Here is a 57,671-nt window from a genome sequence, read left to right on the forward strand (position 1 = left end):
AACTGTTTACTGCTGCTTATTGCTAAGCTGCTGTATTGGTCACTCTTCAAGACTTCTCAAAAATATATTTTTTGTGATATGTCCTGCGAGTGCCCACACAGATTGTCTGATAAATTGTTAAAGAGCAGTTGCAACATTCGCTGCCGTTGCCGGTCTTCTGCGTTGTTGCGAGGCTGCGTATATTACGTTTCCAGCCCCTTTGAGTCAAGCGTTGTTTTTCAACTTTTTTCGCTTTCCTCTACTGCCGGCGCGCTTCTCAGCGTGTTGTTCCGTGTCAGTGAGGGCGCATTATAGACACTCGCTGAGATCACGCAAGTGTTTATTTCAACTTTTTTTCTGTTTGCCAATTTTTTCACCACAACGGTGTTTTATCCGGCAAAATACCGGTATTCCGCTTTAAATCTGAACAAACTCTGCAGCAAATGCCTCAACCTGTTGCCAATCCGTGTATTCCACTTCTTTGGTGGTATCTGTCTCACCCTTTGTCATCTTCATAATCAGACGGATCATCATCCGGTCAAACCAACCGTAACGCGGATACAGCAATGCCCCGGCGAATACAGTACAGGCGGTCGGCTTCCAGGGTGTCGCGGCCAGAAATTTCCGGACATACACATTTGTCTCTGGTGTCCGTTTTTCCGGTTTGCGGGCAGTCAGGTTCACACCAAAGAATGCTGTTTTCATCTGATTCAGCTGCACTGCGTGCAACTTCGCGAATTTATCCAGCGCCCGGTTAAAGTGACCGTAGCGGATAGATGCCCCCACCAGCACCTTCTCATACGGTGCCAGGTTCAGCGGCTGATTATCCTGCAAAGAGCGGACATCACACTCCGCCCCTGCTTTTCGTAAATGCAGGGCAATTTCAGTAATGATTTTTTTTGTCTGCCCGTCATGGCCGGAATAAAGCAACAAGTACGACATGAAACACTCCGTTAATCACGCCAGAACGTCGGCGTCAGCAATACCAGCAAAGTAAAGACTTCCAGACGACCAAATAACATCGTCACGACAAGGATCCATTTCCCGCCCGGATTCAGGGTTGTAAAGTTCTCCCCCAGCGTTCCCAGCCCCGGCCCCAGGTTATTCAGTGTGGTGGCTATCGCAGAGAAAGCGGAAAATTCATCAACACCTGTCGCTATCAGTAACAGCATACTGACCACAAAGACCAGTGCATAGGCGGAGAAGAATCCCCAGACAGCTTCGATGATTCGTTCCGGTAATGCCCTGCGGCCCAGCTTGATGGTGTAAACCGCATTCGGATGCACAAGGCGTTTCAGTTCACGCGCGCCCTGAAGGAACAGCAGCATAATGCGGATAACCTTCAGACCACCGCCGGTTGACCCCGCACATCCGCCGACAAATGCCGCACACAGCAGCAGCATCGGCAGAAACAGCGGCCATTTATAGAAACTGTCAGTGGAGAACCCCGCAGTTGTCGCCATCGAGACAACCTGGAAAAATGCCTGGTTGAGAGTTTGTCCCTCCGTAGCATAGACATCAAACTTCCACAAAACCAACGCACAGATCACGACCAGCACAAGCTGGAGGGAAATAAACATCCTGAATTCCAGATCACGCCAGTAGACACCCAGGCTGCGTCCGGTCAGTACTGCAAAGTGCAGGCCATAGTTACAGCCCGAGATCAGCAGGAAAATGGCAATGATGGTGTTAATTGCCGGACTGTTAAAGTAACCGATACTGGCATCATGAGTGGAAAACCCGCCGATAGCGATAGTGGAAAAGCTGTGGGATATCGCATCAAAAACATCCATCCCCGCAAACCAGAGAGCAATTGCACAGACGATGGTGAGGAACACATAAATCAGCCAGAGGGTTTTTGCTGTTTCCGCAATCCTCGGGCGCATTTTATTATCTTTCAGCGGCCCCGGCATTTCCGCCCGGTACAGCTGCATACCCCCGACACCCAGCAGCGGCAGGATAGCGACGGCTAATACAATGATCCCCATCCCACCCAGCCACTGCAACATCTGCCGGTAAAATAAAATCGCTTTGGGCAGCGTATCCAGCCCGACCAGTGTGGTGGCACCCGTTGTGGTTAACCCGGAGAATGATTCAAAAAACGCATCTGTCACCGACAGGTTCGGGCGCTCAGAAAAAATAAAAGGTAATGCCCCGACACTGCCCAGCACTGTCCAGAACAGCACCACAATCAGAAAACCTTCTTTCGGTTTTAACTCACTTTTTTTATTGCGGTTCGGTATCCAGAGCAGCATGCCGATAATCAGTGCTGCCAGGAATGTCTGACTGAATGCTTTACCTGCACCGTCTTTATAGATAAGCGCCACAATCCCGGGAATGATCATGGTGACAGAAAAAATAATGACAAGTAACCCGACAATACGGGTTATGGCGCGAAAATGCATTGCAGCAGAGTCCTCAGAAATCAGTTTCCGGTGGTGTCATCAGGGCATTTAAGCTCAAACATCCCCCGGCTCAGGTCACGTAATTTATCACTAACCTCACTCAGTAAGGTAGCAGGAATCGAAATACGCAACGTCACATCCGCACCGAAATCACTGTTGATTATCGTACCATCCACCTGCCGGACCACTAATTCTGCCTGGCTGATAAAGCTGTAATCACAGGTTATTTCACAGATCACCTGCGGGATTTTGGTTTTCGTCACCAGCAGTTTCAGTGCCTGCTGAACCCCGCTGCCGTATGCACGAACCAGCCCGCCGGTGCCTAATTTTATTCCGCCGAAATAGCGGACAACCACCGCCGTAATTTCCCCGATTCCGCTGCCGAGCAGCGGTGCAATCATCGGTTTACCTGCTGTTCCGGTCGGCTCACCGTCATCAGAAAATCCCAGTTGCTGAGAATCATCCGGACGCCCCGCAACAAATGCCCAGCAATGGTGCCGGGCATCGGGATATTCATCTTTGACAGACTGAATAAATTGCTTTGCTTCATCCACCCCGTCCGTATGCTGCAACAGGGTGATGAAACGGCTTTTTTTTATCTCTTCAGTAAACATAACCGGCTCAGCCGGTATAAGGTACGATTTCATTACGGCAGATTCAGATCCCGCGTCATATTTTCCACACTGTTGTCATGGATAATAATGTTATCCTCAATACGGATACCGCCACAAGGTTTAAACTGTTCAATACGTTTCCAGTCAAAGTACTGACTGAATTTACCTTCACGCCACGGTGCCAGCAGAGACTCAATAAAATACAGCCCCGGCTCGATGGTCAGCACCATACGCGGCTCCAGAATACGGGTGCAGCGCAGGAACGGATACATTGCCGGTGCTGCCAGATGCTCACCCTGATCATCCTGCATAAACCCGGCAGCATCATGAACCTGAAGACCCAGCGGATGGCCAAGCCCATGCGGCAGGAACGGTGTGGTTACCCCTTCACTGACCATCGCTTCCTCAGACATTCCGGTGATTATTTTATGTTTTTTCAGCAGTTTCGCGATGCGGTGATGCATCTGAATATGGTAATCGGTATAGCGGACCCCGGCTTTAATATTACTGATCAGTGACTGCTGTTCATCATTCAGATCAGAGACCAGCTGTGCGAAATCGCTGTCAGCATCAGCAGCATACGTCCGGGTTAAATCTGCGGCATAACCATTGAATTCCGCACCGGCATCGATCAGGAAGCTGTGCCGTGTATGCGGTGCGTTTTTATTCAGTTTGGTGTAGTGCAGAACAGCGGCGTTTTCATTAATAGCAACAATGTTGTCATAAGGCACATCAGTATCACGATGACCGGTTGCCATCAGGTACGCCATATTGATATCGAATTCACTCAGGCCGGATAAAAAAGCCTCATGTGCGGCAAGATGCCCGTTAACCGCCATTTTTTGTGCTTCACGCATGCAGGCCAGTTCATAATCTGTTTTATATGAACGATGAAACGCAAAGAAATCCAGCACCGCTTTCGGGTTAATATGATTGCTGCTGATCCCCAGCGCTGCGGCGCGATCGGTATTCGGCCCGATATACGCAGTGCGGGTTTTATCCTGTGATGCCAGCATGGAAGCAATGTCACCGGCATTCTTCAGATGAATAACCTCAACATCGTTTGTCCAGTAAGAAGAAGGTAACGCCTCAACACTGTGCCAGTAATCAACCGGGGAATAGAACCATAATTTCGGTTTGTTCACGCCGTCAGTCCACAGCCAGCAATGCGGTACATCAGTTACCGGCACCCATGCTTTAAAATGCACGTTACTTTTAAAGGGATAATCACGATCATCGAGAAAAATGCGTATCGGTTCACCGGAGTGGATCAGTAACGAATCCAGTTTCTCGCGCGCAAGAATATCTCGGGTCCGCTGTAATAATGTTGCGATGTGCTCACGGTAGAGGAATGCCATTTTTTCCATGGGAATTGACCTTTTTTCATTATGATAGTGACAAAAGCTTAGCATGATCTCCGCAATTATGGATATGGCAGGCTATGTCATCCCCGGTTATTTACCGGGAATCTTCGGCGCGTCACGACGTTTTTCTTTTCTGTTTCTGCATATTGAGACATTTTGCGTGATCTTCAGCGCAAAAAATCATCATTTCATTTGCTTTCGTTAACAAAAAAATCACAATTACTTCATCTGGTCATACCACATGGTGTTCTCATCCTTTACCGGAGCGATGCAATATTTAAGGAGAACCGTATGCTTTATCACAGTGAATCAATTAAGGTCAGTTGGGAAAAAGAAGGAATTGCAAAACTTGTTTTTGATGCGCAGGGAGCGATAAACAAACTGGATACCCGGACAATTGCCTCACTGGATGAAGCCGTTGTCTGCCTTGAAAAAATACCACAGCTGAAAGGCCTGATTATTACCTCCGCCAAAGAGAGCTTTATTCTGGGGGCGGATATTACCGAATTTCTGACTCTGTTTAATGCACCGGCGGAACAGTTGACCAGGTGGCTGAATTTCGCCAACCGGTTGTTTAACCGGATTGAAGATCTGCCGGTACCCACTGTTGCCGCACTGCGGAAATTCACACTCGGCGGTGGGTGCGAGTGCGCACTGACAACAGACTACCGCCTCGCCACTGACGATCTGCGTATCGGCCTGCCGGAAACCAAACTCGGGATAATGCCGGGCTTCGGTGGCTCAGTCCGTCTGCCCCGCCTGATTGGTTGCGACAATGCCCTTGAACTTATCACACAGGGGAAAATTGTGACTGCCGGTGAAGCGCTGAAACTCGGCCTGACTGACGGCATTGTGCAGGATGATGAATTGATTAACGGCTCACTGATACTGCTGGAACAGGCGATCAGTGGCCGGATTAACTGGCAGGCACGACGGCAGCAGAAAAAAGCGGCGTTACAGCTGCACCCTGCAGAATTACAGATGAGCCTTATCACAGCCAAAGCCCTTGTCCGGCAAAAGGCAGGAAAACATTACCCGGCGCCGATGGCGGCAGTAAACGGAATTGAAGCCGGAGCGGAACTCCCGCGCGATGAGGCACTGCGCTGCGAAACCGCTCATTTTGTACCACTGACCCGGACACTCACCGCCGGGGCTCTGGTTTCACTTTTCCTGAATGAGCAATATGTTAAAGGCCTCACCCGCCGGCAGACAGCCTTACGTGATGCACCGGAACAGGCCGCTGTTATCGGTGCCGGTATTATGGGTGGCGGTATTGCTTACCAGTCAGCTTACAGCGGTATTCCGGTATATCTGAAAGATATTCAGCCCGCCGCATTACAGGCCGGTATTGATGAAGCCGTAAAATTGCTGGAAAAACAGTGTCAGTCAGGAAAAATGACCGTGGTTCAGGCCGCCGGAATACGCGCCGCTATCCACCCTGTCCGTCATGATAATGAACTCAGTGACTGCGATATTGTGGTTGAAGCGGTTGTTGAGAACAAAGCCATCAAACAAAAAGTGCTGGCAGATATTGAACAACAGGTCAGTGAACACTGCATTCTGACATCAAACACTTCTTCGATCCCTGTCAGTGAACTGGCTCAGGCGCTGAAACGCCCGCACAATTTTTGCGGAATGCATTTTTTCAATCCCGTACCTAAAATGCCGCTGGTTGAAGTGATCCGGGGGGAGAAAACCTCAGACGACACAATCGCCGCTGTGGTGCACTACGCCCACAAAATGGGAAAAACACCGGTTGTGGTGGGAGATTGTCCGGGATTCTTTATCAACCGGGTACTGTTTCCGTATCTGAACGCCTTTTCTCTGCTGGTCTCCGGCGGAGCGGATATTAAAACAGTTGACCGCGTGATGGAACAGGAATTCGGCTGGCCGATGGGACCGGCGCTGTTGCTCGATGTTGTCGGACTGGATACTGCTAATCATGTACAGCATGTGATGGCTGAGGGCTATCCGGGACGGATGGTCGTCGAAGAGCACAATGTCATCAGTCTGTTTGCCGGGCTGAAACGACTGGGGCAAAAAAGCCGTCTCGGGTTTTACCGACATACTGATGACGGCAAAGGCCGCCTGCAGAAACAGCCCGATGAAAAGCTCGAAGAAGTGCTTGCACCACTGGGACGCACACCCCGTGATTTTACTGCAGACGAAATTATCGACCGCCTGATGATTCCGATGGTGAATGAAGTTATCCGCTGCTACGAGGAAGGCATTATCAGCAGCCCGGCAGAAGCAGACCTGGCACTGGTCTACGGCCTTGGCTTTCCGCCATTCCGGGGCGGTATATTCCGCTATCTGGACGATACCGGCACCCGTGCTTTCTGTGAAAAAGCAGAGCAATACAGCGCACTTGGTCCGCTTTATACCATTCCTGACAGTCTGCGGGCACATGCTGTTAATAACACTCCTTATTATCCGCAACCGGATAGTCACCCTGTTACTGCACAGTGAGGTTTATATGGAAAAAGTCATGATAATTGATGGTCTCCGCACCTCAATGGGACGCTCAAAGAACGGTGTATTCCGGCATGTCCGTGCGGACACACTCTCAGCAGAAGTGATGAGCGCAGTGATAAAGCGTAACAATATCAATGCAGCTGATATTGATGACATTATCTGGGGGTGTGTGCAGCAGACCGGCGAACAGGGGTTTAACATGGCCCGTCATGCCGCCCTGCTGACAGAGATCCCGCACACTGTGCCAGCCGTCACTGTGAACCGCCTGTGCGGTTCATCAATGCAGGCCCTGCATGATTCCGCCCGCCTGATTCAGACCGGAGACGGTAAACTGGCACTTGCAGGGGGCGTTGAACATATGGGTCATATCCCGATGACACACGGCATCGATATCAATCCGGCTGCCGCACTGCACACGGCCAAAGCGTCCGGCATGATGGGGCTGACAGCCGAAGCACTGGCGCGGCAGTTTTCTGTCAGCCGCGAGTCACAGGATGAATTTGCCCTGCGTTCACATCAGCGGGCCGCACAGGCATTCCGTGATAACAGATTCAGCCGTGAAATCCATCCGGTTCAGGGACATAACCAGGCCGGGGTACCTGTCATTGCCACCCGGGATGAAACCGTACGCGATAACGGCAGTCTTGCTGAACTTGCGGCATTACGTCCGGTATTTGATCCTGTCAGCGGTACAGTCACCGCTGGTAATTCCTCAGCAATTTCAGATGGTGCATCCGTAACTCTGCTGGCCGGGGAGCACTATGCGCGTGAGTATGGTTTATCTCCGCGGGCGGTGATTCGGGCGATGAGTGTTACCGGCTGTGAACCGGCACTGATGGGATACGGACCGGTACAGGCAACACAGGCAGTTCTGAAAAAAGCCGGGCTGATACTGGCTGATATTGATGTTATCGAACTGAACGAAGCATTCGCGGCACAAGCACTGGCCTGCCTGAAAGGTATGGGATTATCTGACTGTTATGATGACAAAGTGAATCTGCATGGCGGCGCGATTGCACTCGGGCATCCGCTCGGCTGTTCCGGTACCCGGATCATCAATTCATTGCTGACGGTCATGGAACAGCGGGATGCGCAGTTCGGTCTGGCAACGATGTGTATTGGTTTCGGTCAGGGGATAGCAACCGTGATTGAACGTGTCCGCGGCTGATCACTGAGAACATTACAAATAACAGCGACGTTTTCTGCTTCATCACACGGCACAATACGTCGCTGATACTGCTTTAACTGTTTAGCTGACCTGTTATCAGCAGACTCCCGCCGTCAGGGGGCGGGATTTTCTTTAAATAAACTCGAATGCATCACCAAACAGGCGGCCGGCATCAGCACCGCGCTCCTGGCAGAAACGTTCACGGGCAATTTTGGCCATTTCAAAACGACCGGCAATATAGATATCTTTTCCGGCCAATGAACCAAAATCATCCAGAACCGCACTGAGCACAGTACCGGTGCGCCCGCGCCAGGTATCATCCGGCTGTTCAACAACAGGGATAATTTTCAGGTTCGGGTGTGTTTCGGCGAGAGCCTGCAATTCACCGAGGTCATAGAGATAAACATGCTCTCTGGCACCCCAGTAAAACGTGATATCACGCTGCTGATTTTCTTCCAGTGCCGCCAGCAGAACAGAACGGGTGTAAGAAAAACCGGTTCCTCCGGCAATCAGGAGCATCGGTGCGTCACTGTTTTCCCGGAACCAGGCGTTGCCGTGCGGGATATCAATGGTCACCCGGCGGTTATCCAGGATCCGGTCCATCACCGCCATCGCATAAAGATTAAATTCGGATGCTCCGATGTGCAGCTCAATTTCCTGCCGGGAAGACGGCGCGGATGCCATTGAGAACGGGCGCTTATCCCGTTCATCCATCACCACCATCAGGTATTGTCCGGCTTTGAATGAAAAATCACCATCCGGTAATAATTTTATGCGGTATACCGTATCCGTTATAGATTCAACAGAGGTAACTTTGCAGTTTAACGTTGCCATGTGCTCCCTCAATTATCGAGAATATTTAATTCGTCCCATATGGCGTCAACACGCTGTCTGACTTCATCGGTCATAACAATCGGTTTGCCCCATTCGCGCGAGGTTTCGCCGGGCCATTTATTTGTTGCATCCAGCCCCATCTTCGACCCCAGCCCCGATACCGGAGATGCAAAGTCGAGATAGTCAATCGGGGTATTTTCCATCATGACAGTGTCCCGGGCCGGATCCATCCGGGTGGTGATCGCCCAGATTACATCATTCCAGTCACGGGCATTGATATCATCATCGCAGACAATGACAAATTTAGTGTACATAAATTGCCGTAAATACGACCAGACTCCCATCATGACCCGCTTTGCATGTCCCGCATACTGCTTTTTCATGGTGACAACGGCCAGACGGTATGAACACCCTTCCGGCGGCAGATAAAAGTCTACAATTTCAGGGAACTGTTTCTGCAGAATCGGCACCAGCACTTCATTCAGTGCCACACCCAGTGTTGCCGGTTCATCCGGCGGACGGCCGGTATAGGTTGAATGATAGATAGGTTCATCACGCTGGGTAATATGTGTGACCGTAAAGACAGGGAAATCATCCACTTCATTATAATAACCGGTATGGTCCCCGTACGGCCCTTCCGGTGCGGTTTCGCCCGGTTCAATATACCCTTCAAGGATAATTTCAGCACCGGCAGGAACTTCCAGGTCATTAGAGATGCATTTCACCACCTCTGACTTATTACCACGCAGTAATCCGGCAAAGGCGTATTCGGACAAGGTATCCGGAACCGGCGTCACCGCACCGAGAATTGTCGCAGGATCAGCGCCCAGAGCCACTGCAACCGGAAAACGTTCCCCCGGATGTGCCTGACACCATTCCTGAAAATCGAGTGCACCACCGCGATGCGATAACCAGCGCATAATCAGTTTGTTTTTCCCCAGAACCTGCTGGCGGTAAATACCTAAATTCTGGCGATCTTTAAACGGCCCCCGGGTGACGGTCAGTCCCCAGGTAATCAGCGGTGCCGCATCATCCGGCCAGCAGTGCATAACCGGGATTTTTGTCAGATCCACGTCATCGCCGGTGAAAACATGCGTCTGACACGGCGCGGAGCTCAGCCGTTTGGTCGGCATATTGAGAACCTGCTTAAACTTCGGCAGCTTATCGATAAGATCACGGAACCCTTTCGGCGGATCCGGTTCTTTCAGGAAAGCCAGCAGTTTACCGACATCATGCAGTGCTTTGACATCCTCCTGCCCCATTCCCATCGCAACCCGTTTGGTTGTGCCGAACAGATTACAGAGCACCGGCATTGAATAACCTTTCGGATTTTCAAACAGCAATGCAGGGCCGCCAGCACGCAGTGTGCGATCAGCAATTTCCGTCATTTCGAGGTAAGGATCGACTTCAGTTTTGATCCGTTTAAGCTCGCCCTGACTTTCCAGAATGGTGAGAAAATCTCTCAGGTCCCGATATTTCATTATGTTATTAATCTGTCAGCAGGTGGAAGGGACTCCATTATAGGAATCCCGCCCACTGTTACAAGTACAGGGATCAGCAGCAGCGGAACGGAACCCGGTCTGCCAGGGCGCTGGTATCAAATTGTTCCGGGAATATTTTGTTGTGCTGAAAGAGTTTGAATCCTTCATTTTTGCCGCTGAAGTAGTGCAGCTCATTTCCGGTGATATGAAAGCCACTGCCTTCACGCAGCGCCACAACAATCTCATCCGGATTGATGGCACAGAATTCCGCAATCCGCTCATCACGGGTTTCACCCATATGGCCGCTGATGACCGCGTCAATATAGTGAGGGTTAATCTGAACAGGAAACAGCCCCAGAGACGGCATCACCACACAGTTACGTACCGGCATATCATTGGTGGTCCGGATGCTCGGCGTGGCAACGTTACACCCGGCACTCCAGCCGATATACGGAATATTCCGTTCACGAACCGCGCGCTGGATTGGCACAACCAGGCCATTTTCATGCAGTAACTGATTCAGCAGCCAGGTATTTCCGCCGCTGACAAGAATACATTCCGCATTTTCGACAGCCTGAACCGGGGAATCAAAATGTTCGATGCAGGTAACATCAATGCCCAGCGCTTCGGAAAGTTCACTGGCACGCTGGTCGTGATCAGCACGGATAACGGCATATGCAATCAGCACTGCAGAGCGGATCCCGCGGGTTTTTATCATTGTCCGGATGCGATCCTGTGCATAGCTGAGCCATTGCGGGTTACCGGAAAGTTTGCCGTTACTGAGTAAAAAAATGTCCATCGACATTGCCCTTATTATTCTGTCATTATAAATATGATAATTAGTTTATAACTCATTAAATGACATCATTCTACGGTAAAAAGCAACTCAATTAAGGGACTGAATTCACACTCATTTGTCTTAAATCGCCATTTGTTGCACTCATAGTAAAACAAATTTGTTATTATCAGGGTTTATATAAGCCCCGTTTGTGTTGGATAGCGTAATGAAGGATTGGTATTTATTGTACTGCAAACGCGGACAACTTCCGCGGGCAATGGAACATTTGCAGCGGCAGCAGGTGGAATGCCTGACACCGATGGCGAATATTGAAAAAGTGGTTCGCGGCAAACGTGTGACGGTCAATGAGCCCCTGTTCCCGAATTACCTGTTTATTTCTTTTGATCCCGAGACTATTCATACAACCACGATTAACTCAACGCGCGGCGTCAATCATTTCGTCCGTTTCGGACCACTGCCTGCCGTTGTTCCCGCATCATTGATTGAAGAGCTGAAAAATGCCGAATGTGTCAGCCTGTCAGAGCAAAATGTTCCGCAGCCCGGAGATATTGTGGAAATCACTGAAGGGATGTTTAAAGGTCTGGAAGCGATTTATCAGGAGCCGGACGGCGACACCCGCTCCGTGCTGCTGCTGACGCTGATCAGTAAAGAGCTGACCAAAAAAGTGGATAACACCAGCTTTATCCGGAAACTCTGAGTATCTCCGTCACCCGGAAACAAAAAACCGCCCTGTTATTAAGGCGGTTTTTACCTGAAGCAGTATCGCATTACTCTTCGGCTTCTTCATCCTGCGGTTGTGCTTTACTGCGCGGTACATAGAAACGGGCAAAGAACACACCGATTTCAAACAACAGATACATCGGGATAGCCAGCAGCGTCTGCGAGAACACGTCCGGTGGTGTCAGCAGCATCCCCACCACAAAAGCCCCGACCAGAATATACGGCCGTTTCTGCTTCAGTGAGGCAACGGTCGTCGCACCGCTCCAGCACAACAGAATAATGGCAATCGGCACCTCGAAGGAGATACCAAACGCCATAAACAGCGCCATGACAAAGCTGAGATAGTTATTAATATCTGTCGCAATAACCACATCCTGCGGTGCTGTCGAGGTAAAGAACCCGAACGCCAGCGGGAAGACAACAAAATACGCAAATGCCATCCCCATATAAAACAGCACAGTGCTGAAAAACAGCAGCGGCATTAATAACCGGCGTTCATGCTTATACAGCGCCGGTGCAATAAAAGCCCAGACTTGATACAGGATATACGGTGCCGAAATAAAAATGGAGACCATAATGGTCAGCTTGATCGGTGCCAGGAACGGTGATGCAACATCCGTTGCGATCATGTTCGAGCCCTGCGGCAGTTTGCTCACCAGCGGCGAGGATACCAGCTGATAGATATCATTTGAGAAATACGCCAGCGCAACAAACACAACAAAGACTGCAATCAGGCTGTTGAGAATGCGTTTTCGTAATTCGATTAAATGAGTGATCAGCGGTTGCGTGTCTTCAACAGCCATAACGTACTTTTACCGTAATCTATTAATGTTTCTGTGAATCTGACGCAGCAGCAGTTACCGGTGACGGTACAGGTTCTGTGTCACTGATTCCCGGTGATGGCCGGGCCGGGATTTCTTCTGCAACAACCGGGGATGGTGCTGCCGGAGCCGGATTTTCCGCCGCCGGAGAGCCGGCTGATGCCGGACGGGCGGACGGGATGTCAAGTTCCTGGTCAGCCAGCGCTTCCGGGTCGAGCTGCTTTTTCAGTGTATCCACCGGTTCCTGATAAGAGCGGCGTAATGTATCCGCTGCTTCTTTCAGTTCATCCATCGACGCCTTCAATTCAGGTGAAATGGCTTTACCGGCCTGCTCTTCCATCTTTTTCAGGTTATCCTGCAACTCCTGAAGTTTGAGTTCCTGGGTCAGCTCATTCTGCACATTGGCAGCCATTGAACGCATGACACGGATCCAGCCGGCTACTGTTTTCACAGCAACCGGAAGGCGTTCAGGTCCCAGAACCACAAGTCCGATAACCAATACTAAGATCAGTTCACCAAAACCGATGTCAAACACGGGTTATACCTGCTCTTTGTTTTTATTCTCTGGCTGCTCAGCTGAATCAGCTTTCTTTTCTGCGATATTTTTTTGTTCAAAATCCGCATCTTTTCCGGCTGTTGTTGTATCTGCTTTGTTCTGATCGTCATCACCGATGGCTTTTTTAAAGCCTTTGATGGATGCGCCTAAATCAGATCCCAGGGTACGGAGCTTGTTTGTTCCGAACAGGAGTACAACAATCACAGCAATAATTAACAATTGCCAAATATTAATACCGGCCATTAGTTTTACCTCAAATTGATATGGACCTACTTACTTCATTATATACAACCACAGCCGTATACGGAAATACACAACATAGGTTGAAACCTTGCTTTAACTCAACCTTTACTTCATTTTACCGGATTGCCACCATCCTGTTACCCAGGTAAGCATACCAAAAAACATCAGAACCCAGGGGGCAACAGGTGCGCCGGCCAGATAGAATAAGCTCGCACAGACAAACAATGTCGCGCCGATACCCAGCGAGAAATTTGCTTTCCGCTGAGCAGCCTGCTGCTGTTTCATCTGCTCTGCCAGCCGCTCAACACCGGACTGAAGACGACGCTGCTGTTTAAGACTGTCATACACCAGTTCCGGTAATTCCGGTAGTTTTTCCGCCCAGAACGGTGCTTTTTCTTTGATACTGCGGATCACGGCTTTCACACCAATCTGACTTTTCAGCCACGATTCAAGGAATGGTTTCGCGGTTTTCCACAGATCCAGCTGCGGATAGAGCTGGCGCCCCAGTCCCTCAACATACAGCAGAGTTTTTTGTAATAAAACCAGCTGAGGCTGAACTTCCATATTAAAGCGCCGGGCGGTATTAAACAGGTTCAGCAACACATGACCGAAAGAGATTTCTGCCAGCGGTTTTTCAAAAATCGGTTCACACACCGTACGGATAGCAAATTCAAAATCTTCCACATTGGTATCCGGCGGCACCCAGCCGGAATCCACATGCAGTTCAGCCACTTTGCGGTAATCACGGTTAAAGAAGGCAATAAAGTTTTCCGCGAGATAGCGCTTATCTTCTTTATTCAGTGAACCGACAATACCGCAGTCGATACCGATATACTGAGGATCGTCCGGATGCTCGCGGCTGACAAAAATATTACCCGGATGCATATCCGCATGAAAGAAACTGTCACGGAAAACCTGAGTGAAGAAGACCTGCACGCCACGCTCGGCCAGCAGCTTCATGTTTGTGCCCTGCTCATGCAGAGCCGCAATATCAGAAACCGGAATGCCGTAGATACGCTCCATGATCAGCACATTTTCACGGCAGAGATCCGGATAAACCTCCGGCACATAGAGCATCGGGCTGTTTTCAAAATTACGGCGCAACTGAATGGCATTAGCCGCTTCACGTTGCAGATTCAGCTCATCCAGCAATGTTTTTTCATACTCGCGGACGACTTCTTTCGGCCGCAGACGTCTGCCGTCCGGTAACAGGGGAACCATGTTCGCCAGCCGGTACATCAGATGAATATCAGCCTGGATCACCGGCAAAATATCCGGACGGATCACTTTCAGTACAACCGCCTGTCCGTTTTCTTTCAGAACTGCAGTATGAACCTGAGCAATCGAGGCGGATGCCAGCGGTGTGATATCAAAATCATCAAACCAGGTTTCCACCGGCCCTTCCAGAGCATCTTCAATGGTTTTCTTTGCCAGATTGCCGTCAAATGATGAAACGCGATCCTGCAACAGCGCCAGTTGGTCAGCAATGGCCGGCGGGAACAGATCCCTGCGGGTGGAAAGCATCTGACCGAACTTTATCCATACCGGCCCCAGTTCCTGAAGCGCCAGACGCAGACGCTCACCCAGTACTTTATCTTTATGCTTGTTCGGCATCCAGAACAGTGAACGTCGCCAGAGGCGGATAGCCCAGCTCAGGCGGTTTTTAGGGATCAGTTCATCCAGCCCGTAATTCAGGAGAGTGCGGATGATAAAATAGAGGCGTTTTATTTCACTCGGTCTCATACCCGGTTCCTGCTTTTTTTTCCAGACGGGCGAGGCGCACCTCAAGTTCATCTGCGGTTTGTGCAGCATCCGCGACTTCATCACAGAAATGAGCGGCTTCCAGCGCGGAAGGAGCAAGCGCCCACTCACGGGTGACCGCACCGGTCAGATATTCCTGCCGGCGGCATACCGCACGACGGATAAACTGCCCGCCTTTTACGGCGATCTGTGTCAGTGTCTGCGCGGCAATATCACCGGTATACGGTGCCAGATAATGTGCCGGATCCCATTCCGCCATATCCAGCAGTGCTGAAAAGTGCTGAATGACCTGCATATCGCCGTCAATAATGACATCACCCTGCCGGATAAGTGCGGAAAGCTGTTGTTTGTCTTTCAGTTTCAGCAGTGTGAGAAAACGGGTTTGCAGTACACAGTCAGCCGGGTCTTCCCAGCGGGAAATCACATCCAGCTGTTTTTCACTGAAGATCAGTGTGAACTGCATATCCGGCTCTGTCAGCCGGAGTGTTAGTGTTTTGCCGGTCAGACGGGCGCGGGCCGGTTTCAGTACATTTTCACTGTACAACAGCCGGTTGAGTACCGTTTCCAGAAATCCGGCAACCACAGGGTAAAGTGCCTGCGGACTGACAGGAGACGGGATATTTTCTGCAAACGTATCAGCCATATCAGAATTTGAATCCTTTATGCAGCGCCACAATGCCGCCGGTCATATTGGTGTAGGAAACATGCTCAAATCCGGCATTTTCCATCATGCCTTTCAGGGTTTCCTGATCCGGATGCATACGGATAGATTCGGCAAGATAGCGGTAGCTGTCCGCATCATTCACAACCGCCTGCCCGATACGCGGCAGCACGTGGAAAGAATATGCGTCATATACTTTACTCAGCGGTTCAATCACCGGTTTGGAGAATTCCAGCACCAGCAGGCGGCCGCCCGGTTTTAACACACGGAACATAGAGCGGAGTGCTTTGTCTTTATCGGTGACATTACGCAGCCCGAAAGAGATGATGATGCAGTTGAAGTAGTCATCCGGGAACGGCAGTTCTTCGGCATTCGCCTGAACATAATTCACATTGCCGACAACCCCGTGGTTACGCAGCTTTTCCCGGCCCATTTTCAGCATGGAATCGTTGATATCCGCGAGGATCACCTGACCATTTTCGCCGACCATGCGGGAGAATTTTGCAGTGAAATCACCGGTTCCCCCGGCAAGATCCAGCACCCGCTGACCACGGCGGACACCACTGGCATCAATAGTAAAACGTTTCCAGACACGATGGATGCCGAAAGACATCAGGTCATTCATCAGATCGTATTTTGCGGCAACAGAATGAAAGACGTTTGCCACCATACCTGCTTTTTCGTTTCTGTTAACAGTGCGAAAACCAAAATCGATTGTATCCCGGGATTGCTCTTCCATTCTCTTCTTGCCTGTTTTGCCTGTGTGCATGAATTAGTGATCGGAAAAGTGTATCAGCCTTTACCGCAAAACCCTATGCCCATTGTGTTGTTCTGCGAAATTAGCCGTCTCCTCCGGCAGTTCATCCGCAGTGGTGTCCTGCTGTTCACTGAGACGGGCTTTCTGCACCAGAATTTCATCCAGCGGGCGTTTTACCTCAACGCCCAGCTCACGGAAGCTTTCTGCCTGTGACAGCAGGTTTCCCCGGCCGGTGGTCAGTTTTTTCATCGCCCCGTGGTACGTGCTCTGGGCTTTATCCAGCGCCTGGCCGATACCGTCCATTTCCTCGGTAAACAGGCGGAGTTTGTCATACAGACGCGCTGCCCGTTGTGCAATTGCCTGACTGTTTTCATGCTGATGTTCATAACGCCAGAGATTGGCGATTGTCCGCAGCGCCACCAGCAATGTTGACGGGCTGACCAGCATGATATTGCTTCTGAGGGCTTCGTCCAGTAATACACTTTCCTGCCCGACTGCTGCCAGAAACGCCGGTTCAACCGGGATAAACATCAGTACATAGTCCAGTGAGTTAATCCCGCTGAGATTCTGATATTCTTTGCGGCTCAGACTGCGGATATGCTGACGCACTGAGTTGATGTGTTCCGTCAGTGCCGACTGACGGGTTTCCGGAGTGTCGCTGTTGAAATAACGTTCATAAGCCACCAGCGACACTTTGGCATCCACAATCACCTGCTTGTTCTGCGGCAGATAAATCACCACATCGGGCTGATAACGACTTTGTTGTTCATTTTTCAGACTGACCTGGGTGGCGAATTCATGGCCTTCGCGCAGGCCGGAGGCTTCCAGGATACGGGCAAGAATGGTTTCTCCCCAGTTACCCTGCATTTTGTTGTCGCCTTTCAGGGCATTGGTGAGATTGACAGCTTCCTGCGCCATCCGCAGATTGAGCTGCTGCAGGCGCTGAATTTCATGTGTCAGGGTATGACGTTCGCGGCTTTCCTGGCTGTAGCTTTCCTGCACCTGCCGGTTAAAGTTATCCAGCTGTTCACGGAACGGGCGCAGCAGCATGGACAGACTCTGGCGGTTGAGTTCATCTGTCCGGCGGCCACTGTGTTCAAAAATACGGGCAGCCAGATTTTCAAACTGGGTATTCAGCCGCTGCTCACTGTTAAGCAGCAACCGCTGTTTTTCTTCAGCAGCCAGGCGGCTTTCTTCCAGCCGGGTGGTCAGCTCACGGATTTCCGCTTCCTGTTGTGCACTGATATGACGGGCATTTTCCAGTGACTGTTCACTCTGCTCCCTGGCCTGCTGCCAGTATGCAGCCTGACGCCGGGTTTCATCCAGCAGGGCCAGTTGCGCAATATTATCCTGTAACAGCCGGTTTTTGTCCGCCAGCCGCTGTTGCAGGCTGAACCAGACCACACCGCCGCCCAGCAGAATACCGCTCAGAATGCCGATAAAACCATAAAGCCACTGAATATCCACGATGGCCGTCTCCTCCGCGAGTCACTTACGCCGCTTACGGTAAAATAGCACTGTACAGATGTCCACTGTCTTTTTGCTGTCCGCCGTTTTTTTCGGCGCGTCGCGCAAAAAACAATGTAATCCGGTGAAAATCCGGCGCTATCCGCCCATCAGCCCGGCCATCCATTTCAGCCCGAACGCGCCGGGGGCCAGCAGGCCGAATGCCCAGATCACGGCAGAAGACAGGTTCGCCAGTTGAAAATGGCGCTGCGGCATCGCACAGATCCCGGCCACCAGCGGTACCACGGCGCGGAACGGCCCGAAGAAGCGCCCGAAAAAGACACCCCATATTCCCCATTTTTCAAAGAACTGATGCCCTCTGACCAGGGTTTGCGGGGAGCGGGAAATCGGCCACATATGACGGACATTGTCCTTGTAGTAGAAGCCGATGTAATAGGAGATCCAGTCGCCGAAAAAGCCACCGGTGGCAGCAGCCAGGAAGACAGGCAGAAAATGCAGCCCGCCTTCCCCGATCAGCGCCCCGACTCCGAGCAGAATTACTGTTGCCGGAAACAACAGGGAAAGAAATGCGAGAGATTCACCGAATGCCAGCACGAAAACGATCGGTAATGCCGAGAACTCATGTTCACGGACAAATGCGGTAACGGTGGTGATAATATCTGCCGGTGCCAGAAAATCCCCCTTACTGTCTGATATTACTCAAGGAAATGGTTGCGGATTTTGTCGCGGACTGCTGTTGTCAGCCCGATATCTTTCGCCAGCCAGGTATCAATACTGCCATAATGCGAGTGAATACTTTTCAGTGCGGTATTCAGGAAATCAGGCTGTACGGAGTACACATAGGCGAATTTCTCCACCACCGCTTCCGGCATGGTTTTCGCGTGTTCCGCCAGCAATTCATGGCGGTAAGGTGCCAGCGTGTCATTGGTCAGCAGGTAATCTTCCATCACCATATCGGTATCCGCGCCGAGTGCAAACAGCACCAGTGCCGAACCCACACCGGTCCGGTCTTTACCAACCGCACAGTGCTGCACAATGCCGCCTTTTTCCGGGTTGCGCAGCATATCACCGAGTGCATGATATGCAGTGTTGCCCAGCGGCAGCAGTTCATAGAGACGCAGCATAAAGGCTTTCGGATCAAACTCCGTCAGCACCTCATTGCCGAGCTTCTCAAGGTTAGCATCCACTTCCTTTGACATCGGATTTGCCGGTGCGTTCGTGTACAGCGCGCCATTCCACAGACGATCCGGTTTATCAGCAATTTCGCCGCTGTCGCGGTAATCCAGGATCTGAAACAGATTCTGCTCTGTCAGCCGGGTTAAGTCGTTGTCACTCAGGCGATCCAGCGCCCCGGCACGGAACAGCAGGCCGGGTTTGATTTTACTGCCGTCCGGCAGCACTTTGTTTCCCAGGTCACGGAAATTGATCCCGCCGTCGAGCGGCAGTACGGAAGGATGCGGTAATGGCTGTCTGGTCATTGATACCTCTTTATCATTATTATCAGTATGTTCGGCACGATCACTGTATCAGATTTACAGAATAAATGATGAAAAAAAGCCGCACCACCGGAAAACCCGGCGATACGGCTGATTCATGAAACCGGTAACGATCAGATGAGATGACGGGCGGCTTCCACCACAATATCCAGAGTGTTGGATTCGGTTTTCTTCATCTTCGCTTCATCAGGAATTTCCTGCTGGGTGCGGTTAACGATAACACCCGCAACCATCCCGGCACGCAGTCCCTGACTGGCACACATGGTCAGCAGCGTGGCGGATTCCATTTCAAAGTTCATCACGCCCATTTCCTGCCACTCTTTCATTGATCCTCTGAACCGGCGGGTCACACGGCCGCTGAAGGTATCATAACGCTCCTGGCCCGGATAGAAAGTATCAGAAGAAGCGGTCACACCAATATGAACGGTGGCTTTGGCTGCTTTCGCCGCATTTACCAGCGCGGTGGTACATTCAAAGTCAGCCACGGCCGGGAATTCCATCGGCGCGAAATGCAGGCTTGCACCATCCAGGCGCACAGCCGCTGTGGTCACAAGGACATCACCGACATTGATGTTTTCCTGAATCGCACCGGTGGTACCGATACGCAGGAACGTGCGGATCCCCAGTTGGGCCAGTTCTTCCACCGCGATAGAGGTGGACGGGCCACCGATACCGGTTGAACAGACGATTACCGCTTTACCGTCCAGTTCACCGCGCCATGAGGTGAATTCACGCAGAGATGCGAGATGAACAGGATTGTCCATCAGGCGGGCAATTTTTTCGACCCGGTTCGGATCGCCCGGTACGATAGCCAGCGTCGCACCCTGTAAATCTGCTTTAGTCAAACCTAAATGAAATACATCAGCCATCCTGAACTCCTTAGCGAAAAAATGATTATTGGGGACACTGTAGCGTGTCACTACACAAAATTTAGTGATTATTATCACTTCATTGATACGTGATAATGAATCAATTACATAAAAATGAGATTCAAATCACATAAACAACGGTTTATGCTGAAAATGTCGCCGGACTGCTCCCTGAAAAAGCAAAACACAGTTTGATTTTTTATCCGCCTCACTCTACTATCCGCACCATTCCGGCACGCGATGCGTGCTGACAATCACTTTCAGAACGTAAGGAGGTTCATATGACAACATTACTGTGCACTCTTTGCGGGCTCTTGCAGAACTGATATCACACCGGTATTACAGCGTTATTTCCCCGTATTACCCGTCCCTGTTACCTCTCTGTTTCTTCCTGACTGCCCGCCATAAACCCGAATTTTCACTATTTTCCGGAATGGATTATGGGCAATTATATGCATTTTGTCGCGCCGGGCGTCTCTTATATCGCCCCGGATGCGACGTGGATCGAAAGTAACGCGATTCAACAACTGATCACCACCGCACAATTTTGCTGAGTTTCAGCAAATCGATAAGATCTGTGATGACGAGCTGTTTGCCGCATCCGGGCTGGATAAACAGCGTGTGATACTACTGGTTCACAGCGGTTCACGCGGGCTGGGTAAGATGGTTCTGCGTCATCATGTTGAGCAGTTCAGCCACGACGGGCTGACAGAGAACACACCGGAAGCGGCGGAATATCTGGCAGCACATCAGCAGACGCTGGATTTTGCATAACACAAAGCCGGTCATTACTGACCGGCTTTTTTCTTCTTTTATATAAATAAACTCAGCGGGATGTCAGCGGATTTTCCCGCAGGCGGCGTGCCGCTTCCACCATGTTCGCCAGGGCTTTGCGGGTTTCATCCCAGCCGCGCGTTTTCAGGCCGCAGTCCGGGTTAACCCACAGACGCTCCACCGCTATCTTATCCGCCGCTTTGCGCAGCAGGGCTTCAATCCACTCCACTTCCGGCACATTCGGCGAGTGAATATCATAAACACCCGGCCCGATTTCATTCGGATAGTCGAAATCCTCAAATGCTTCCAGCAGTTCCATATCCGAGCGTGATGTTTCAATGGTGATCACATCCGCATCCAGCGCCGCAATAGAATCCATGATGTCATTGAATTCGCAGTAACACATATGAGTGTGGATCTGAGTGTCATTATCTGCTACCGCCGCATTCAGCCGGAAGGCATCCACCGCCCAGGTGAGATACTCCGCCCATTCTGCCCGGCGCAGCGGCAGCCCTTCGCGCAGTGCCGGTTCATCGATCTGGATAATACCGATCCCGGCTTTCTGCAAATCGTTCACTTCATCACGCAGTGCCAGAGCAATCTGTTTGGCAATAGTTTCACGGCTGACATCCTCGCGCGGGAATGACCAGCAGAGAATGGTCACCGGCCCGGTCAGCATGCCTTTCACCGGCTTGCTGGTGAGGGATTGCGCGTAAGTCGCCCAGTCAACGGTGATCGGTTCCGGACGGCTGATGTCCCCGATAATCACCGGCGGTTTTACACAGCGCGAGCCGTAGCTCTGTACCCAGCCGTTCTGCGTAAAGACATAGCCGTCGAGATGCTCGCCGAAATACTCCACCATGTCATTACGTTCCGCTTCGCCGTGAACCAGCACATCCAGTCCGAGCCGTTCCTGCTCATTAATCGCCTGCTTAATATGTTCAGAGATATTAGTGCGGTAGAATGCTTTATCGATATTCCCTTTTTTGAAGTTCAGACGCAGGCCGCGGATTTCCGTGGTTTGCGGGAAAGATCCGATTGTGGTGGTCGGCCACAGTGGCAGGTTAAAACGGCGGCGCTGTTCCTCTGCACGTTCGGCATACGGTGCGGCACGTTCGCTGTCGCGGGCGGTTACCGCCGCCAGCCGGGCAGCCACCGCAGCATTGTGCACGCGGGAAGAATCACGGCGGCGGGTAATCGGGGCACTGTATTCCGCCAGCGCGGCGATATCATCTGCCGAGCCGCTGTTGACCGCACGGGTCAGCAATGCCAGTTCCTCACATTTCTGCTGTGCGAAGGCAAACCAGCTTTTAACTTCTTCATCCAGTTTGGTTTCATCACGCAGGTCAATCGGGCTGTGCAGCAGTGAGCAGGATGTCCCGATCCACAGGTCGCGTTTCCCGGCCAGCGGGACGATGACATCATATTTTTGCCGCAGATCGGCACGCCAGACATTGCGCCCGTTAATCAGACCGGCAGAGAGCAGCCAGTCCGCCGGTAATGCGTCGTGGATGGCCTGAATATCATCACCGCCCGCGACGAAATCGACGTGCAGCCCCTGCACCGGTAACTCACGGATCAGCGGTAAGTGATGGCTTACTCCGTCAAAATAGGTGGTCAGCAGCAGTTTTGCATGTCCCTGCAAAGCATCATATGCCGTGCGGTAAGCATCCTGCCACTCCGGCGGCAGATCCAGCACCAGAGCCGGTTCATCAATCTGAATCCACTCAATACCGCGCTGCGCCAGTTTTTCCAGCACGTTTTTATAGGCTTCTAACAGTGACGGCAGTAATGATAAGCGGTCAAACTGAGCCCCTTTCACTTTGCCGAGCCACAGATAGGTCACCGGGCCGAGCAGCACCGGTTTAACCGCAAAGCCCTGCTCCAGCGCCTCATCCACCTCGTCAAACAGCTGCGGCCAGCTCACGGTGAAGGTTTGACCGCGCTGAAACTCCGGCACAATGTAGTGATAGTTGGTATTAAACCATTTGGTCATTTCCGCCGCAGCCGCCGGTTCACCGGAAGGCGCACGGCCGCGGGCAATACGGAACAGGGTATCGAGGTCAATTTTCCCGTCCGCACCGGCATGGCGCGGCGGTACATTACCGAACAGCAGGCTGGTGCCGAGAACATGATCGTACCAGGCGAAATCCCCGACCGGTAATAATTCAACCCCGGCCTCTTTTTGCAGCTGCCAGTGACGGCGGCGTAATTCACGGCCGGTATCGCGCAGCTCATCCTGTGAAATCTGTCCTGCCCAGTAACCTTCAAGCGCTTTTTTCAGTTCTCTTTTCAGACCGATACGCGGAAAACCCAGAGTGTGATTATGTGTCGTCATAAAAAATCCTATCATTTAGCCATCCAGATGTTTACACATCCATAATCAACGGGTACTGTATAAGAAACAAGCGCAAATTCTTCATTGCTAACCTGAAGGTTCCTCATGATAGAAATAAAACATTTAAAAACGATTCAGGCACTGAATCAGTCAGGGTCACTCGCGGGAGCAGCAGGTGCGTTGCATCAGACACAATCCGCCCTTTCCCATCAGTTCAGTGAACTGGAACACCGGCTCGGCTACCGGATTTTTATCCGCAAAACCCAGCCGCTGCAATTCACCCCGCAGGGACAGGTACTGTTACAGCTGGCGGAGCAGGTACTGCCGCTGGTGAAAGATGCCATCCGTGAATGCAATGAGCCGGGACTGACCGCGCTGCGCGTGGCGATTGAGTGCCACAGCTGCATTCAGTGGCTGACCCCCGCTCTGGCGCATTTCCGCGAGAGCTGGCCGCAGATTAATGTCGATTTCACTTCCGGGGTCAGTTTTGATCCGCAACCGGAACTGCTGAAACGCGAACTCGATGTGGTGCTGACATCCGATATTGATGAGCAGCACAACGGGAAGCTGACATACACGCCGCTGTTTGATTATGAGGTGAAGCTGGTGGTGGCACCGGATCATCCGCTGGCCCGCCGTCTGCATATTCAGCCGCAGGATCTGACCGCAGAAACCCTGCTGATTTATCCGGTACAGCGTCAGCGCTTTGATATCTGGCGGCGTTTCCTGCAACCGGCCGGTGTTTCCCCGCAGATAAAAACCGTGGATAACACCCTGCTGATGATCCAGATGGTCGCCGCCCGCATGGGGATCGCCGCACTGCCGCACTGGGCGGTGGAGAATTTTGAAAGACAGGGAATGGTGGTGACCAAGACTTTAGGCGAGGGATTATGGAGCCGGCTGTATGCCGCAAACCGTAGCGGGGAACAGCGTCAGCCGGCTGTTGAGTCGTTTATTCGCGCGACGCGTCAGCACGCGGTGGACAATCTGCCTTTTGTAAAGACGGCTTCAGTATCCATACCCGGTGCACCCACAGGGATGCCACAATCAGAGTTGCGCCAATGCTGAACGTGAGCCAGTCCGGATGCTGCTGCCAGATGGCAAAGTTCACCAGTAACCCCGCCGGAACCATCATGTTGTTCATGATCGCGAGTGTTCCGGCGTCCACCTGCGTGGCGCCGTAGTTCCACATAAAGTAGCCGATCCCGGAAGCCCCTATCCCCAGCCACAGCAGGACACCCCACTGTAACTGCGTGGACGGCATTTTGGCAAAATTACCGAACAGCAGCCAGCCCGCCAGCGCCACCACACAGGCACCGAGGTAGAACCAGGAAAACGCCGTGCGCTGCACCAGCGGATGCACTTCCATCAGCCGTTTGTAACCGACCTGGCCGATGGCAAAGAAGATATTCGCCAGCTGCACCAGAATCAGCCCTGTCCAGAAAGAGTCACTGAGATGATCATAGCGGATCACCGCCGCACCAATCACCGCCAGCAGTGAACTGAACACATAACCCCAGCGCAGACCACGCCGCTCCAGCAGGTCATAAATCAGTGTCACATACAGGGGTGTCAGCACGGTAAACAGCAGGAATTCCGCGACGGTCAGGTAGTTGTAGGCATGGAAAACAAAGAGATACATAATGCCGAGCTGACAGGCGCCCACCGCCATATACATCAGAATGACTTTCGGGGCGATCCCGCGCCAGCGCAGAAACGGCAGAAAAACCAGTGCCGCCAGCGACACACGGACTAACACAGAGAACCAGCTGTCCACCTGACCGGCGAGATACTCGCCAATCAGGCTGAACGATGCGGCCCACAGAATTGTGGTAATAATCAGTAACGGCATCGGTTATGTTTCTTTCTCAACCAGCAGGGCTTCCAGCAGATCCAGGTCATGCAGCAGCAGTTGCAGGGTTTCATTGCTGATATTACGGGTCGCACGCTGATGATACAGCTCCCCGCGCTCGGCACGCAGTGCAGTCAGACGGAAACGGCGCTCCAGATCTTCCACCTGAAGGTTATATTCCATCTCATCATCACCGGCAGTACGCCGCCTGAGATGCCCGGCCACCCTGGAGGCCACTTCACTGATGGCTTCCGCATCCAGCGCCTCATCCGAACTGGCGGACAGACGCTCTTCCATCTTGCCGATACTGACAATCGCCACTTCTGCCATCGCCGCTTTCGCCGCACGGATTTCATTGGCATCCGCCTGTTTATCCCCGACATGCATCCCTTTGAGCAGGAACGGCAGCGATACCACCCCCATAAAGAGAGAGAAGATAATCACCCCGGCGGCGATAAACACCATCTGATAACGCGCCGGGAACGGTGTGCCGTCCGGCAGGAACAGCGGGATAGAGAGCACACCCGCCAGGGTTATCGCCCCGCGCACCCCGGCAAATGATGCCAGCCACAGTTCACGGGTAGTGTAGAAGGTGAAATCCAGCGGCTTGCGTTTTAAGGTCAGGCGGCTGACGGTTTTCATCATCCACAGCCAGCAGAAACGTAATACCAGCAAAGCAAAATAAATAACGATAACGGCGGTAAACAGCATCCAGGTTTCGACGGTCGGATCCAGCTCCGCCTCAATCACCGACACCTGCCAGATCCCCGGCAGTTGCAGGCCGAGCATAATAAAGACCAGGCCGTTAAAGACGAACTCCAGCATCCCCCAGACATTATCCGCCCGCAGACGCATCGCCAGCGGCGCATTGCGGATAACCCCGGATTTACTGATGGTCATCCCCGCCGCCACGGCCGCCAGGATACCGGACACACCGATATGTTCCGCAATCAGATAAGAGGCGAATGGCAGCAGTAACATAAAGACGATTTGCGTGGCCGGGTCATCCCCGCTCCAGCGGCTCATCAGGCGCAGCGACTTACTGTACAGCCAGGTAACTGCCACCCCCGCCAGCAGGCCGCCGATTGCGACTTTGAAGAATTCCAGCGTGACACCGGTGACGGAGAAAATCATCGTACCCATGACAATCGCCACGGCAAATTTCAGCGCGACCAGGCCGGAGGCGTCATTCATCAGCGCCTCCCCTTCCAGAATACCCATCATCTGTTTCGGAATTCGCCCTTTGCCGACAATCGACGACAGCGCCACGGCATCTGTCGGAGACAACACCGCCGCAAGGGCAAAGGCCGGGATCAGCTCAATCCCCGGCATCAGCCAGTAGATCAGATACCCGATACCGATAACGGTGACCAGCACCAGGAACAGCACCAGGATGAAGATTTCCCGCCCTTTCTGCATAAATTCCCGGGTCGGGGTTTTCCAGCCGTCAACAAACAGCAACGGCGGTATCAGCAGGACGAGAAACAGTTCAGGATCGAACGTGACATGCAGACCAAACTGCGGGAAGGCAAGCAGAGCCCCCATCGCGATCTGAATGATGGGTAACGGAATACGATACGGGATCATTTTGGTGAGAACACCGGACACCGACACGACCAGAATCAAAATAAGAATCGTAAAGAATATTTCCATATTACCCTTACTGAACTTAGGGCTTCATCAGCCCGCTGACAAAAAGATACTGTTAATAACGGCAAAAAAACCGTAATAAGACCCCGGAGGAGAAAAAATTACCGCCTGTTGCCACTATCATACAAAAAAAGCAGCGGCGGATGCGTTATCCGCCACTGCTATTTTATCTTCTCAGGCCATTAATTCGGGCAATTAATTAGTATTTTGAGACAAATCGTATAAATAAAGCGTATCGTCACCACCAGCTTCCGTTAAGTGGTGATTTATCACTTAAATTGCCCAGCCGCCAGCATAAAACGCCACCAGTGCCGCTGCGATAAGAACAGTGCCGATATTCAGCTTACGCCATTCACCCCCGGCGATACGGCCGATAACCAGCGAGGCAAAGCCCAGCATAATCCCGGTCACAATGTTACTGGTCAGAACAATAAACACCGCACACAGCAGGCCGGACATGGAGCCGACAAAGTCACCGAAATCCAGTTTGCTGACATTGCTCAGCATCAGCAGGCCGACATACATCAGCGCCGGTGCCGTGGCATAGGCCGGAACCAGATAAGAGAGCGGAGAAAGGAACAGGATCAGCAGGAACAGCACCCCGACCACGGTTGCGGTCAGCCCGGTACGGCCACCCGCAGCGGCACCGGCCGCAGATTCGATATACACCGCCGCAGGCGCCGCGCCGACAACACCGGCTACAATGCTGCTGACCGAGTCTGTCGTCAGGGCTTTGCCGCCGTTAATGATCTGATTATCTTTATCCAGCAGATTCGCCTGGCCGGCAACCGCGCGGATAGTGCCTGTCGCATCAAACACCGCCGTCATGACCAGCGCCAGTACCGTCGGCAGAACCACTGGTTTCAGTGCCCCCATGATATCCATGCTGAAGAAGAGTGACAGCCCGTCATCACCGAGGGATGGCAGCTTGAAGAAACCCTGATATTTCACATTCGGGTCAAAAATCAGCCCGATAACGGAAATCGCAATAATCACCAGCAGTACTGCACCCGGCACTTTCAGACGTTCCAGGCCGAAAATCACCGCCAGGCCAGCCAGTGCAATCATCACCGGGAAAGAGGTGAAATCCCCCAGCAACACCGGCATACCCGCCCCCGGGTTTTTGACCACAAGGTCAATATTGGTGGCGGCGATCAGCAGCAGGAACAGGCCGATACCAATCCCCGTGCCGTGGGCAATACCCATCGGGATATTGCGCAGAATCCATGTGCGGATACCGGTGACAGAGATCAGGGTAAACAGCACCCCCATCAGGAAGACCGCCCCCAGCACAACCGGAATCGGGATATTCTGACCAAGTACCATGCTGAATGCGGTAAAGGCGGTCAGGGAAATCGCACAGCCGATAGCCATCGGCAGATTTGCCCACAACCCCATCAGCAGGGAGCCGAACCCGGCCACCAGACAGGTGGCGATAAAGACCGCCGTATGCGGGAAACCCGCCTGGCCGAGCATACCCGGCACAACAATCACGGAGTACACCATCGCCAGAAATGTGGTCAGCCCGGCCAGAACTTCACGGCGGACAGTGGTGCCGCGCTCAGTCAGTTTAAAAAATTGGTCTAATTTGCACCCGCTTTGCGGCTGTGTCGCAGACATGTCATCACCTGTGTTAATGAATTTTGTATCAAACCACGTAAACGATTGCGTTTTCAGAAAAAATCTGCCGGTTTCCGGATAAAAAAACCGGACACACAGGACGCAAACGTTTGGCTTTTTACAGAGAAAAGATGTGATTTTTTGAGGCAAACGATTATCTTAGGAAAAATCCTGATAATCAAGGCCAAATCCGGGAATTTTTTCACCTCTGCGCCGCTGACGGGTTATCATCATCCGTCCCGGTGCCTGATGACGGAATAAATGATGAAACTGACCGCTTTTCTCCTCCCTGTAAGCCTGCTCTGTTCTGCATTACCGGCAGCACAGGCGGCGATCACCCCGCTCAGCCACGACACCTGCCGTGCCATGACGGCGCTGGGTATTATCACACCGGAAAACCCGGTGCCCTGCGAACGGCTGGTCAATGTGGATGTCCGGTTTATCACCTTTGAGGGCGAAACCCGCACCGGCACCATTACTGTCGCTGATATTATCGCCCCTGAAACGAAAGCGCTGTTTGATGAGTTGTACCGGCTGAAATTCCCGCTGCACAGTGTGCAGCCGATAGAGGCCTTCGGCGGCGATGATGAGGCCTCCATGGCTGCCAATAATACGTCAGCATTTAACGGCCGCCGTCAGGCAAGTCAGAAGGCCTGGTCAAAACACGCTTACGGCATGGCGATCGACATTAATCCGCAGCAAAACCCTTACCGTTTCCGCGACAAAAACGGCCGTGTGACCATCAGTCCGCCGCAATCCGCCGCAGCGCTGACCAACAGAGAAAATATTCGTAACGGAAAAATAGAAACCGTGCTGCCGCTGGTTTTCAGTCACGGTTTTCTCCGCTGGGGCGGGGAATGGAAAAATCCGGTGGATTATCAGCATGCGGAGATCGGCAGTTTTACCTTTATCAATCATCTGCTGTCACTGCCGCTGGCGGAGGCACAGACGCAATACAGTGCCTATGCTGCCCGCTACCGCGACTGTTTCAGTAAAAGTAAAACTAAAGACGAGCAACTGCGCGCCCGGCAATGTGCTAAAAAAGTGCTGCGCTGACGGCTGTCAGTGCACCAGGTTGCTGATAAGCAGGGTCAGCCCGGCCAGCAGGATCACCATATTCAGAAAACGGAAAAATGCCTCTTTCGGGATGCGCATAGTGATATGCCGCCCGAGGACTATTCCCGCCACCATAGCTGGCAAAAACAGCAGCGCGGTAATGGCTATTTCGCTGTTCCAGTAAATCCCCATGATCAGGAAAATAATCACGCGGGTTAATGTACTGAAGCCGATCAGGGTAGTCTGCGTGATGCGGAAGCGGTTTTTATCCTCAATCCGCCCGGCAAAATAGATGGCATAAACAAACCCGCCCGCCCCGAACAGCGCACTCAGAATACCGCCGCCGATCCCGAACGGAATAATGTATTTCTGCGGGTAATGCCGCACAGCTTTCTTAATGAAAAGGGAATAGAGTGCATAGAGAACGATAAAAGCACCGAGGAACACGGCCAGCAAATCCGGATGTGTTTTCAGAAGGATCGCCGCACCAATCAGGCTGCCGCCTATCATCAGCGGCACCATCCACTTCAGCTCGGCAAAATCGGCTTTACGCCCGTCGCGGGTGACGTTAATTACCGCTGCGCCCAGATCCATCAGCGCCAGCATCGGCACAATGTGTGAGACAGGAATAAAAAAGGCCAGTACCGGACTTGCGATCAGCGCAGAGCCAAAGCCGACCATGCCGAAGACCAGGTAACCGAAGAAGAGAACCGTAAAACAGATGAAAAAATCTGCCCATGGCAGGGTATAGATCATGGTGAGCACCCGTTTAATGACATATGTTAATTATCACCATGCCGGACGCTTTCATCTGATAGTATCACCTGTCAGACCTGTTTTTCCGGAAAATCACGGCTTACCGTTGTACAACAAGTGTGCAATACTAACAGGGTTTCCCTGCAAATTTCATTGGTATCAATTACATTATGCTAAAAACCAGTGCCCACATCGGCCAGAAGGTCAAACTGCTGCGTCAGGCGCGTAACCTGTCGCTCAATGATCTTTCAAAACTCTCCGGCATCTCGAAAGCCGCGCTGTCCAAACTGGAATCCGGTGATTCCAATCCGCGTATCGATACACTGGAGGCCATTGCCGTCGCACTGCGTTTTCCGCTGGGGGATCTGTTTACCGCCAGTAATGAAGGTTATCCCCGTTACGAAAAAAATAAAGTCTTTAAAGGGGAATATGCGGAAGATTTTAAATTCCGTGTCGGCATGGGGAATATTTCGGAGATCTGGCACCTGAAGATGATCCGCGGTGCGATTATTAACAGCCCCGCACACAGCACCGGCACCCATGAGCATATTCTTATCCATCAGGGTACGCTGATGATGCGCTTTAATGAAGATCAGACTGTGCTGCTGGAACCGGGAGATTTCTATGCGTTCTCCTGTGATATTCCCCACTCTTATATCTGCATGGAAGGCGAGCTGAGCGGCACGCTGATTATGTCCTATTCCCATATCGGCCAGACATCGCCGTAACCGCAGACAAAAAACCGGGCTTATCTGCCCGGTTTCATCATTCTACTGAATATATTTATTCAGTTGCTCAAAGATACTGATATCTTCGTTGTATTTCACGTCCTGCACGTCTTCCAGTTTTTCCACCTGACTGACCATCTGGCTTAGTCGATCATCCGATTTCACCAGCAGCCAGATATGGCTGTGATCCTGTCCCGGCAGCGGCAGACACAGAATGCCGTCCACGTTAAACGCCCGGCGGGCAAACAGACCACAAATGTGCGTCATAACACCGGGGTGGTTGCGGACCACCAGTTCCAGAGCGATAGGCTGATTATTTTTTTCCATGATTCTGTTCTCCGTCATCAGGCTGTGACCATATCGATATTGGCATCACCCGGCAATACCATCGGCCACACTTTTTCACTGACATCGATTAATGCGTGGATCAGACACGGCCCGGGGCGATCAATCGCCGCCTGCAATGCAGCATGCGGATCACTCTCTTTATTCAGATCACAGGTGTGTAATCCGAAGCCTTTGGCAATTGTCACAAAATCAGTCTGATACGGATAGGCAGATGCCACAATGTGCTCGTTGAACATCAGTGTCTGCTGCTGGTGAACCATCCCCAGCGCCTGGTTATTCATCAGAATAATTTTGATATCCAGGTTATGCTCGGCGGCGGTCGCCATCTCCTGAATATTCATCATAATACTGCCGTCCCCGGTGAAGCAGACGATCTTACGTGACGGCTCTGCCAGTGCGGCACCAATCGCTGCCGGTAACCCAAAGCCCATCGTTCCGAGTCCGCCGGAGGTCAGCCACTGACGCGGACGGCATAACGGATACGCCTGTGCCACCCACATCTGATGCTGACCGACATCGGTGGTGATGATGGCATCATTATCCACCGCATCCGCCACAGCGGCGATCAATCCGAAATGACTTAACGGATCGGATTTATTAATCTGCTCCAGCGGGAACTCCTGTTTGATCTGCGCGATATGATCATTCCACGCCTGACGGGTATTCACCTCAATCTGCGGCAGCAGCATAGCGAGAACCTGTCCGGCATCCGCGTTGATCGCAATATCCGGTTGTTTGATCTTGCTGATCTCCGCGCGGTCGATATCCACATGAATAATTTTGGCATCCGGGCAGAACTGTTCCGCCTTGCCGATCGCGCGATCATCAAAGCGCGCCCCGACCACAATCAGCAAATCCGATTCCTGCAAAATCATATTGGTATAACGCGCCCCGTGCATGCCCAGCATGCCCAGATAGAGCGGATGCTGCTGCGGGATGGTGCCTAATCCCATCAGTGTCATGGTGGTCGGCAACCCGGCACGCTCGGCGAAGCTCTGCACCAGCTGCTGGGACTGCGAAGCGACAATACCGCCGCCGATATACAGAATCGGGCGTTTTGCCTGATTAATCATCGCGGCAGCTTCAGTGACTTTTTCCGCATCAAACAGCGGTAACGGATCTTTCGGCATAATTGGCGGTAATTCATCAATCTCAATGATGGCTGCCTGAACATCTTTCGGCACATCCACCCAGACCGGGCCCGGACGGCCGGATTCCGCAATACGGAATGCATCGGCGATAATGCCCGGCAAATCCAGAACATTGCGCACCAGGTAGTTGTGTTTGGTGATAGGGATAGACATGCCGTAAGTGTCCACTTCCTGGAAGGCATCGGTACCGATCATCGGCGAAGACACCTGGGCGGTGATACAGACCAGCGGAACGGAATCCAGTTTGGCATCCGCAATGGCGGTCATCAGGTTGGTCGCACCCGGCCCGCTGGAGGAGATACACACCGCCGCTTTGCCGGTGGTGCGGGCGATACCCTGTGCGATAAACCCGGCGCCCTGCTCATGACGGGCGAGGATATGCCGGATCCGGCTGTTGCCCAATGCATCATACAGCGGCAGTGCCGCCCCGCCCGGAATACCGGACACCGAGGTGATCCCGTGCTGTTCTAACATGCGGATAATTAATTCCGCCCCCGTCATCCGGGTTTTTGCCTGAGTCTGCTGTGAAGCTCCCATAACATCATCCTTTTCTTAACAACCGGTTCAGTTTCGCGGAGCCTGACATAAAAAAACCCCGCTCGGTTTACGCCGGCGGGGTTAGTGATCCTGTTGCTGATCCCAGCCCGTTACGGCGCGCTGCCGACGACCACCACCACTACCACACGCACGACGACAACCGCGTCTGATAGCGCGGTTGTTAGTAGTACGTTTTGCGGACGGGTGAATGGCTTCACGGGATATCTCTCAACAGTAAATTGTGTGTGAATAAATTCGGTTCGTACTTTAAAAAAACATAAGAATGAAATCTGTACAAGCCTTTTTTCATTTATTTTTTATTCAGCCGCTGAATTGTGATCGCCATCACTGATAAATCACTAATATAAAAAGCAAAAATACATAATTACTTGATTTATAATAATAAATTAAAACACCCAATTTATTACTTCAGCGTGAAATAGCATTATTACGTGGGAAAAACAGCGATAAAAAAGGGAAAGATAATCATAACGCGGAGCTATAAAACTCAATTTAAGGAAATTGCAGCGGAATATATTGCAGTGAAATAACCAGAAGCAGCGTGTGTTCACATTATCGCTGTCAGTCACTAAAAATCGTTTCTTTATCAGTTTTATTGCTCAACGGGATAAAAATCCGGATTTACTCATCCGTCTAGTCCGGGAACAGAACATCATTTTAATGTAACTTATTTATTACAAATTGACTTTTAAATTACATTGAAATTACAAAACAGGCCAAAACAACCATTTTTACGTGATTTAAATCACATATAATTACTATCGTGATTGTCACGTTTCAGGTTTACCGATAAAACGTAATCCGACACATGCTCTTTAAGCCTCTTATCGCATTTTAATAAAAATTGAGTATATAACTTATTGATACCCAATGATTCTATTGGGTTTTTCTTTAATTAAGCGCAAACATACATCCGATTACAACAGACATTTATAATAAAAATACCCGTTATGATGAAAAATCAGACGAACAGGACAAAAACAGGACTTATAAAAACATAAGCTACACTGCCTGTTAACCCCGGGCAATCTCATGTGTTCATCCAACGGCATGAGACATCACCCCTTACTGTCACCCGATTGTAAGGGGTATTTTTTTGTCTGTTCCGGGCTGCTGTCAGAAAATCCGGGCAAAAAAATACCCCGCAGATGCAGGGCACTTTCAGCGGATCCGGATCAGAACGGAATATCGTCATCAAAATCCATTGGCGGTTCATTGCTTTGCGGCGCTGCTGCTGCCGGCTGCTGTGCCGGGCGCGGGTTGCCGCCGCCGCTGAACTGCTGGGATTGTTGTGGCTGCTGTGGCTGACCCCAGCCGCCGCCCTGAGACATATTGTCGCCACCGCCGCTGCGGCCGCCCAGCATCTGCATGCTGCCGCCGATATTCACCACGACTTCCGTGGTGTAACGCTCCTGTCCGCTCTGATCCTGCCATTTGCGGGTCTGGAGTGAACCTTCGATATAAACCTGTGAACCTTTTTTCAGATATTCACCGGCAATTTCTGCCAGTTTGCCGAAGATCACCACACGGTGCCATTCGGTCTTCTCTTTCATTTCGCCGGTTTGTTTATCACGCCATGATTCTGATGTCGCCAGTGTGATGTTGGTAACCGCACCGCCGTTAGGCATGTAACGCACTTCCGGATCCTGACCCAGGTTCCCGATAAGAATGACTTTGTTGACGCCTCTGCTGGCCATGAAATGCTCCCGATGAAATTTGTCTGTAACAATATAAGGATCTAGTCTAACACGTCCGGATAATTTTTATGAAGTCGATCTGTCCGCAACATATTTCCTTTTCAGATTTGCGTGTCTTCTCTAAAATCTGCTGCGCAAAATGCAATCAGCTGTCAGGCAAATGCTGCTGAGATTATACACAGATTTCTTCTGGTACTGGATATCCATTCAGTGAATTATGTGCAATAATATCAGGCTGAATAAATTGTTCGCTATCTGAAACTCCCGGGAAGTGGTACATGGATAATATCGATATACGGGGCGCCCGCACCCACAATCTGAAGAATATCAACCTCATTATTCCGCGTGATAAACTGATTGTTATCACGGGGTTATCCGGCTCCGGGAAGTCGTCCCTTGCCTTTGATACACTCTATGCCGAGGGGCAGCGCCGCTATGTGGAATCCCTGTCCGCCTATGCGCGTCAGTTCCTGTCGCTGATGGAAAAACCGGATGTGGATCATATTGAAGGGCTTTCTCCGGCAATTTCCATCGAGCAGAAATCCACTTCCCATAACCCGCGTTCCACCGTGGGAACAATTACTGAAATTCATGATTATCTGCGTCTGCTGTTTGCCCGTGTGGGCGAGCCGCGCTGTCCGGATCACGATATTCCGCTGACGGCACAAACAATCAGTCAGATGGTGGACAATGTGCTGACTCTGCCGGAAGGCAAACGCCTGATGCTGCTGGCGCCGGTCGTCAAAGAACGCAAAGGCGAGCACACCAAACTGCTTGATAACCTGGCGGCACAGGGCTATATCCGTGCACGGATCGACGGGGAAATCTGTGATCTCTCTGATCCGCCGAAGCTGGAACTGCAGATCAAACATACCATCGAAGTGGTGGTTGACCGTTTCAAAGTCCGGGATGATCTGACACAACGCCTGGCAGAATCCTTTGAAACTGCACTGACACTGTCCGGCGGGACTGCCATTATCGCCGATATGGAAGATAACAGCGCCGAAGAACTGGTATTCTCAGCGAACTTTGCCTGCCCGGTCTGCGGATACAGCATGAGTGAGCTGGAGCCGCGCCTGTTCTCCTTCAACAACCCGGCAGGTGCCTGCCCGACCTGTGACGGTCTGGGCGTACAGCAGTTTTTCGATCCGGATCGCGTGGTACAGAACCCGAATCTGTCACTCGGCGGCGGGGCTATCCGCGGCTGGGATCGCCGTAATTTCTATTATTATCAGATGCTGATGTCCCTGGCGGATCATTATAAGTTTGATATTGAATCCCCGTATTCAGAGTTACCGGCCAAAATTCAGAAAGTGATCCTCAATGGTTCAGGCCGTGAATCCATTGAGTTTAAATATTCCAATGACCGGGGTGATGTGACAGTCCGTCATCATCCGTTCGAAGGTGTGCTGCACAATATGGAGCGCCGTTATAAAGAAACGGAATCCATGGCGGTGCGCGAGGAACTGGCCAAATATATCAGCAACCGTCCGTGTATTTCCTGTGGCGGCACCCGTCTGAAAAAAGAAGCCCGCTTTGTGTTTGTTGATAACACCACGCTGCCGCAGATTTCTGATTTCAGCATCGGGCATGCGATGGATTTCTTTAATAACCTGAAATTCAGCGGCCAGCGCGCGAAAATCGCCGAAAAAGTCCTGAAAGAGATTCAGGATCGCCTGAAATTCCTGGTTAACGTCGGCCTGAATTACCTGACACTCTCCCGCTCGGCAGAAACTCTGTCCGGCGGCGAGGCACAGCGTATCCGTCTTGCCAGCCAGATCGGTGCCGGCCTGGTCGGTGTGATGTATGTGCTGGATGAGCCGTCTATCGGGCTGCATCAGCGTGATAATGACCGCCTGCTGGAAACCCTGATTCATCTGCGCAATCTCGGCAATACCGTGATTGTGGTGGAGCATGATGAGGATGCTATCCGCGCCGCTGATCATATTATCGATATCGGCCCGGGCGCAGGTGTTCACGGCGGGGAAATTGTTGCCCAGGGGTCACTGGAGGATATTATCAGCACGCCGGATTCCCTGACCGGGAAGTTCCTCAGCGGTGAACGCCGGATCAGTATCCCGGAAAAACGCAATGCGGCAGATCCGGCCAAAATGCTGACCATCACCGGTGCCAGCGGCAACAACCTGAAAGATGTGACACTGAATCTGCCGGTCGGACTGTTTACCTGTATCACCGGGGTTTCCGGTTCAGGGAAATCCACCCTGATCAATGACACCCTGTTCCCGATCGCCCAGACACAGCTCAACGGCGCGACCACCATTACGCCTGCACCGTATAAGTCTGTCGAAGGTCTGGAGCATTTCGATAAAGTGATCGATATCGACCAGAGCCCGATCGGCCGGACACCGCGTTCAAACCCGGCGACCTATACCGGTGTGTTCACCCCTGTCCGCGAACTGTTCGCCGGCGTACCGGAATCCCGTTCGCGCGGCTACACGCCGGGCCGGTTCAGCTTTAACGTCAAGGGCGGCCGCTGCGAAGCCTGTCAGGGTGACGGCGTACTGAAAGTGGAAATGCACTTCCTGCCGGATGTGTATGTGCCGTGCGACCAGTGCAAAGGCAAACGCTATAACCGCGAAACCCTGGAAGTAAAATACAAAGGGAAAAATATCCACGAAGTGCTGGATATGACTATCGAGGAAGCCCGTGAATTCTTTGATGCCGTCCCGGCGCTGGCGCGTAAATTACAGACTCTGATGGATGTCGGACTGTCTTACATCCGCCTCGGGCAATCGGCAACAACCCTCTCCGGCGGTGAGGCACAGCGGGTGAAACTGGCGAAGGAACTCTCCAAACGCGGCACCGGGCAGACACTCTATATCCTCGATGAGCCGACCACCGGCCTGCACTTCGCGGATATCGAACAACTGCTGGCGGTACTGCATCAGCTGCGCGACCAGGGTAACAGTATTGTGGTTATCGAACACAACCTGGATGTGATTAAAACCGCAGACTGGATTGTCGATCTGGGCCCGGAAGGCGGCAGCGGCGGCGGGGAAATCCTGATCGCCGGTACCCCGGAAGAGGTGGCTGCATGTGAACGCTCACACACCGCCCGCTTCCTGAAGCCGATCCTGAAAAGAGGGTATTAATCTTTTCTGCTTCTGAAAATACTGCAGCTTCGGCTGCGGTATTTTTTTATTAATTTATTGATAATTTTATTAAAAACACTTCTTTATGTATCATTCGTCCGGCTGTTTATTCTCTGATAATAATGTCACAGAGTGTGCTTTAGTCTCCCCGCTCTTAAAATCCAGATGAGACCCGCGTAGCACCCTGATCGGAGGTCAGTTTGTAAAAAACAACTATCCGGTTGGTCAGGCAGCGGCTGATCCTTCAGTATCAATATACTGTCGATTTTTTTATCCGCTTTCCGTACTGGTGAAATAATAAGCAGGCCGTGATAAAATAAAGTATCAGGCAACCACCGGAAACAGGAGGCGGATATGGCAAGCGGATGGGCAAGTGATTCTGCTGTTCAGGAGCAGATTGATGCCACACTGGATGATGCGGTCGCGCGGGTGCGCAGCCAGCTGGCGACAGGGGAAAGCGCGCTGTTTTGTGAAGAGTGCGGTGACCCGATCCCGCAGGCACGGCGTGAAGCAATACCCGGTGTGCAGTTGTGTGTGAATTGCCAGGCAGAAGCAGATAAAAAGCAGGCCGCATTCAGCGGCTATAACCGGCGCGGCAGTAAAGACAGTCAGTTGCGCTGAGACAGGCGCGGAACAGAATTATTCCGCGCATCATCATTTTATTGCAGAGGATTAACGGCTGACCGCCGCAAAAGCCCGCGCAATCACATCCACATTATGACGGTTCACCCCCGCCATACAGACACGCCCGGAACCGACCAGGTACACCGCATGCTGCTCACGCAGTGCAGTAACCTGCACCGGACTGAACCCGGTGTAACTGAACATTCCGCGCTGATGCAGCAGATGGTCAAAGTTTTTCTCCGGCAGTGTGTTTTTCAGGGTATCCACCAGCACTGTCCGCATCTCTGCGATCCGGCTGCGCATTGTCTCCACTTCCGCCAGCCACTGTGCTTTCAGCGCAGTATCATTCAGCACTTCAGAAACCAGTTTTGCCCCGTAAGACGGTGCGCTGGAATAGACACGGCGCACACCTGCTTTCAGCTGACCCAGCACCCGCTCTGCTTCCTGCTGTGTCGGGCAGAGAACAGACAGCCCGCCCACACGCTCACCGTACAGCGAGAAGATTTTTGAGAATGAGTTACTGACGAAACACGGTACCTCTGCCGCCGCCATGGCACGGATAGCATAAGCATCCTCTTCCATACCGCCGCCGAAGCCCTGATACGCAATATCCAGGAACGGGATCAGCTCCCGCTTTTTCACCACCGCGACAACTTTGTCCCATTGTTCCGGTGTCAGATCAGAACCGGTCGGATTATGGCAGCACGGATGCAGTAAAATGACGCTTTTTGCCGGTAACATCTCAAATGTTGCCAGCATCTCGTCAAACTTCACGCCTTTGGTCTGCGGATCAAAATACGGATAATAATGAGTTTTAAATCCGGCACCGGCAAAGATCGCCTGATGATTTTCCCATGTCGGATCACTGAGCCAGACATCCGATTCCGGGAAATAACGGTGCAGGAAATCCGCGCCGATCTTCAGTGCACCGGATCCGCCCAGAGTCTGGATCGTCGCCACGCGGCCTTCGCGGATAAGCCCGCTGTCATCGCCCAGCAACAGCGTCTGTACCGCGCTGCGGTAAGGGGAAAAACCTTCCATCGGCAGATACAGGGAGGCACCGGTATCCTGCGCGTTATAGCGCTGTTTCGCCTGTGCGATACTGTTCAGTTGCGGAGTCACCCCGGAATCGTCGTAATAGAGGCCAATACTGAGATTGACCTTCTCCTTCCGGGGATCCTGTTTGAAATGCTCAACGAGCGTTAAGATCGGGTCGCCGCCGTAGGCGTCTACATGTTCGAACACAAGCGATACTCCTGATTGTAATTTTTCTCACTATCAGAACATATCGCGTCAGATTTTATTCGTCCAGATATTCCATTGCCACACGGGAGGTCAGCTTGGTGATCAGTTCATAGGCACTGATACCACTGGCTTCTGCAATTTGCTCCACCGGCAGTGAATCCCCCCATAAAATGACTTCATCACCCGCTTTATCACTGCAATCCGGCCCCAGGTCGATAGTTATCATGTCCATGGAAACACGCCCGGCAATGGGAACACGACGCCCGTTAATCACCACCGGTGTGCCGGACGGCGCACTGCGCGGATAGCCGTCACCGTAACCGACGGCAATCACACCCAGGCAGGTGTCACGATCACTGACCCAGGTACCGCCGTAACCGACCGCTTCCCCGGCTTTATGTTTACGCACGGCAATCAGGCGGGATTTGAGGGTCATCACCGGTTTCAGGCCGTAATCACCGGCTTCGGTACCACTTTTCGGTGACACGCCGTACAGAATGATCCCGGGGCGCACCCAGTCGAGGTGTGCCTGTGGCCAGTAAAGAATGCCGCCGGACGCGGAAATCGATTTTTCCCCCGGTTTGCCGGCAGCAAATGCCATAAAGCGGGTGATTTGTGCTTCTGTCGGCTGTGCGTCATCTTCATCAGCGCGGCTGAAATGGCTGATGATATTCACCGGCTGCTGTACGTTTCTGCATTGGCACAGCCGCTGATAAAACGCTTCCGCTTCTTCCGGACGCACGCCGAGACGGTGCATACCGGTATCAATTTTCATCCAGACTTTCACCGGATCCGATAACTGCGCCTGCTCCAGCGCCACTAACTGCTCTTCAAAATGAACCGCCACTTCCAGACGGCTGGCAACAATCACCGGCAAATCCGCCGCATCGAAAAAACCTTCCAGTAAGATGATAGGTTTAACAATACCACCGGCGCGCAACGCGTGCGCTTCACTCAGACGCGCCACCGCAAACGCGTCCGCCTCATTGAGTTCACGGGCAATTTCGACTAATCCGTGGCCGTAGGCGTTTGCTTTGACCACCGCAACATGACGGCTGTCCGGTGCAAGTTCCCGGATCCGCTGCCAGTTGTGGCGCAGCGCACCACGGTCAATGACGGCTGTTGCCGCTTTCATAGGGGTTCCTTGGTTAGGGGTTGTTGATGTCTTGTTTGTTATCAGGGTTATTATTCCGTCCGTATTATATTCAGACGGTTTATTCATCGTCATAACTCGGCCCTGCATAGTTATCAAAACGCGACCACTGGCCGTTGAAGGTCAGACGGACGGTTCCGATAGGGCCGTTACGCTGCTTACCGATAATAATTTCAGCCACGCCTTTCAGATCACTGCTTTCGTGATACACCTCATCTCGGTAGATAAACATGATAAGGTCGGCATCCTGCTCGATAGAGCCGGATTCACGCAGATCGGAGTTTACCGGACGTTTATCGGCACGTTGTTCCAGACTACGGTTCAGCTGGGACAGCGCAACCACCGGCACCTGCAATTCTTTGGCCAGTGCTTTCAGGGAACGGGAAATCTCAGCGATTTCCAGGGTACGGTTATCAGAGAGAGACGGTACGCGCATTAATTGCAGGTAGTCGATCATAATCAGGCTTAAGCCGCCGTGCTCACGGAAAATCCGCCGTGCGCGGGAGCGGACTTCGGTCGGGGTCAGGCCGGAAGAGTCATCAATATACATATTGCGCTTTTCCAGCAGAATACCCATGGTGCTGGAGATCCGCGCCCAATCCTCATCATCGAGCTGCCCGGTACGGATACGGGTCTGGTCAACACGGGAAAGGGAAGCCAGCATACGCATCATGATCTGGTTGCCGGGCATCTCGAGGCTGAAAATCAGAACCGGTTTTTCTTCGGTCATGGCGGCGTTTTCACACAGGTTCATGGCGAAGGTGGTTTTCCCCATGGACGGACGCGCCGCAACAATAATTAAATCAGACGGTTGCAGACCGGCGGTCTTTTTATCCAGATCCTGATACCCGGACGACACCCCGGTCACGCCGTCATGCGGCTGGGCATAAAGTTTTTCGATCTTCTCAACGGTTTCTTCCAGAATCGCCTCGATCCCCTTCGGACCTTCATCTTTATTGGCACGGTTTTCGGCGATCTGGAACACGCGGGATTCCGCCAGATCGAGCAGATCCTCACTGGAACGCCCCTGCGGATCGTAACCGGCATCGGCGATCTCATTGGCGACAGAAATCATATCGCGGATCACCGCACGTTCACGGACGATATCAGCATAAGCATTAATGTTCGCCGCACTTGGCGTATTTTTCGAAAGTTCTGCCAGATAGGCAAAACCACCGACATTTTCCAGCTCGCCGCCGGTTTCCAGCGCTTCAGACAGGGTGATCAGGTCAATCGGTCGTCCCTGCTCGAGCAGGCGCTGCATCTGACTGAAAATCGTCCGGTGCGGGCGGCTGAAAAAGTCCTCGCCGGTCACACGTTCAGAGACATTATCCCAACGCTCGTTGTCCAGCATCAGTCCGCCGAGAACGGATTGTTCGGCTTCCAGGGAATGTGGCGGTAATTTCAGCCCTTCCATCTGATGGTCACGGGGTTTGTCGGTCTTGGTGTCCTTGGGATATCTGGCCATGAAACTCTCTTACTTATCAGTGCGTCTGCCGGGGAGAATACCTGCGTCCCTGAACGGGACAGAGCGGGTAGTATAGCCCTCCTTTGCCGCTGATTGCACGAAGCTTGAGTAATTTTCAGTGACATGCAATTATGCCAAATACAATAAATCATATGATTAACTGTCCCGCTTACTGTTTCTGCGCTGTTTGCAGGTAAGTGGTCACTCTTTTTTTCCGAATGAGGTTCCCTCCATGGCTAAACGTATTGAATTTGATGCCCCCGGCGGCACCGATGTGCTGGTTTATCGTGACTTTACGCCGGCAGATCCGGCACCGGGTGAAGTTCAGGTGGAAAACAAAGCAATCGGTGTGAACTATATTGATACCTATTTCCGCAGCGGCCTGTACCCTGCGCCGGTATCCCCTTCCGGTGTCGGCTCTGAAGCCGCCGGTGTGGTGGTAAAAACCGGTGCAAACGTAAAACATATTAAAGTCGGTGACCGCGTGGTTTATGGACAGTCTCCGCTGGGCGCATACAGCGAAATCCATAACGTGCCGGAAGAAAAGCTCGCCATTCTGCCGGACGGTATCAGCTTTGAAACGGCTGCCGCCTGCTTTATGAAAGGTCTGACCGCGTTTTATCTGCTGCGCAAAACCTATGAGGTAAAAGCTGGGGAAGTTTTCCTGTTCCACGCTGCTGCCGGTGGTGTCGGACAAATCGCCTGCCAGTGGGCCAAAGCGCTGGGCGCGAAGATGATCGGTACCGTGGGTTCTGATGAAAAGGCGCAGAAAGCCAAAGCCGCCGGAGCCTGGGAAACCATCAACTACAATAAAGAAGACATTGTTGAGCGGGTGCTGGCACTCACTGACGGTGAAAAAGTCGGTGTGGTATATGACTCTGTCGGTAAAGACACCTGGCTGCCGTCACTGGACTGCATCAAGCGCCGCGGTCTGATGGTCAGCTACGGCAACGCCTCCGGCCCGGTCACCGGTGTTGACCTGGGGATCTTAAATAAGAAAGGCTCACTGTATGTGACCCGCCCTTCTGTCTTTGGTTACATCACCAACCGTGAAGAACTTAACGAAGCCAGCAAGGCAATTTTTGATCTGATCCTGAGCGGTAAACTGACTATTTCCATCCCTGCGGATCAGGTTTATCCGCTGAAAGATGCCGCCCTGGCACACAAACGCCTGGAAGGCCGTGCAACGACCGGATCCAGCATTCTGATCCCGTAATCGTCACAGAATGAAAAAAGCCCGCCGGTTCTGAGAAACGGCGGGCTTTTTTATGACTGACTGATTATTCCGCGATATTTTTCCGCGTGACAAATTCCAGTGCCGCTTCAATCACACTGAGATCTGCTCCGGCTTTATGGGCATTCTCACTCAGATGACGCCGCCACTGACGCGCCCCCGGGATCCCCTGGAAAATTCCCAGCATATGACGGGTGATATGGCCGAGATAAGTCCCTGTCGCCAGTTCAGCCTCAATATACGGATACATAGCTTCCACCGCCGCGACCGTATCGGTCACCGGCAGGGCAGCATCAAACAGGGCATTATCGACCTGCGCCAGGATTGACGGGTTCTGATATGCCTCACGTCCGACCATCACACCGTCCATATACTGCAGATGGATCTTCGCCTCTTCCAAAGTTTTTATCCCACCGTTAAGCGCCATGGTCAGATGCGGAAAATCTTTTTTCAGCTGATACACACGCGGATAATCCAGCGGCGGAATTTCCCGGTTCTCTTTCGGGCTCAGGCCGGAGAGCCAGGCTTTACGGCCATGAATAATAAACATCTCACAACCGCCGCGATCCGCCACCGTACCGACAAAATCACACAGAAATTCATAACTGTCCTGATCATCAATCCCGATCCGGGTTTTAACGGTGACAGGAATATCTGTCACATCCCGCATCGCTGCCACACAATCCGCCACCAGTGAGGCATTCCCCATCAGACAGGCACCGAACATTCCGTTCTGCACACGGTCAGACGGACAGCCGACATTCAGGTTGATTTCATCATAACCGCGTTCCTGTGCGATTTTCGCACACTGAGCCAGTGCCGCCGGGTCACTGCCGCCGAGCTGCAATGCCACCGGGTGCTCCGCCTCGTTATACGCCAGATAGTCCCCTTTCCCGAACAGAATTGCCCCGGTGGTCACCATTTCGGTATACAGCAGCGCGTGGCGGCTGAGTTTACGGTGGAAATAACGGCAATGGCGATCAGTCCAGTCCAGCATCGGTGCCACGGAGAAACGGTTAAGGTTCTTATAGCCGCCGGTGGTGCGTAACTGCTGGTTTTCAGTGGTTTTTTCTGTTGGTGTGTTTTGGTGCATGGTGTATCCGGGATCTCAGTACATCAGTCAGAAAGAAAAACAAAGGCGGAGTATATCACAGAGGTATGATATCTCCGCTTTCTGCATCACGCCTGCCGCTGTTCGTTTTTACTCACCCGGTACGCATTCCATGCCAGCAGGGCGCCGCACAGCATAGTGACAGCCAGTGCAGTTTTCGGCGGTAAGGGTGATGCGATAGCAACCAGGGTCAGCACTGCACCGCCCGCCATCTGCATAAACCCCACCAGTGCAGAGGCAACACCGGCGTTATCAGAATAAGGCTCCAGGGCATAGCTGGTTGCCGGTCCCATAATAAAGGCCAGCCCGGCACAGGCAGCGGCCACCGGCAGCATATAGATCAGCCAGTGATTCTGTATTTGTGCGGAGAACAGCACCGGGCTCAGTGCCAGCGCAATGCACCCCAGCGCCATCAGTACACCACCGGAAACCAGACAAACAGGTCGCCCGGCTCTGCGGATCACCCGGTTGGCGATCATACTGATCCCCATGATCCAGAACCCGTTAGCGCCGAACACAACTGAAAACTGTAACGGGCTGAGCGCCGCATCGCCCATCAGTACCGCCGGAGCCAGGGAAACATACGTTAATACCATTCCCATCGTCCCCGCGTTCACCAGGGAAAAGATCAAAAACCGCTTATTGAACAACACAGAAACCAAGCTCTTCAGCGGGTTCTCTTTATGCTGAACACTGCTTTCCGGGCGGGTTTCCGGCAGATATTTTGCCGTCAGAATCAGCAGAATAAAGGCATACAGCGCCAGGAAACCAAAAGGCAGCCGCCAGCCGTAATATTCCGCCATAATACCGCCCAGCAGCGGCGCCAGCGCCGGAACAATATTTAATGTCCCGTTTAAAAAACCGAAAGCACGCGCTGCTTCGTTACCATTAAAGCAATCGCGGACACAGGTAAAAGCAACCACAGAGGTACAGCAGACACCCGCTCCCTGAATTAACCGGGAAGCGATAAACATCCCCGGAGTCACCGCAAAGGCCGCTGTCAGGGAACCGGCGATATACAAAACCATACCCGCCATCGCCATCGGTCTGCGGCCGAATTTATCCACCAGGTATCCGGAAATCAGCTGACCTGCACCTAATACAAGAATAAACAACGAGATAGTTGACTGAATCAATGACTCACTGCTGCCCAGGCCTTTTGCAATTGCCGGAATAGCCGGTAAATAAAGATCAATACCCAATGGTCCCAATAACACGATAACTAACAATAAAAGCAATAAATTCTGCATACCGTTAAATTTCACTCATCACCTGACGACAGCAAAAAATACACGTAATTGTTGTTTTTTACAACCATCACCTATAACTAAGCCCGTGAATTAAAAGAAAAAATAATACTATATATTTCATTATATAGTGAAATTATAATCAACCGGGATTTTTTTATTTAATGAAGGAATAGATTTCCGCCAACATTACTTATTTTATAAGTAAACAAAATAACACATCTCAATACAATTACCGGCAAATATTATCGCCTGATTTTATCTATTTTATGGAAACATTCAGATATTTTGGTCTTTGTATTTTCTTATAATGTCATCAGAAAATTTAACAAACTATCTTCAGCCATATTGTAAGACAACAATCACACTTCCGGGTTGCCTGTCATTACGCCAAAGCATGAAAAGGTAGTTAAATCCCCCATTTTGAACTCAAAATTAGCATCAATATCTTTATATTAGGTATAATCCCGACTAAATATCAGAATATTCCGCTTACTCATCATTCATGTAAGATGTTAAAAACCGGGTATTCTTTGTAACAACATGAAATCGCTGAGGTTATAGTGTTAATACGTAGTATTCTCGTCTTTATTGTTTCTTATTTGTTGTTTTTTTGTATCTATTACATATTAAAAGGGTATCGATTATACTTTTTAAAGAAACTATTTGAGGAAATAAATACGTCAAGTTAAATTTTAACATTATTAATGACAACCGTTTATCTTCATAATTTATGACAATATATGATAAATATGAGTTGGCAATGTTTATTGGCGGCAAAATAAAATGTCAGCGACTGAAAAACTGTCTGACAGGTAAAGAGCTATCAATAAAAATTAATATCTCACAACAGCAATTATCCCGTTATGAAACGGGAGCAAGCTTAATTCCTCTGGATAAACTGTTAATGCTTGCAGACGTCCTGAATATTAGTGTTAGTTATTTTTTTGATGAAATGGGTTGTGATGAAGAATAAGTTTAATTTGACAAACATTAATATATTATTGTTTAACCAGACTGACAGATGATAATGAGTAATAAAACAGATAATAACCTGAACACCAGCATTAACGAGATGTACAAGCTCATTGGCGGACAAATTCGCAAAATGCGCAGGATCACCGGTGTCACATCAACAGAACTGGGCAATCTGATTGGTGTATCACAACAGCAAATCTCCCGCTACGAAATCGGCAGCACAAAAATTTCACTGGAAATCATTCTGAGGATCTCCCAGGTCTTCGGCGTCTCCCCTTACTACTTTATAGAAGACAGTCTGCTGTTCTTTACCCGCCAGCACCTGCCGGATGATGATAACGTTATCCCCCGCAGTACCGACGCCGGTGTGAATACGGAGCCGGAGACCCGGCCACCGGAACACTGAGTGTGTGACAGCACCGCTGATGCGGTGCCATCTGTTTATACCGGCTGCGTGGTGATATCCAGCCACTGTGCGTTTGTCAGTTCCGCCAGCCGCTCAGGTGTCAGCCGGACAGCGGAATTAGCCGACCCCGCCGCAGGTAATACCGTGTCATACTCACGGAGTGAATGATCCGCATAAACGGTCAGCGGTACCGGCAGCCCGAACGGACAGACTCCCCCGACCGGATGGCCGGTGAAATGCACCACTTCCTCTGCATTCAGCATTTTGGCTTTGCAGCCGAACTGTGTTTTGAATTTTTTGTTATCCAGCCGGGCGTCCCCTGCCATCACAATCAGAATCGCGCTGTCATCCGTCAGCTTAAAAGAGAGTGTTTTGCAGATCTGACCGGGGCGGACACCATGAACTTCTGCTGCCTGAGTGACAGTGGCAGTCGGCTGTGTGGTCTCAATAATCGTGACATCCGGGGCATGCGTGCCGAACCAGGCACGAACCGTTTCGATACTCATTCAGGACTCCGTTTTATTATCGTGTGCTTTTTATGTGTTTGCACCAACAGCTCACCATAATTTGCCCTGAATTGGCAGCCCTTTTTTGACAAAATAGCGCGGATACCGGTTATTCTGCCGGAATTCATGTTAGAGTGGGCTGTCCATATATTTATTGATTAACGGAAGGTGATGTCATGCAACCTGTTGATATTCAGACTTTATTAAAAAAAGCAGAAGCACTGTGTCTGTCACGCAGTGTGCGCATGACGTCTCAGCGAAAGTCGATTCTGCAGCTGATTGCCGGCCAGCCCGGAGCCATCAGTGCTTATGAGCTGCTGGATCTGCTGCGCGAAACCGAGCCGCAGGCAAAGCCGCCGACAATCTACCGCGGCCTGGAGTTTCTGCTCGAGCAGGGATTTATCCACAAAATTGAATCCACCAACAGCTTTGTGATGTGTCCGCACTTTGATAAACCCAGCCATACTTCCGTGCTGTTTATCTGTGATCGCTGTAACAGTGTGACAGAGCGGGACGGAGAGACGATTGATTCACAAATCAGTCAGCTGGCGGACGCTGCACAATTTCATATCCGCCACAGTGTGATTGAGGCGCACGGATACTGCCGCCCTTGTTATGATATTGAATCCTGCACCCGCAGAGATAAATGTTTGCATGACCATGAACATGACGAACCGCGTAAACGCGGACGCTGAAAAACAAAAACCACAGTGTCCGTCTCCGGCGTACTGTGGTTTTTAAGCGGATACCGTTTCAGGCGGCTGTCCCGGAAATCAGTGCCAGTCGTTATTACGGATCACACCCACTGCCAGACCTTCAACAGTAAAGTTCTGTTCCCGTAAATCCACCACGATCGGGCTGAATTCTTCGTTTTCAGCGTGCAGCTCAATCTTGCTGCCCACTTTCTTAAACCGTTTGACCGTCACTTCATCTTCGATACGGGCAACCACCACCTGGCCGTTATGCACGTCCTGGGTTTTATGCACCGCAAGTAAGTCACCGTCCATAATACCAATATCTTTCATTGACATACCATTTACCCGCAGCAGGAAATCTGCACTTGGTTTAAACAGCATCGGGTCAATCTGATAACGGCTTTCGATATGTTCCTGTGCTAATAAAGGCTCACCAGCGGCCACACGGCCTATTAGTGGTAAACCTTCATCCTCTTCTTCTTCCAGAAGCAGACGGATCCCCCGGGATGCCCCGGAGACAATCTCAATGACGCCTTTACGCGCCAGGGCTTTCAGGTGCTCTTCCGCCGCATTCGGAGAGCGAAAACCCAGGCGTGCCGCAATTTCTGCACGCGTCGGTGGCATGCCCGTCTGCGAAATATGGTCACGAACAAGGTCATAAACCTGTTGCTGCCGTGCCGTCAGTGCTTTCATTTCGCCCCCTGTTTGTTTATACAGTCAAACTGTGAGTATATACAGGTATTCCGGGATTGGGAACCATAACATGAGGAAAATACGTGTTACGCCGCAGGTTTCACAAAAAATCGTCTGTTAAAGACGCTGGAACCAGCTGATAAACAGCATAATCCAGACAAACAACCCCAGTAATGTGGCGATAAATACTGCAGCAGACCCCATATCTTTGGCCCGGCCGGACAGTTCATGGTATTCCGTACCGATACGGTCAACCACTGCCTCAATCGCGCTGTTGATAAGCTCAATCACCACTACCAGCACCACAGAACCAATCAGCAGCACCCGTTCAACCGCCGTAAAAGAGAAAGCAAAGGCAATAATGACGGCCGGGATCAGCGCCAGCAATTCCTGACGGATAGCGGCTTCATTTTTCCATGCCGCGATAAGTCCTTTCTTTGAATAACCTGCCGCTTTAATTAATCGTATAAATCCGGTATTTTTTTTCATTTCTGTCACTATAAATAATGTGATTATCTGACTGACCACCGCCGTTTTTCCGCGATTTTATTGCTGCCGCAACACAGATCTGGCTTCGCCTTTCTGGTATGCTGAACGCGAATTGTCAACAAGAGGCTTCATACATTTATGTCACTTTGGCGTAAAATATACTATAACGTATTGAATTTACCATTAAAACTATTGGTAAAAAGCAAGCCGATCCCGACGGATCCGGTCAATGAGCTGGGGCTGGATACACAACGTCCGACACTCTATGTTCTTCCTTATCACTCTAAGGCGGACCTGCTGACACTGCGCCGTCAGTGTCTCGCACAGGGCATGCCGGATCCGCTGGAAGATAATGTCATCGGTAATACCACATTACCGGGCTATGTCTTTATCGATGACGGCCCGCGTGTGTTCCGTTATTACGCCCTGAATCCGCGTAAGGATTCCGTCCATATTTTCCACGCCTATCTGGATCTGCACCGCAATAATCCGGCGCTGGATATTCAGATGCTGCCGGTCTCTGTGATGTTCGGTCGTTCACCGGGCCGCGAGGGACACCACGGTGTGCCGCATCTGCGTCTGTTAAACGGGATCCAGAAATTTTTCGCCGTGCTCTGGCTGGGACGCGACAGTTTTGTCCGTTTCTCACAGCCGGTGTCCATGGGCGCAATGGCCTCTGAACACGGCACTGACACTATTATTGCTAATAAACTGGCCCGTGTCGCCCGTATTCACTTCTCGCGCCAGCGTATGGCCGCTATCGGCCCGAAACTGCCGGTGCGTCAGGAGCTGTTCAATAAGCTGCTGAAATCCAAAGCGATTGAAAAAGCCGTTGAAGATGAAGCGAAAGCCAAAAAAATCACCATTGAAAAAGCGCGTCAGAATGCCGTTTCCATGATGAACGAAGTGGCCGCTAACTTCACCTATGACGCCCTGCGCGTGGCTGATCGCGTTCTCGGCTGGACCTGGAACCGCCTCTATCAGGGACTGAATGTCCATAATGCAGAGCGGGTGCGCCAGCTGGCACAGGATGGCCATGAGATAGTGTATGTGCCCTGCCACCGCAGCCACATGGACTACCTGCTGCTCTCCTATGTGCTCTATCATCAGGGGCTGGTGCCGCCGCATATCGCCGCCGGGATTAACCTCAATTTCTGGCCGGCAGGACCGATTTTCCGCCGCCTCGGTGCTTTCTTTATCCGCCGCAGCTTCAAGGGCAACAAACTGTACTCCACCGTTTTCCGTGAATACCTGAGTGAGCTCTTCTCACGCGGTTATTCCATCGAGTACTTTGTCGAAGGCGGCCGTTCCCGTACCGGGCGTCTGCTGGAGCCGAAAACCGGCACATTATCGATGACGCTTCAGGCTATGCTGCGCGGTGACTCGCGACCTATCACCCTGGTGCCGGTCTATATCGGCTATGAGCATGTGATGGAAGTGGGTACTTACGCCAAAGAGCTGCGCGGTGCCACCAAGCAAAAAGAAGGTTTTATGCAGATGGTGCGCGGCCTGCGCAAACTGCGTAACCTCGGCCAGGGTTATGTGAATTTCGGGCAGCCGATTCCGCTGTCACAATACCTGACAAAACAGGTACCGGAATGGCGTGAGGCGATCGACCCGGTCGAGCCGCAGCGTCCGTCCTGGCTGACACCAACCGCAACATCTCTGGCTGATAACATTATGGTGAGCATCAATAATGCCGCCGCCGCGAATGCTATCAACCTGTGTACCACGGCTCTGCTGGCTTCCCGTCAGCGCGCACTGACCCGCGAACAGCTGATCGAACAGCTCGACTGCTATCTCCAGCTGCTGCGCAATGTGCCGTATTCCCCGGACAGCACCACCCCGGCGAAGAGTGCGGAAGAACTGCTGGAACACGCATTGCAGATGAACAAGTTCGAGGTTGAGAAAGACAGCCTCGGGGATATCATCATTCTGCCGCGTGAAAATGCGGTACTGATGACCTACTACCGGAATAACATTCTGCATATGCTGGTACTGCCGTCTCTGGTGACCAGTATCCTGATCCATCACCGCCGCGTCAGCACCGATACGCTGCGTGAACATGTCGGGATGATCTATCCGCTGCTGAAAGCCGAACTGTTTATGCGTTACAGTCAGGAAGAGCTGCCGGCGATCCTCGATACCATCATTGATGAACTGTGTCGTCAGCAATTAATCTGCCGCCGTGATGATAATATGCTGGTCATTAACCCGGCCCGTATCCGTCCGTTACAGCTGCTGGCAGCCGGGATCCGCGAGACATTACAGCGTTATGCGATCACCCTGTCGCTGCTGAATGCCACCCCGGAAATCAGCCGTTCGGCACTGGAAAAAGAGAGCCGGATGCTGGCACAGCGTCTGTCAGTTCTGCACGGTATCAACGCACCGGAATTCTTCGACAAAGCCGTGTTTGCTACCCTGGTCGGCACACTGCGTGAAGAAGGCTATATCAATGACAATGATGATGTGATTGAAGCCAACGCCGGAGAGTTCTACAACGTGCTGGCAGAGCTGATGTCACCGGAAGTCCGTCTGACTATCGAAAGTGTCAGCCTCGAGCCGGAAGAAGCTGTACCGGCGGAAAGTGATGACAGTAATCCGTCTGACTGATACCGGTAAACGCTGATCACAAAAAAAGGAGACCGGATAACCAGTCTCCTTTTTTATTGCCGGTCAGCAAAGTGAAGTACGGTGTTAAACATACAGATAAGAGGAAAAGATAATGGGTATTGCCGTTCTGTTTACCGTAATAATGCTTGCATTACTGTTGATTCTGCTTTGTGTAGCTGCTATCCAATACAGGACGAATAAAAGTGATCTTTGTTTTCTGCTCCTGTTGCTCTCCGGCACAGGATCAGTTGTTGTATTGGGTTATTTATTATATCTGCTTAATCTGGCACGTATTTTTTAGGTATTTTGTTCCGGATTTATTACGTGTATCCGCACTTACAGATAACTGACCAGCATGCCGAGAAACAGAATAAACCCGACATAGTTATTATTCATAAAGGCCTGAAAACACGGGTCGCGTTCACGATCGGCCATCAGCCGCTGCTGATAGACAAATAACGCCCCGGCCAGCAGCAGGGACCAGTAGAAAATCCCGGACAGATTAACCATCAGCCCTATCCATAACAGCATCAGAATCATCATCAGCTGCAATATGCCGATAATCATCTTATCAAAGCGCCCGAACAGGATAGCCGTGGATTTCACGCCGATTTTCAGGTCATCATTGCGATCCACCATCGCGTACTGGGTATCATAAATCACAGACCAGACAATATTGACCGCAAACAGCAGCCAGCACTCTGCCGGCAGCGATTCACTGACCGCCGCAAACGCCATCGGAATCGACCAGCCGAAGGCCGCCCCGAGCACCACCTGCGGCAGATGGCTGACCCGCTTCACAAACGGATACACCCAGGCCAGCGCCAGCCCGGCGACTGACAGCCAGATGGTCATCGTATTGAGCGTCAGTACCAGTCCGAATGACACCAGCACCAGTACCGCAAACAGAATTTTGGCTTCTTTTTCCGTGACATCACCGCGCGGCAGCGGACGGTTTTTGGTGCGTTCCACCGAGCCGTCAAATTTCCGGTCGGCGAAATCATTAATCACACAGCCGGCAGCTCGCATACTGAACACACCAATGGTAAAGATGATCAGAATATGCCAGTCCGGGACACCCCGGGCCGCTATCCATAACGCCCAGTAGGTCGGCCAGAGCAGTAACAGTGAGCCAATCGGGCGGTCTGTCCGCATCAGACGGCTGTATGCCTGCCACTTGCTGCGTACCATGCTTCGTTCCACGTTATTCTTCTCCGAGATATTCACTTATGCGGGGTATGCCGGAGAGGCCGGCAGAAAAACTTCAGTCAGCAGAAGCGGTTTACCGGCCAGGCACAGCCGCGAACAGCGGGCCCAGTGCGTTTCTGAGAGTCCGAAACGGATATAATCCCGCGTCAGACAACCGCTGGTAAAGAGATAGCGCCCGAGCGGCACATTTCCCATTTTCAGTAACTGCTGTTCTTCCCCTGTCAGCGTCTCCTCCGGCACCACTGTCCGGCCGGTCAGCCAGGGAACCCCGTCACCATATAACACCACCTCCCGTAACCAGTAGCGTGCACTGCCGGGCAGATGCATCTGCTCTTCTTCAGTCAGCGCTTCACGGGAGATATATTTTTCACAATACGGTTTTACCGTCACTTCATTGCAGTGCTGTTCAAAGCGCCGCGTCATTGACCCTAATTCTGATAACCAGTCCAGCACCCCGGCGGGGATCGTTTCCGCATTATCAAACCAGCGGATGGGGGGTGTTATCACTGTTTGTGTCATGAATGTATCCGGTTATCAGGGGCATAATATGCGTTCTGATACACTTTAACAAAACCCGGCAGGAAATGAGCGCGTTACTGAAAATTTTTTGCTAAAAATAAAGCCGCCCTGCGCAATGCAGAGCGGCTTTGCTCATAAAACAGGCTTTAAAGAAAAATCAGCACTGACGCCAGTTTTTAAACCGGTTAATCAGGCCGTTGGTTGAGCTGTCATGGCTCTCAACCGGCTTGTCGCCCGCCAGTTCCGGCAGAATACGGTTTGCCAGCTGTTTGCCCAGTTCGACACCCCACTGATCAAACGTATAAATATTCATAATCACGCCCTGAACAAAAATCTTATGTTCGTACATAGCGATCAGAGCCCCGAGGCTGAACGGAGTGATGGATTTCAGCAGGATGGAGTTGGTCGGGCGGTTACCCTCAAAGACTTTAAACGGCGCGACATAATCCATTTCAGCCGGATTTTTGCCCTGTGCGGCAAACTCCGCATCCACCTGTTCACGGGTTTTGCCGAAGGCCAGTGCTTCGGTCTGTGCGAAAAAATTCGACAGCAGCTTGCTGTGATGATCCCCCAGCGGATTATGGCTCTGTGCCGGTGCGATAAAATCACACGGGATCAGTTTGGTGCCCTGATGGATCAGCTGATAAAACGCGTGCTGCCCGTTGGTGCCCGGCTCACCCCAGATAACCGGACCGGTCTGATGAGAAACCACCTTACCGTTACGATCCACATACTTCCCGTTGGACTCCATATTGCCCTGCTGGAAATAGGCCGCAAAACGGTGCATATACTGATCATAAGGCAGAATCGCCTCGGTTTCCGCACCGAAGAAATTGTTGTACCACAGGCCGATCAGCGCCAGCAGCACCGGGATATTCTGTGAAAATTCAGTTTCGGTGAAATGCTTGTCCATGGCATACGCGCCATCGAGCAGCTGCGTGAAATTGTCATAACCGACAGAGAGCACGATAGACAGACCAATCGCCGACCACAGGGAATAGCGCCCGCCGACCCAGTCCCAGAACTCAAACATATTGGCGGTATCAATACCAAACTCAGCTACTGCATCCGCATTAGTGGACAGCGCAGCAAAGTGCTTCGCCACATGCGCCGGGTCTTTGGCCGCCGCCAGGAACCAGTCACGCGCGGAATGGGCGTTGGTCATGGTTTCCTGGGTGGTAAAAGTTTTGGAGGCGATCAGAAACAGTGTGGTTTCCGGATCCAGCGCTTTCAGGGTTTCGGCGATATGAGTACCGTCAACATTAGAGACAAAATGCATGCCCAGATGATTTTTATACGGACGCAGCGCCTCTGTCACCATATAAGGGCCGAGATCAGAGCCGCCGATACCGATATTCACCACATCGGTAATCGGCCTGCCGGTACAACCTTTCCACTCCCCGCTGATGATCCGCTCACTGAACACGCGCATTTTTTCCAGCACGGCGCGAACCTCCGGCATCACATCCTGCCCGTCAGTCATCACCGGAGTATTGTCACGGTGGCGCAGCGCGGTGTGCAGAACCGCACGGTTTTCTGTCCGGTTGATCTTCTCACCGGAAAACATACTGCAGACAGCCCCACGCACATCACACTCTTCAGCCAGTGCCAGCAGCTTATCAAGGGTTTCCTGTGTGATACGGTTTTTGGAATAATCCACCAGCATTTCTTCGCCGAACGTGGCAGAAAAACGGCTGAACCGGTCGTTATCCTGCGCAAATAAGTCGCGGAGATGCACAGTTTTCATTGTGTCGTAATGCTGTTCCAGCGCCTTCCAGGCCGCAGTATCAGTGGGGTTAATATTTTTCATTGCAGCTCTCTTTTCATTGAAAACCAAAACTGAATCGTGTCAACAAAGTGTACTCTGTCCTGACGATAAAGGTGTTATGCATCTGTCATTCCGTGATATTGCTCAAAAAACCGAAACAAAACCAGCGCCGGAACCGAATATCGCAAAAAACGATAATTTGCCTGTCATTATGAAAGATATTGATTATCCGTTAATCAATATTGACTCATTCCGGCAATCCCGATAATTCTATCAGTGTAACACAGCTCACATTTTTCACTTTACGGATAAGGGAATTCATTATGGCGTCAGTATCTTCCGCACCTGCTCAGCAGGTCATTGCAAAATTCGGTGGTACCAGTGTGGCAAATTATGACGCCATGCAGAAAAGTGCCGGGGTCGTTCTGCAGACCCCCGGTGTGACACTGGTGGTGTTATCCGCCTCCGCCGGGATCACCAATGCATTAATCGAATTAGCTCAGGGATGCCCGCGCGCGCAACGTGAAAAATGTCTGAAACAGGTTCGTGACACACAATATGAAATCCTGTCCCGTCTGCCGGAGAACGCAGCTGTGCACAATGAGATTGACCGCCTGCTGGGCAATATCACCACCTTATCGGATGCTGCGGCACTGGCAACCTCCAGCGCTCTGGTGGATGAAATTGTCAGTCATGGTGAGATTATGTCGACGCTGCTGTTTACCGAAGTGCTCCGGGAGCAGGGCGCACAGGCGCAATGGTTTGATGTCCGTGAGGTCATGCAGACAGATGACTGCTTCGGCCGGGCTGAGCCGGATACCGCTGTGCTGCGCACGCGCTGTGATCAGCTCCTTGCCCCGCGTCTGTCACAGGGCCCGGTGATCACCCAGGGATTTATCGGCCGCGAAGCCGCAGGGCGCACCACCACACTCGGACGCGGCGGCAGTGATTACACTGCGGCACTGCTGGCGGAGGCACTCGGCTGCCAGCGTGTGGATATCTGGACGGATGTGCCTGGGATCTACACCACGGATCCGCGCATTGTCCCGGATGCCTATCCGATTGATCATATAACCTTTGATGAAGCGGCGGAAATGGCGAACTTCGGGGCGAAAATCCTGCATCCGGCTACTTTGCTGCCTGCCGTGCGCAGCGGGATCCCGGTGTTTGTCGGCTCCAGCAAAGAGAGCGGCGCGGGCGGCACACTGGTGTGTGATAATGACCCGAATCCGCCGCTGTTCCGCGCCCTGACATTACGCCGCCAGCAAACCCTGCTGACACTGCACAGCCTGAAAATGCTGCATGCACGCGGCTTTCTGGCGGAAATCTTCACTATTCTCTCCCGCCATAATATTTCCGTGGATGTGATCACCACGTCAGAAGTCAGTATCGCCCTGACACTGGATACCGTCGGTTCCACACACACTAACGGAACATTGCTCAGTGATGAACTGACCGCCGAGTTGTCCGCACTGTGCCGTATTGAAGTGGAACAGAATCTGGCGCTGGTCGCGGTTATCGGTAATGAACTGACCCGTGCACACGGGCTGGGTAAAACGATTTTCAGCGCCCTTGAGCCGTTTAACATCCGCATGATCAGTT

The 57,671-nt window shown here is 51.7% G+C and carries 51 protein-coding genes (1 of these 51 running past the window's edge); 15 read left to right on the top strand and 36 right to left on the bottom strand.

The annotated features are described in order from the left end of the window. Positions 1-396: 396 nt before the first annotated feature. From hemG to pepQ, 4 genes are read right to left on the bottom strand one after another with little or no spacing between them, the layout of a single operon-like run. Positions 397-921: a menaquinone-dependent protoporphyrinogen IX dehydrogenase gene (hemG, locus tag ACSBQN_RS18365; RefSeq protein WP_015422429.1), complete on the bottom strand. Its 525-nt coding sequence runs from the start codon at positions 919-921 to the stop codon at positions 397-399. An 11-nt stretch (positions 922-932) separates the two neighbouring features. Next, complete coding sequence (gene trkH, locus ACSBQN_RS18370) at positions 933-2,384, bottom strand: Trk system potassium transporter TrkH (RefSeq protein WP_024475168.1); 1,452 nt, start codon at positions 2,382-2,384, stop codon at positions 933-935. 20 nt (positions 2,385-2,404) lie between these two features. Further along, on the bottom strand, positions 2,405-3,031 hold the full coding sequence (locus tag ACSBQN_RS18375) for an IMPACT family protein (protein WP_024475169.1): 627 nt from the start codon (positions 3,029-3,031) through the stop codon (positions 2,405-2,407). Then, complete coding sequence (pepQ, locus tag ACSBQN_RS18380; protein ID WP_024475170.1) at positions 3,031-4,365, bottom strand: Xaa-Pro dipeptidase; 1,335 nt, start codon at positions 4,363-4,365, stop codon at positions 3,031-3,033. The genes ACSBQN_RS18375 and pepQ overlap by 1 nt, the downstream gene beginning before the upstream one ends. Before the next feature lie 288 nt (positions 4,366-4,653). On the opposite strand from pepQ, the gene fadB reads away from it, so the two are divergent. Both fadB and fadA read left to right on the top strand, forming a co-directional pair. Beyond that, entirely contained in the window at positions 4,654-6,831 is a 2,178-nt protein-coding gene (gene fadB / locus ACSBQN_RS18385) for a fatty acid oxidation complex subunit alpha FadB (RefSeq protein WP_354632970.1), read from the top strand. A gap of 7 nt (positions 6,832-6,838) precedes the next feature. Further along, complete coding sequence (gene fadA / locus ACSBQN_RS18390; RefSeq protein WP_354632972.1) at positions 6,839-8,005, top strand: acetyl-CoA C-acyltransferase FadA; 1,167 nt, start codon at positions 6,839-6,841, stop codon at positions 8,003-8,005. 132 nt (positions 8,006-8,137) lie between these two features. Here fadA and fre read toward each other — a convergent pair whose 3' ends face one another. The 3 genes from fre to pepE form a co-directional block, all read right to left on the bottom strand. Beyond that, positions 8,138-8,839, bottom strand: a complete 702-nt coding sequence (gene fre, locus ACSBQN_RS18395; protein WP_220730766.1) for an NAD(P)H-flavin reductase — start codon at positions 8,837-8,839, stop codon at positions 8,138-8,140. 8 nt (positions 8,840-8,847) lie between these two features. Beyond that, a complete protein-coding gene (ubiD, locus tag ACSBQN_RS18400) occupies positions 8,848-10,320 on the bottom strand; it encodes a 4-hydroxy-3-polyprenylbenzoate decarboxylase (RefSeq protein WP_004241575.1) in 1,473 nt (490 codons plus the stop codon). Between the two features lie 73 nt (positions 10,321-10,393). Continuing rightward, positions 10,394-11,119, bottom strand: a complete 726-nt coding sequence (pepE, locus tag ACSBQN_RS18405) for a dipeptidase PepE (RefSeq protein ID WP_036409819.1) — start codon at positions 11,117-11,119, stop codon at positions 10,394-10,396. A 205-nt stretch (positions 11,120-11,324) separates the two neighbouring features. Here pepE and rfaH point away from each other — a divergent pair, with 205 nt between their 5' ends. After that, the gene (rfaH, locus tag ACSBQN_RS18410; protein ID WP_015422426.1) at positions 11,325-11,816 is read left to right on the top strand and encodes a transcription/translation regulatory transformer protein RfaH; all 492 of its coding nucleotides are present in this window, start codon (positions 11,325-11,327) and stop codon (positions 11,814-11,816) included. Between the two features lie 70 nt (positions 11,817-11,886). Here the strand turns inward: rfaH and tatC are convergent, their stop codons facing one another. The 10 genes from tatC to udp all read right to left on the bottom strand — a co-directional run bounded on the left by tatC (position 11,887) and on the right by udp (position 20,470). Continuing rightward, positions 11,887-12,642, bottom strand: a complete 756-nt coding sequence (gene tatC, locus ACSBQN_RS18415) for a Sec-independent protein translocase subunit TatC (protein ID WP_004238228.1) — start codon at positions 12,640-12,642, stop codon at positions 11,887-11,889. A 22-nt stretch (positions 12,643-12,664) separates the two neighbouring features. Next, a complete protein-coding gene (tatB, locus tag ACSBQN_RS18420) occupies positions 12,665-13,195 on the bottom strand; it encodes a Sec-independent protein translocase protein TatB (RefSeq protein ID WP_036409821.1) in 531 nt (176 codons plus the stop codon). A gap of 3 nt (positions 13,196-13,198) precedes the next feature. Further along, positions 13,199-13,459, bottom strand: a complete 261-nt coding sequence (gene tatA, locus ACSBQN_RS18425) for a Sec-independent protein translocase subunit TatA (protein ID WP_024475177.1) — start codon at positions 13,457-13,459, stop codon at positions 13,199-13,201. Positions 13,460-13,564: 105 nt separating this feature from the next. After that, positions 13,565-15,202: a ubiquinone biosynthesis regulatory protein kinase UbiB gene (ubiB, locus tag ACSBQN_RS18430; protein ID WP_036409826.1), complete on the bottom strand. Its 1,638-nt coding sequence runs from the start codon at positions 15,200-15,202 to the stop codon at positions 13,565-13,567. Continuing rightward, a complete protein-coding gene (locus tag ACSBQN_RS18435) occupies positions 15,189-15,863 on the bottom strand; it encodes a ubiquinone biosynthesis accessory factor UbiJ (RefSeq protein ID WP_024475179.1) in 675 nt (224 codons plus the stop codon). Before ACSBQN_RS18435 ends, ubiB begins: the two co-directional genes overlap by 14 nt. Position 15,864: 1 nt before the next feature. Next, positions 15,865-16,620, bottom strand: coding sequence for a bifunctional demethylmenaquinone methyltransferase/2-methoxy-6-polyprenyl-1,4-benzoquinol methylase UbiE (gene ubiE, locus ACSBQN_RS18440; protein WP_004238233.1), 756 nt, complete (start codon positions 16,618-16,620; stop codon positions 15,865-15,867). Positions 16,621-16,680: 60 nt separating this feature from the next. Next, a complete protein-coding gene (gene rmuC, locus ACSBQN_RS18445; protein ID WP_024475180.1) occupies positions 16,681-18,105 on the bottom strand; it encodes a DNA recombination protein RmuC in 1,425 nt (474 codons plus the stop codon). Between the two features lie 138 nt (positions 18,106-18,243). Beyond that, complete coding sequence (locus ACSBQN_RS18450; RefSeq protein WP_354633313.1) at positions 18,244-18,777, bottom strand: DedA family protein; 534 nt, start codon at positions 18,775-18,777, stop codon at positions 18,244-18,246. Between the two features lie 23 nt (positions 18,778-18,800). Further along, on the bottom strand, positions 18,801-19,583 hold the full coding sequence (locus ACSBQN_RS18455; protein WP_024475182.1) for a tyrosine-protein phosphatase: 783 nt from the start codon (positions 19,581-19,583) through the stop codon (positions 18,801-18,803). Positions 19,584-19,714: 131 nt separating this feature from the next. After that, positions 19,715-20,470, bottom strand: a complete 756-nt coding sequence (gene udp / locus ACSBQN_RS18460) for a uridine phosphorylase (RefSeq protein ID WP_024475183.1) — start codon at positions 20,468-20,470, stop codon at positions 19,715-19,717. Positions 20,471-21,076: 606 nt separating this feature from the next. Between udp and ACSBQN_RS18465 the strand changes: the two genes are divergently transcribed. After that, positions 21,077-21,244 carry an RtcB family protein gene (locus tag ACSBQN_RS18465; RefSeq protein ID WP_236595624.1) on the top strand — a complete coding sequence of 56 codons (168 nt, stop codon included), beginning with the start codon at positions 21,077-21,079 and terminating at the stop codon, positions 21,242-21,244. A 52-nt stretch (positions 21,245-21,296) separates the two neighbouring features. Here ACSBQN_RS18465 and metE read toward each other — a convergent pair whose 3' ends face one another. Next, entirely contained in the window at positions 21,297-23,582 is a 2,286-nt protein-coding gene (metE, locus tag ACSBQN_RS18470) for a 5-methyltetrahydropteroyltriglutamate--homocysteine S-methyltransferase (RefSeq protein ID WP_214168066.1), read from the bottom strand. A gap of 105 nt (positions 23,583-23,687) precedes the next feature. Between metE and metR the strand changes: the two genes are divergently transcribed. Then, positions 23,688-24,650, top strand: a complete 963-nt coding sequence (gene metR, locus ACSBQN_RS18475) for an HTH-type transcriptional regulator MetR (protein ID WP_024475185.1) — start codon at positions 23,688-23,690, stop codon at positions 24,648-24,650. Here the strand turns inward: metR and ACSBQN_RS18480 are convergent. From ACSBQN_RS18480 to ACSBQN_RS18490, 3 genes are all read right to left on the bottom strand, one after another. Continuing rightward, on the bottom strand, positions 24,535-25,434 hold the full coding sequence (locus ACSBQN_RS18480; protein WP_024475186.1) for a carboxylate/amino acid/amine transporter: 900 nt from the start codon (positions 25,432-25,434) through the stop codon (positions 24,535-24,537). The two genes, metR and ACSBQN_RS18480, sit on opposite strands and share 116 nt — an antisense overlap. Before the next feature lie 3 nt (positions 25,435-25,437). Next, the gene (locus tag ACSBQN_RS18485) at positions 25,438-27,087 is read right to left on the bottom strand and encodes a Na+/H+ antiporter (protein ID WP_004238243.1); all 1,650 of its coding nucleotides are present in this window, start codon (positions 27,085-27,087) and stop codon (positions 25,438-25,440) included. A gap of 270 nt (positions 27,088-27,357) precedes the next feature. After that, the gene (locus ACSBQN_RS18490) at positions 27,358-28,704 is read right to left on the bottom strand and encodes an NCS2 family permease (protein WP_004238244.1); all 1,347 of its coding nucleotides are present in this window, start codon (positions 28,702-28,704) and stop codon (positions 27,358-27,360) included. 261 nt (positions 28,705-28,965) lie between these two features. Here ACSBQN_RS18490 and ACSBQN_RS18495 point away from each other — a divergent pair, with 261 nt between their 5' ends. Continuing rightward, entirely contained in the window at positions 28,966-29,760 is a 795-nt protein-coding gene (locus ACSBQN_RS18495; RefSeq protein ID WP_201893450.1) for a M15 family metallopeptidase, read from the top strand. A gap of 6 nt (positions 29,761-29,766) precedes the next feature. Here the strand turns inward: ACSBQN_RS18495 and ACSBQN_RS18500 are convergent, their stop codons facing one another. Beyond that, a complete protein-coding gene (locus tag ACSBQN_RS18500) occupies positions 29,767-30,516 on the bottom strand; it encodes a sulfite exporter TauE/SafE family protein (RefSeq protein WP_024475188.1) in 750 nt (249 codons plus the stop codon). Between the two features lie 170 nt (positions 30,517-30,686). Between ACSBQN_RS18500 and ACSBQN_RS18505 the strand changes: the two genes are divergently transcribed. After that, positions 30,687-31,244, top strand: coding sequence for a helix-turn-helix domain-containing protein (locus tag ACSBQN_RS18505; RefSeq protein WP_004238248.1), 558 nt, complete (start codon positions 30,687-30,689; stop codon positions 31,242-31,244). A 42-nt stretch (positions 31,245-31,286) separates the two neighbouring features. Here ACSBQN_RS18505 and ilvN read toward each other — a convergent pair whose 3' ends face one another. The 3 genes from ilvN to ACSBQN_RS18520 form a co-directional block, all read right to left on the bottom strand. After that, positions 31,287-31,571, bottom strand: a complete 285-nt coding sequence (gene ilvN, locus ACSBQN_RS18510; protein WP_004238249.1) for an acetolactate synthase small subunit — start codon at positions 31,569-31,571, stop codon at positions 31,287-31,289. Between the two features lie 17 nt (positions 31,572-31,588). Next, positions 31,589-33,280: an acetolactate synthase large subunit gene (gene ilvB, locus ACSBQN_RS18515; protein WP_024475189.1), complete on the bottom strand. Its 1,692-nt coding sequence runs from the start codon at positions 33,278-33,280 to the stop codon at positions 31,589-31,591. Positions 33,281-34,476: 1,196 nt separating this feature from the next. After that, positions 34,477-34,998, bottom strand: a complete 522-nt coding sequence (locus ACSBQN_RS18520) for a single-stranded DNA-binding protein (RefSeq protein WP_004238253.1) — start codon at positions 34,996-34,998, stop codon at positions 34,477-34,479. A 278-nt stretch (positions 34,999-35,276) separates the two neighbouring features. Here ACSBQN_RS18520 and uvrA point away from each other — a divergent pair, with 278 nt between their 5' ends. Together uvrA and ACSBQN_RS18530 are read left to right on the top strand one after the other, a co-directional pair. Next, positions 35,277-38,111 carry an excinuclease ABC subunit UvrA gene (uvrA, locus tag ACSBQN_RS18525; RefSeq protein ID WP_024475190.1) on the top strand — a complete coding sequence of 945 codons (2,835 nt, stop codon included), beginning with the start codon at positions 35,277-35,279 and terminating at the stop codon, positions 38,109-38,111. 354 nt (positions 38,112-38,465) lie between these two features. Continuing rightward, positions 38,466-38,732 (top strand): DksA/TraR family C4-type zinc finger protein, encoded by a 267-nt coding sequence (locus tag ACSBQN_RS18530; RefSeq protein WP_004241544.1) that lies wholly within the window; start codon positions 38,466-38,468, stop codon positions 38,730-38,732. A 51-nt stretch (positions 38,733-38,783) separates the two neighbouring features. On the opposite strand, the gene ACSBQN_RS18535 is transcribed toward ACSBQN_RS18530, so the two are convergent. The 3 genes from ACSBQN_RS18535 to dnaB all read right to left on the bottom strand — a co-directional run bounded on the left by ACSBQN_RS18535 (position 38,784) and on the right by dnaB (position 42,601). Beyond that, positions 38,784-39,980: an aromatic amino acid transaminase gene (locus ACSBQN_RS18535; RefSeq protein WP_024475191.1), complete on the bottom strand. Its 1,197-nt coding sequence runs from the start codon at positions 39,978-39,980 to the stop codon at positions 38,784-38,786. Between the two features lie 55 nt (positions 39,981-40,035). Next, complete coding sequence (gene alr / locus ACSBQN_RS18540; RefSeq protein ID WP_024475192.1) at positions 40,036-41,115, bottom strand: alanine racemase; 1,080 nt, start codon at positions 41,113-41,115, stop codon at positions 40,036-40,038. A 79-nt stretch (positions 41,116-41,194) separates the two neighbouring features. Further along, positions 41,195-42,601, bottom strand: coding sequence for a replicative DNA helicase (gene dnaB, locus ACSBQN_RS18545; RefSeq protein WP_015422419.1), 1,407 nt, complete (start codon positions 42,599-42,601; stop codon positions 41,195-41,197). Positions 42,602-42,833: 232 nt separating this feature from the next. On the opposite strand from dnaB, the gene ACSBQN_RS18550 reads away from it, so the two are divergent. Next, positions 42,834-43,817, top strand: coding sequence for an NADPH:quinone reductase (locus tag ACSBQN_RS18550; RefSeq protein WP_354632975.1), 984 nt, complete (start codon positions 42,834-42,836; stop codon positions 43,815-43,817). A gap of 64 nt (positions 43,818-43,881) precedes the next feature. Here the strand turns inward: ACSBQN_RS18550 and dusA are convergent, their stop codons facing one another. Both dusA and ACSBQN_RS18560 read right to left on the bottom strand, forming a co-directional pair. Beyond that, the gene (dusA, locus tag ACSBQN_RS18555) at positions 43,882-44,928 is read right to left on the bottom strand and encodes a tRNA dihydrouridine(20/20a) synthase DusA (protein ID WP_036409841.1); all 1,047 of its coding nucleotides are present in this window, start codon (positions 44,926-44,928) and stop codon (positions 43,882-43,884) included. 86 nt (positions 44,929-45,014) lie between these two features. After that, the gene (locus tag ACSBQN_RS18560; protein WP_201894217.1) at positions 45,015-46,196 is read right to left on the bottom strand and encodes a multidrug effflux MFS transporter; all 1,182 of its coding nucleotides are present in this window, start codon (positions 46,194-46,196) and stop codon (positions 45,015-45,017) included. A 730-nt stretch (positions 46,197-46,926) separates the two neighbouring features. Here ACSBQN_RS18560 and ACSBQN_RS18565 point away from each other — a divergent pair. Continuing rightward, complete coding sequence (locus ACSBQN_RS18565; RefSeq protein WP_004238265.1) at positions 46,927-47,169, top strand: helix-turn-helix domain-containing protein; 243 nt, start codon at positions 46,927-46,929, stop codon at positions 47,167-47,169. Between the two features lie 54 nt (positions 47,170-47,223). Then, positions 47,224-47,577: a helix-turn-helix domain-containing protein gene (locus ACSBQN_RS18570; RefSeq protein WP_004241537.1), complete on the top strand. Its 354-nt coding sequence runs from the start codon at positions 47,224-47,226 to the stop codon at positions 47,575-47,577. Between the two features lie 35 nt (positions 47,578-47,612). On the opposite strand, the gene ACSBQN_RS18575 is transcribed toward ACSBQN_RS18570, so the two are convergent. After that, positions 47,613-48,083 (bottom strand): YbaK/EbsC family protein, encoded by a 471-nt coding sequence (locus ACSBQN_RS18575; protein WP_024475157.1) that lies wholly within the window; start codon positions 48,081-48,083, stop codon positions 47,613-47,615. 176 nt (positions 48,084-48,259) lie between these two features. On the opposite strand from ACSBQN_RS18575, the gene zur reads away from it, so the two are divergent. Then, positions 48,260-48,778 carry a zinc uptake transcriptional repressor Zur gene (zur, locus tag ACSBQN_RS18580; protein WP_024475156.1) on the top strand — a complete coding sequence of 173 codons (519 nt, stop codon included), beginning with the start codon at positions 48,260-48,262 and terminating at the stop codon, positions 48,776-48,778. 78 nt (positions 48,779-48,856) lie between these two features. On the opposite strand, the gene lexA is transcribed toward zur, so the two are convergent. After that, a complete protein-coding gene (gene lexA, locus ACSBQN_RS18585; RefSeq protein WP_004238270.1) occupies positions 48,857-49,471 on the bottom strand; it encodes a transcriptional repressor LexA in 615 nt (204 codons plus the stop codon). A gap of 117 nt (positions 49,472-49,588) precedes the next feature. Next, positions 49,589-49,960, bottom strand: coding sequence for a diacylglycerol kinase (locus ACSBQN_RS18590; protein WP_024475155.1), 372 nt, complete (start codon positions 49,958-49,960; stop codon positions 49,589-49,591). Between the two features lie 138 nt (positions 49,961-50,098). On the opposite strand from ACSBQN_RS18590, the gene plsB reads away from it, so the two are divergent. Beyond that, positions 50,099-52,573 carry a glycerol-3-phosphate 1-O-acyltransferase PlsB gene (plsB, locus tag ACSBQN_RS18595; protein ID WP_024475154.1) on the top strand — a complete coding sequence of 825 codons (2,475 nt, stop codon included), beginning with the start codon at positions 50,099-50,101 and terminating at the stop codon, positions 52,571-52,573. A gap of 336 nt (positions 52,574-52,909) precedes the next feature. On the opposite strand, the gene ubiA is transcribed toward plsB, so the two are convergent. The 3 genes from ubiA to pgi form a co-directional block, all read right to left on the bottom strand. Then, positions 52,910-53,764 (bottom strand): 4-hydroxybenzoate octaprenyltransferase, encoded by an 855-nt coding sequence (ubiA, locus tag ACSBQN_RS18600; protein ID WP_024475152.1) that lies wholly within the window; start codon positions 53,762-53,764, stop codon positions 52,910-52,912. Between the two features lie 36 nt (positions 53,765-53,800). After that, a complete protein-coding gene (gene ubiC, locus ACSBQN_RS18605) occupies positions 53,801-54,301 on the bottom strand; it encodes a chorismate lyase (RefSeq protein WP_024475151.1) in 501 nt (166 codons plus the stop codon). A 157-nt stretch (positions 54,302-54,458) separates the two neighbouring features. Then, positions 54,459-56,111, bottom strand: coding sequence for a glucose-6-phosphate isomerase (gene pgi, locus ACSBQN_RS18610; protein ID WP_024475150.1), 1,653 nt, complete (start codon positions 56,109-56,111; stop codon positions 54,459-54,461). Positions 56,112-56,392: 281 nt separating this feature from the next. On the opposite strand from pgi, the gene lysC reads away from it, so the two are divergent. Next, a protein-coding gene (gene lysC, locus ACSBQN_RS18615; RefSeq protein ID WP_024475149.1) for a lysine-sensitive aspartokinase 3 crosses the window boundary here: on the top strand, positions 56,393-57,671 show its 5' portion. Its footprint extends 89 nt past the window's final position; the window shows 1,279 of its 1,368 coding nt (coding positions 1-1,279); its start codon is at positions 56,393-56,395; the stop codon falls past the right edge of the window.

It is taken from the genome of Morganella sp. B601 (genome assembly GCF_051172335.1).
GTDB classification, from domain to species: Bacteria; Pseudomonadota; Gammaproteobacteria; order Enterobacterales; family Enterobacteriaceae; genus Morganella; species Morganella morganii.

What these genes read in the sequence shown, in the direction of transcription:
- ACSBQN_RS18570 (WP_004241537.1), top strand. Translation starts at nt 47,224, where the DNA reads ATGAGTAATAAAACAGATAATAACCTGAACACCAGCATTAACGAGATG.
- ubiA (WP_024475152.1), bottom strand. Translation starts at nt 53,764, where the DNA reads ATGGTACGCAGCAAGTGGCAGGCATACAGCCGTCTGATGCGGACAGAC.
- ACSBQN_RS18530 (WP_004241544.1), top strand. Translation starts at nt 38,466, where the DNA reads ATGGCAAGCGGATGGGCAAGTGATTCTGCTGTTCAGGAGCAGATTGAT.
- ubiD (WP_004241575.1), bottom strand. Translation starts at nt 10,320, where the DNA reads ATGAAATATCGGGACCTGAGAGATTTTCTCACCATTCTGGAAAGTCAG.
- ACSBQN_RS18435 (WP_024475179.1), bottom strand. Translation starts at nt 15,863, where the DNA reads ATGGCTGATACGTTTGCAGAAAATATCCCGTCTCCTGTCAGTCCGCAG.
- ilvN (WP_004238249.1), bottom strand. Translation starts at nt 31,571, where the DNA reads ATGGAAAAAAATAATCAGCCTATCGCTCTGGAACTGGTGGTCCGCAAC.
- plsB (WP_024475154.1), top strand. Translation starts at nt 50,099, where the DNA reads ATGTCACTTTGGCGTAAAATATACTATAACGTATTGAATTTACCATTA.
- ACSBQN_RS18590 (WP_024475155.1), bottom strand. Translation starts at nt 49,960, where the DNA reads ATGAAAAAAAATACCGGATTTATACGATTAATTAAAGCGGCAGGTTAT.
- uvrA (WP_024475190.1), top strand. Translation starts at nt 35,277, where the DNA reads ATGGATAATATCGATATACGGGGCGCCCGCACCCACAATCTGAAGAAT.
- ACSBQN_RS18485 (WP_004238243.1), bottom strand. Translation starts at nt 27,087, where the DNA reads ATGGAAATATTCTTTACGATTCTTATTTTGATTCTGGTCGTGTCGGTG.
- ubiC (WP_024475151.1), bottom strand. Translation starts at nt 54,301, where the DNA reads ATGACACAAACAGTGATAACACCCCCCATCCGCTGGTTTGATAATGCG.
- ACSBQN_RS18495 (WP_201893450.1), top strand. Translation starts at nt 28,966, where the DNA reads ATGATGAAACTGACCGCTTTTCTCCTCCCTGTAAGCCTGCTCTGTTCT.
- ACSBQN_RS18520 (WP_004238253.1), bottom strand. Translation starts at nt 34,998, where the DNA reads ATGGCCAGCAGAGGCGTCAACAAAGTCATTCTTATCGGGAACCTGGGT.
- metE (WP_214168066.1), bottom strand. Translation starts at nt 23,582, where the DNA reads ATGACGACACATAATCACACTCTGGGTTTTCCGCGTATCGGTCTGAAA.
- tatC (WP_004238228.1), bottom strand. Translation starts at nt 12,642, where the DNA reads ATGGCTGTTGAAGACACGCAACCGCTGATCACTCATTTAATCGAATTA.
- ubiB (WP_036409826.1), bottom strand. Translation starts at nt 15,202, where the DNA reads ATGAGACCGAGTGAAATAAAACGCCTCTATTTTATCATCCGCACTCTC.
- ACSBQN_RS18575 (WP_024475157.1), bottom strand. Translation starts at nt 48,083, where the DNA reads ATGAGTATCGAAACGGTTCGTGCCTGGTTCGGCACGCATGCCCCGGAT.
- ilvB (WP_024475189.1), bottom strand. Translation starts at nt 33,280, where the DNA reads ATGGGAGCTTCACAGCAGACTCAGGCAAAAACCCGGATGACGGGGGCG.
- alr (WP_024475192.1), bottom strand. Translation starts at nt 41,115, where the DNA reads ATGAAAGCGGCAACAGCCGTCATTGACCGTGGTGCGCTGCGCCACAAC.
- ACSBQN_RS18505 (WP_004238248.1), top strand. Translation starts at nt 30,687, where the DNA reads ATGCTAAAAACCAGTGCCCACATCGGCCAGAAGGTCAAACTGCTGCGT.
- ACSBQN_RS18500 (WP_024475188.1), bottom strand. Translation starts at nt 30,516, where the DNA reads ATGATCTATACCCTGCCATGGGCAGATTTTTTCATCTGTTTTACGGTT.
- ubiE (WP_004238233.1), bottom strand. Translation starts at nt 16,620, where the DNA reads ATGGAAGAGCAATCCCGGGATACAATCGATTTTGGTTTTCGCACTGTT.
- ACSBQN_RS18480 (WP_024475186.1), bottom strand. Translation starts at nt 25,434, where the DNA reads ATGCCGTTACTGATTATTACCACAATTCTGTGGGCCGCATCGTTCAGC.
- fadA (WP_354632972.1), top strand. Translation starts at nt 6,839, where the DNA reads ATGGAAAAAGTCATGATAATTGATGGTCTCCGCACCTCAATGGGACGC.
- rfaH (WP_015422426.1), top strand. Translation starts at nt 11,325, where the DNA reads ATGAAGGATTGGTATTTATTGTACTGCAAACGCGGACAACTTCCGCGG.
- pgi (WP_024475150.1), bottom strand. Translation starts at nt 56,111, where the DNA reads ATGAAAAATATTAACCCCACTGATACTGCGGCCTGGAAGGCGCTGGAA.
- ACSBQN_RS18560 (WP_201894217.1), bottom strand. Translation starts at nt 46,196, where the DNA reads ATGCAGAATTTATTGCTTTTATTGTTAGTTATCGTGTTATTGGGACCA.
- fadB (WP_354632970.1), top strand. Translation starts at nt 4,654, where the DNA reads ATGCTTTATCACAGTGAATCAATTAAGGTCAGTTGGGAAAAAGAAGGA.
- udp (WP_024475183.1), bottom strand. Translation starts at nt 20,470, where the DNA reads ATGGCTGATGTATTTCATTTAGGTTTGACTAAAGCAGATTTACAGGGT.
- ACSBQN_RS18375 (WP_024475169.1), bottom strand. Translation starts at nt 3,031, where the DNA reads ATGAAATCGTACCTTATACCGGCTGAGCCGGTTATGTTTACTGAAGAG.
- ACSBQN_RS18565 (WP_004238265.1), top strand. Translation starts at nt 46,927, where the DNA reads ATGACAATATATGATAAATATGAGTTGGCAATGTTTATTGGCGGCAAA.
- tatA (WP_024475177.1), bottom strand. Translation starts at nt 13,459, where the DNA reads ATGGCCGGTATTAATATTTGGCAATTGTTAATTATTGCTGTGATTGTT.
- zur (WP_024475156.1), top strand. Translation starts at nt 48,260, where the DNA reads ATGCAACCTGTTGATATTCAGACTTTATTAAAAAAAGCAGAAGCACTG.
- fre (WP_220730766.1), bottom strand. Translation starts at nt 8,839, where the DNA reads ATGGCAACGTTAAACTGCAAAGTTACCTCTGTTGAATCTATAACGGAT.
- ACSBQN_RS18550 (WP_354632975.1), top strand. Translation starts at nt 42,834, where the DNA reads ATGGCTAAACGTATTGAATTTGATGCCCCCGGCGGCACCGATGTGCTG.
- ACSBQN_RS18455 (WP_024475182.1), bottom strand. Translation starts at nt 19,583, where the DNA reads ATGACCAGACAGCCATTACCGCATCCTTCCGTACTGCCGCTCGACGGC.
- dusA (WP_036409841.1), bottom strand. Translation starts at nt 44,928, where the DNA reads ATGCACCAAAACACACCAACAGAAAAAACCACTGAAAACCAGCAGTTA.
- trkH (WP_024475168.1), bottom strand. Translation starts at nt 2,384, where the DNA reads ATGCATTTTCGCGCCATAACCCGTATTGTCGGGTTACTTGTCATTATT.
- pepE (WP_036409819.1), bottom strand. Translation starts at nt 11,119, where the DNA reads ATGGACATTTTTTTACTCAGTAACGGCAAACTTTCCGGTAACCCGCAA.
- metR (WP_024475185.1), top strand. Translation starts at nt 23,688, where the DNA reads ATGATAGAAATAAAACATTTAAAAACGATTCAGGCACTGAATCAGTCA.
- ACSBQN_RS18490 (WP_004238244.1), bottom strand. Translation starts at nt 28,704, where the DNA reads ATGTCTGCGACACAGCCGCAAAGCGGGTGCAAATTAGACCAATTTTTT.
- hemG (WP_015422429.1), bottom strand. Translation starts at nt 921, where the DNA reads ATGTCGTACTTGTTGCTTTATTCCGGCCATGACGGGCAGACAAAAAAA.
- pepQ (WP_024475170.1), bottom strand. Translation starts at nt 4,365, where the DNA reads ATGGAAAAAATGGCATTCCTCTACCGTGAGCACATCGCAACATTATTA.
- lexA (WP_004238270.1), bottom strand. Translation starts at nt 49,471, where the DNA reads ATGAAAGCACTGACGGCACGGCAGCAACAGGTTTATGACCTTGTTCGT.
- dnaB (WP_015422419.1), bottom strand. Translation starts at nt 42,601, where the DNA reads ATGGCCAGATATCCCAAGGACACCAAGACCGACAAACCCCGTGACCAT.